Raw genomic sequence first — 56742 nt, forward strand, 5'->3', positions numbered from 1 at the left:
TCGCCCAGGCCGCGTTTGGGCGTGTTGACGATGCGCTCGAAGGCCAGATCGTCGTCGGGCTGCATCAGCACGCGGAAATAGGCGATGGCATCGCGGATTTCGCGGCGCTCATAGAACCGCAGGCCGCCGACCACGCGGTATTTCACGCCGATGGTGAGGAAGCGTTCTTCGAAGGCGCGGGTCTGGTGGCCGGCGCGCACCAGAATGGCCATCTGGTTCAGCGACACCTTCTCGCGTTCCAGCGCTTCGATCTCGTCGCCCACCATGCGGGCTTCTTCGTCGCCGTCCCACACGCCCTGCACGATGACCTTGTCGCCCTCGTTCAGGTCGGTCCACAGCGTCTTGCCCAGCCGGCTTTCGTTATGCGCGATCAGGCCGGACGCCGCGCCGAGGATATGCGGCGTCGAGCGATAATTGCGCTCCAGCCGCACGATCTTCGCGCCGGGGAAATCGGTTTCGAAACGCAGGATGTTGCCCACCTCGGCGCCGCGCCAGCCGTAGATCGACTGGTCGTCATCGCCGACGCAGCAGATGTTCTTGTGCTTCTGCGCCAGCAACCGCAGCCACAGATACTGCGCCACGTTGGTGTCCTGGTATTCATCCACCAGGATATAGCGGAACTGATGCTGGTATTTCTGNNGCAATACAGGCGATAGAGATGCGGACCCTTGCCCTCGGCGAAACCGGACTCGCTCTCGGGCGTCTTGCCCGGCTTCAGGCCGCGATCCTTCCAGCGGTCGAACTGACCTTTCAGCAGGCGCGGCGGCAGCTGCTTCTCGTCCAGGCCCTCGGCTTCGATCAGCTGCTTGATCAGGCGCAACTGGTCGTCGTCGTCCAGGATGGTGAAATTGGGTTTCAGACCGACCAGTTCGGCATGGCGGCGCAGGATGCGGTTGCAGATACCGTGGAAGGTGCCGAGCCACAGCCCCTCGACCGCATTGCCGACCAGCTTCTCGACGCGCTCGCGCATTTCGCGGGCCGCCTTGTTGGTGAAGGTGACGGCCAGGATCTGGCTCGGCCAGGCGAGGCGCCGGTACAGGATATGCGCCAACCGCGAGACCAGCACACGGGTCTTGCCGGTGCCGGCGCCGGCCAGCACCAGAAGCGGGCCTTCCAGATGGTTGACGGCCTCGCCCTGCGCCTCGTTCAGCCGGACAAGCCAGTCGGGCGCCGGCAGCGCGGCCGCGGCGGCAGGATCGTTCAGAGCAGGCAGGTTTTCCGGCTCGAATCCAGACAGGTCGAAGGGGTCGGCAGACATGCCCGCTACATAGCGTAAGCGGGCAGGGCAGGCCACCCCTGCGGGCCCTGCAATGCAGCATGCCGCTGCCACTATTGGGGTGTGTTTTACCAAGTTTACCTGCATTGCCTGGGCTGCGCCAAAGCGTTACCTCTAGGGGTATCTTCAGGAGAGAAACGCCATGGCCCCCGTCGCTGCCGCCCAGCCCCGCTTGACCCCCGCCGCCACCCAGGCTGCGCTCGATGCCCTCAAGCAGCTGCTGGGCGACCGGTTCAGCGCCGCCCAGGCGGTGCGCGACCAACATGGCCGCGATGAAAGCTGGGCCATGCCGTCGCCGCCCGATGCGGTGGTCTTCCCGCACAGCACCGAGGAAGTGGCCGAGGTCGTGAAGATCTGCGCCGCCCACGGCCTGCCGATCATCCCTTATGGTGCCGGCACCTCGCTGGAAGGGCATGTCACCGCCGTGCAGGGCGGCGTCAGCATCGACCTGATGCAGATGAACCGCGTCCTGCAGGTGAATGCCGAAGACCTTGATGTCGTCGTGCAGCCGGGCGTGCGCCGCAAGCAGCTGAACGAATACCTGCGCGACACCGGGCTGTTCTTCCCGATCGACCCGGGCGCCGATGCCTCGATTGGCGGCATGGTCTCGACCCGCGCCAGCGGCACCAACGCCGTGCGCTACGGCACCATGCGCGAAAACGTGCTGGCGCTGACGGTGGTGACAGCCGATGGCCGCGTGATCCGCACCTCCAAGCGCGCCAAGAAGTCGGCGGCAGGCTACGACCTGACGCGGCTTTACATCGGCTCCGAAGGCACGCTCGGCATCATCACCGAGATCACCGTGAAGCTCTACGGCATTCCCGAAGCCATGGCGGCGGCCACCTGTTCCTTCGCCACGCTGGAAGGCGCGGTGAATTGCGTGATCCAGACGATCCAGGCCGGCATCCCGGTGGCACGTATCGAACTGCTCGATGAAGTGCAGGCCGATGCGATCAACAAATATTCCAAGCTGGATCTGCCGGTGCAGAATATGCTGATGCTGGAATTCCACGGCTCGGAAGCCGGCGTCGCCGAACAGGCCGAGATGGTGCAGACCATTGCCAGCGAGCATGGCGGCAATGGCTTCAAATGGGCGACCAAGGCGGAAGACCGCGCCAAGATGTGGGAAGCGCGCCACGCCGCCGCCTATGCCTGCAAGGCTTTGCGCAAGGGCTGCGAAATCATGGCCACCGACGTCTGCGTGCCGATCTCGCGTCTGACCGAATGCATCCTGGAGACCAAGGATGACGTGGTGAAGACCGGGCTGACCGCGCCGCTCGTGGGCCATGTCGGCGATGGCAACTTCCATCTGTCGGTGGTGGTCGACCGCAGCAACCCGCAGGAAGTCGAGATCGTGGAAGCTTTCAGCGAACGCCTGGTGCATCGGGCGCTGCGCATGGAGGGCACCTGCACCGGCGAGCACGGCATCGGCCGCGGCAAGATGAAATACCTGACCGCCGAGCATGGCGAGGCGGTCGCGGTGATGCGGGCTATCAAGAAGGCGCTCGATCCGGACAACCTGATGAATCCGGGCAAGATCTTTAGTATCTGAAGAAAATCTGGCCAAAATACGGGCCGGATTGGGCTTTTCGGGATGGCCGGCGGGCAATCCGGCCTCTCCTGGAGTCGCGGCTGGAAATGCTGCGGCGCACGACCTATTATCTGGAAATCCTTAAAACCTGTAAGTCTACAAGCAGTTAGGACAAGACGATGAGTGCGCGCAAATGGTCGCCCGATAGCTGGCGCAGCAAGCCGGTCAAGCAGGTTCCGGAATATCCGGACGCTGCCGTGCTGGCTGCCACCGAAGAGAAGCTGTCGAACTACCCGCCGCTGGTCTTCGCCGGCGAGGCGCGCAACCTCACTGCGTCGCTGGCCAAGGTGGCCGAGGGCCGCGCCTTCCTGCTGCAGGGCGGCGACTGCGCCGAGAGCTTTGCCGAATTCAGCGCCAACAATATCCGCGACACTTTCCGCGTGCTGCTGCAGATGGCCGTCGTGCTTACCTTCGGTGCCTCGCTGCCGGTGGTGAAAGTCGGGCGCCTCGCAGGCCAGTTCGCCAAGCCGCGCTCGTCGGATATCGAGAAGCGCGGCGACATCGAGCTGCCGAGCTATCGCGGCGACATCATCAACGGCATGGATTTCGATGCGGCCAACCGTATCCCCGATCCGGCGCGCCAGTTGCAGGCCTACAGCCAGGCCGCCGCGACGCTGAACCTGCTGCGCGCCTTCGCAAGCGGCGGTTATGCCGATCTGCATCGCGTGCACGGCTGGAATCTCGGCTTCGTCGCCAAGAGCCCGGAAGCCGAACGCTGGCAGGATGTGGCGGCGCGCATCACCGAAACGCTCGATTTCATGGAAGCCTGCGGCATCACGCCGGAGCGCACGCCGGAAATGCGCACCGTTGATTTCTACACCAGCCACGAGGCTTTGCTGCTCGGTTACGAGCAGGCGATGACCCGCGTGGATTCCACCTCGGGCGAGTGGGTCGATACCTCGGCGCATATGCTGTGGATCGGCGACCGCACCCGCCAGCTCGATGGCGCGCATGTCGAATTCCTGCGCGGCGTGCTGAATCCCATCGGCCTGAAATGCGGCCCGACTTCGGATCCGGATGAGCTGATCAAGCTGATCGACATCCTCAATCCGCAGAACAGGCCCGGCCGTCTCACCCTGATTGCCCGCATGGGGCATGAGAAGGTGCAGAAGCATCTGCCGGCGCTGGTGCGTAAAGTCGCGCAGGAAGGCCGCAGCGTGATCTGGTCCTGCGACCCGATGCATGGCAACACGCTGACCTCGACCTCCGGCTTCAAGACCCGTCCGTTCGACCGGATTCTTTCGGAAGTGCGGCAGTTCTTTGAAGTGCATCTGGCGGAAGGCACACATGCCGGCGGCATCCACCTGGAACTGACCGGCCAGGATGTCACCGAATGCATGGGCGGCGCGCAGGCCATCGGCGACGACGACCTGTCCAGCCGCTACCACACCCATTGCGATCCGCGTCTCAATGCCTCGCAGGCGCTGGAGCTGTCGTTCCTGATTGCCGAGATGCTCAAGCTCGAACGCATGAACCGCGGAACGCAGCGCCATGCAGCGCAAGCCTGACAGCAAGCCGGCCGGACCGGCTGTGACCAAGCTCGTGCCGCCTGCCCAGGCGGCCGAGCTGGAACGCCAGATCGCGGCGCATACCGACGCCTATTTCAAGAAGACCAAGGAAATCGTTGCCCGCACCGGCGACAAGACGGTGACTTATGCCGTCTTCATGCGCCGCCCGGTGATCTTCTGCCCGCAGCTGATGGTCGAGTGGCTTGAGAAAGTCGGTGCCGTGCGCGGCGTGAAGTTCAGTATCGAACTCCTGCATGAAGAGGGTACCTGGGTCGGCGCCGGCGAGCCGCTGCTGTATCTGACCGGCCCGATGTCGCAGATCGTCGATCTCGAAACCCTGTATCTGCAGAAGCTGGGCGCGGCCTGCGTCGCCGCCTACAACGCCTATTCGATGTGCTGCGATCTGCCCAATGTGCGCTTCCTTGCCATGGATGCGCGCCATTGCGCCGGCGCCGAGATGGCCGAGCTGATGGCCTACGCGGCCTCGGTCGGCGGCAAGGCGGCGCGACGCGATGTCGGCGCCGCCGGCTTCATCGGCAATGCCACGGATGCCACCGCGCATTACTTCGGCAATGAGAAGGGCTTCGGTACCATGCCGCATGCCCTGATCGGCTACGCCGGGTCGACCTTGCGTGCCGCTGAACTCTATGACGAGACCTTCCCCGGCGAGCAGATGACCGTGCTGGTCGACTATTACGGCCAGGAAGTCACTGATGCGCTGGCGGTCTGCAACCGCTTCCCCGAGGCTGCCAATGAAGGCCGTCTCGCGGTACGGCTGGATACGCATGGCGGTCGCTATATCGAGGGCCTCGATCCGCAGGCGTCGTATGCCGTGCTGGAACGCCATGTGCCGAATGCGATCCGTCAGTATCGGACCGAGCATGAGCTGCGCTGGCTGGTCGGCACCGGCGTGTCTGCCGCCGCCATCTACCACATGCGGTCGACGCTGGACCGCGCCGGCTTCTTCAACGTGAAAATCGTCGCCTCCTCGGGCTTCAATGCCGCCAAGTGCAAGGTGATGGCCAGCGTCTCGGCACCGATCGATATTGTCGGCACCGGTTCGTATCTGCCCGATAGCTGGGTGGAAACCTATGCCACCGCCGATATCGTCGCCTATGACGGTACGCCGAGCGTGAAGGTCGGCCGCGAATTCCTGCTGCGCAGGTAAGTTCTACACTTCGTCATCCCCGCGAAGGCGGGGATCCATTGGAAAGACTGGGTTCCCGCCTTCGCGGGAACGACGAGTAAGGGGTTTACAGCACCCATCACCCACGCTTCAGTTTCGCCAGCGCCTCATCGGCCAGCTTCCGCGTCAGTTCGCCGGCCGGCATTTCCTGCGCCAGCCGCACCGCCTGGCCTGACCACATATTGCTGAAATCGCTGTTGCCCGTACCTTCCGTCTTGGCTCTGAGCGGCGCGAGAGTCGCGCCGGCGGTGGGGAAGGGCGGCGCGTCGGGTGAGAGCGGACCCTGTTCGCGCATCAGGCGGTTCATGATACCGCGCGCCGGCCGACCCGTGAAAAGGTTGGTCAGGGCGGTGGCATCGCTCGGTGAATTCTTCAGCGCCGCGCGATGCCAGGGCGTGATGGTGGCTTCCGGGCTGAGCAGATAGGCCGTGCCGATCTGTACCGCCGAAGCACCCAGCGCCATGGCGGCGACAATGCCGCGCGCATCGCTGATGCCGCCGGCCGCGATCACCGGCACTTTCACGGCATCCACCACCTGCGGCAGCAGCGCAAACAGTCCGACCTGCTGCGACATGTCCATCGACAGGAAATTGCCGCGATGGCCACCGGCCTCCAGCCCCATGGCGATGATGGCGTCGCAACCGCGCTGTTCGAGCCAGACGGCTTCCTCCACCGTGGTGGCGGAGGCGATCACCTTGGCGCCGAAGGCTTTCACCCGGTCCAGCAGCGTCTGCTCGGGCATTCCGAAATGGAAGCTGACCACTTCCGGCCGGTATTCTTCCATCAGCTGGCAGAAAGTCTCGTCGAACGGTGCACGGCCGGCGACCGGCGGCGGCACCTCGGTCGTCAGGCCCCATTCGGCGTAATAGGGCGCCAGCCGGTCGCGCCAGACTCGTCCTTCGGTGGCATCGGCCGGGGGGGTCTGATGCACAAAGAAATTGACGTTGAGCGGTTTCGACGTGGCCTGCCGGATCAGATCGAGCGCCGCACGTGTCTGCTCGAGGTTCAGCATCGCGCAGGGCTGCGATCCGAGGCCGCCGGCCTCGCTGACGGCAATCGCCATCTGTGGCGTGCTGGCGCCGGCCATCGGCGCCTGCAGGATGGGCAGTTCGATATTGAAGAGATCGAGGATGCGACGGTCTGGCCAGGCGGTCATGCGATTCTCCAGGACGTTTTCTTCATCCTAGGCGCGGCCCGGCTGACGCGCAGCCCCTGGCCGCATGAAAAACGCCGCCGAATTTCTCCCGGCGGCGTTTATTACTTGTTCTATTCGTCGTTCCCGCGAAAGCGGGAACCCAGTCTTTCCACTGGATCCCCGCTTTCGCGGGGATGACGAGAACTGGTCTTACTCTGCCTTCACGTTGGCGGTCTTGATCACCTCGGCCCAGCGCTTGATGTCCTGCGCCAGGAAGGCGGCGAATTCCTTGTCGTTCTTCACATTCGGCACCATGCCCTGCTTGAAGAAGGTTTCGCGCACGCTCTCTTTCTTCATCACGTCGAGCACAAGTGCGCGATAGCGCGCCAGCGCCGCCGCCGGCACGGCGGCGGGTGCGAACATGCCGAGCCAGGCATCGGCTTCCACGCCCTTCACGCCTGCTTCTGCAATCGTGGGCAATTCAGGGAGATGCGGCGAACGCTTGGGCGAGGCAACCGCAATCGCACGCAGCTTGCCGGCCTGGACCTGGCCCAGCACCGTCGGCGTGGTCGCGAAGCTGCAATCGACATGGCCGCCGAGCAGATCCTGCAGCAGCGGTGCCGAGCCCTTGTAGGCGACATGCGTCATGTTCACGCCGGCCTTCGACTTGAACAGTTCCAGCGTCAGATGCGAGGCCGAGCCCTGGCCGGTCGAACCGCAGTTGATCTTGCCGGGATCTTTCTTGGCCAGCGCGATCAGTTCGGCGAGGTTTTTCACCGGCAGATCGTTCTTCACCACCAGGACATGCTGCAGGTCGGCCAGCAGTGCGATCGGGGCGAAATCCTTCACCGGGTGATAGCCGCCGCCATCGGGCAGCAGCGAGATATTGGTGGCGTGGGTCTGGTTGGTGGTGGCGATCAGCACCGTGCCATCCGCCGGGCCCTGCGCCACGCGGCGCGAACCGATGGCGCCGGCACCGCCCGGCACATTCTCGACGATCACGGTGTGGCCGAGCGGGCCGGCGATTTCCTGGCTGACCAGACGGGCCAGGCTGTCGGTCGGGCCACCGGCCGGATAGGGCACCACGACGGTGACGCCCTTTGGCGGCGTCCAGGTTTGCGCGAAGGCAAACTCCGGCAGCAACGCAGCAGCGGCGGTGCCGCCCGTGAGGGCGGCAAACTGGCGACGATTCAACATACTGATCCCCTCCCAAGGGCTTTTTGGAAACTCTTGGGACGGAGGTTACAGCGTTTCCGGGCTCACGCGCACCAGTTGCTTGCCGAAATTTTTGCCGGTCAGCAGGCCAAGGAAGGCCTTGGGCGCGTTGGTCAGGCCCTCGGCGATATCTTCCTTGTATTTCAGCTTACCGGCCTTGATCCAGCCGGCCATCTCGCCGATGGCGCCGGGCCAGTAGCCCATATGCTCGGAGATGATGAAACCCTGCACCTTTGCACGGTTGACGAGAATATGGCGCATGCCGGTGAAGGCATGCGGCTTGCCGTCATAGCCCGAGATCAGCCCGCAGACGGCCACGCGCGAGAAGGCGTTCAGCCGGCCGAACACCATTTCCATGATGTCGCCACCGACATTCTCGAAATAGACATCCACGCGATCCGGCGTCGCAGCCTTGAAGGCAGCGTGCATGTCGCCACCCTTGTAATCGATGCAGGCATCGAAGCCGAGTTCGTTGACCACGTAGTCGCACTTGTCCTTGCCGCCGGCGATGCCGACCACGCGGCAGCCCTTGATCTTGGCGATCTGGCCGACCACGGCACCGACAGCGCCCGAGGCCGCCGAGACGACGACGGTTTCGCCGGCTTTCGGCTCGCCGATGCTCATCAGGCCGTAGTGCGCGGTGCAGCCCGGCATGCCCAGCACGCCCAGCGCGGTCGAGATCGGCGCCACTTTCGGATCGAGCACGCGCAGTTCGTTGGCCTTGGCGACGGCATATTCCTGCCAGCCCAGCATGCCGTTCACGTAAGTGCCGACCGGCAGCTTCTCGACATTGCTTTCGATCACCTGGCCGACCGTGCCGCCGCCCATCATGTCGCCGGGATTGAGATGCGCGGCGTAAGAGCGCACGGCGTCCATACGGCCGCGCATATAGGGGTCGAGCGACAGGTAGACATTGCGCACCAGCACCTGGTCGGGGCCGGGCTTCGGCATGTCGCGCTGGACGATCTCGAAATCCTGCTCGGTCACCGCCCCCTTAGGGTGCTGTTTCATCAGAACTTGAGTATTTTTCCCGGCCATCTGAGCCTCCCTATGTCCCGTCTGGACTATCTAAATCCTTGGTGGTCACTGTAGACTGGCGGCTCGCTTGAGATAAGCCTGCCGTAAGGGTAAGTATCGAACCCTAAAGCAACTTACCGGCCAATAACCTGTTCTAACTCCGATGTCAGCCGCCCCTCCCGCAGATCGCCTCCGCATCGCCATGGCCCAGGTCAATCCGGCCGTGGGCGACATTGCCGGCAATCGCCGGCTGGTCGAGGAGTCTCGCGCCAAAGCCGTGGCCGAGGGCGCCGACCTGGTGGTCTATCCCGAACTGATGATGATCGGCTATCCGCCGGAAGACCTGGTGCTGCGCCCTTCGGTGCAGGAGGCCTGCGAGGCCGCCGTGCGGGACCTGGCGGCGCAGACGGCCGATGGCGGTCCTGCCCTGCTGGTCACCTCGCCCTGGCGCGAGAAGGGGCTGCTTTATAATTCCGTGCTGCTGCTGGATGGCGGCGAGGTCGTCGCCGTGCGCCACAAGCACGAACTGCCGAACTACGGCGTGTTCGACGAGAAGCGGCATTTCGCCGTGGGCCCGCTGCCCGGCCCGATGGTGTTTCGCGGCGTGCGCCTTGGCGTGATGATCTGCGAAGACATGTGGCAGGCCGATGTGGCCGAATGCCTGGCCGAGACCGGCGCCGAAATCCTGATCGTGCCGAATGGCTCGCCGTATGAGGCGAACAAGTGGGACCAGCGCCTGCCGCTCGGCATCACCCGCGTGGTCGAAACCGGCCTGCCGTTGCTCTATGTCAACCGCACCGGCGGTCAGGACGAACTGGTCTTCGATGGCGGCGGCTTCGTGCTGAACGCCGATCACAGCCTGCCGGTGCGCCAGCCCGATTTCCTCGACGACCTCACCATCACCGAATGGCAGCGCGAGGGCGACGGCTGGGTCTGCGCCAAGGGCAAGATCGAACAGCCGCTCGATAATCTGTCCAGTATTTACCAGGCCATGGTGGTCGGCCTGCGCGACTATGTGAACCGCAACAAATTCCCCGGCGTGGTGCTCGGCCTGTCGGGCGGTATCGACTCTGCGCTCTCGGCCGCTGTCGCCGTCGATGCGCTGGGGCCGAATCGCGTGCGCTGCGTGATGCTGCCGTCGAAATACACCTCGCAGCGCAGCCTGGACGACGCCGCCGACTGCGCCAGAGCGCTGGGCGTGCCCTACGAGACCATTCCGATCGAGCCGGCTTACGAGGCGTTTGAAGCTATGCTCGCGCCGGCGTTCAAGGACAAGAAGCCCGATATCACCGAAGAGAACCTGCAGTCGCGTATCCGTGGCGTCACGCTGATGGCGCTCAGCAACAAGTTCGGCCATATGGTGTTGACCACCGGCAACAAGTCGGAAATGTCGGTCGGTTATGCCACGCTCTATGGCGATATGTGCGGCGGCTACAGTGTGCTGAAAGACGTCTACAAGATGACGGTCTATGCGCTGTCGCACTGGCGCAACGAGAATCGCCCGCTGGAAAGTCTCGGCCCCGAAGGCGTGGTGATTCCGCCTGCGATCATCGAACGTGCGCCGACCGCCGAGCTGCGCGACAACCAAACCGACCAGGACAGCCTGCCGCCCTACGAGCAGCTCGACGCCATCCTGGAAATGCTGGTGGAAAAGGAAATGCCGGTGCGCGAGATCGTGGCGGCCGGCCAGCCCGAGGATGTCGTGCGCCGCATCCAGCATCTGCTCTACATCGCCGAATACAAGCGCCGCCAGGCGCCGCCGGGCGTGAAGCTGACGCCGCGCAATTTCGGCCGCGACCGTCGCTATCCCATTACCAACGCCTTTCGGGATCAGTCGAAATGACTGACATCTCGGTAAGGTTCGCGCCGAGCCCGACGGGCCGGCTGCATGTCGGCAATGCGCGCGGCGCGCTGCTGAACTGGCTGTTCGCGCGCAAGAATGGCGGCAGCTTCCTGCTGCGGCTGGATGACACCGACACTGCGCGTTCCAACGAGGAATTCGCCAGGGGCATCGAGGCCGATCTGCGCTGGCTCGGGCTCGACTGGGACCGGTTTGCCAGACAGTCGGATCGCTTTCCGCTCTACGCCGAGGCGACGGAGAAGCTGAAAGCATCCGGCCGCCTCTATCCCTGCTACGAAACCTCGGAAGAACTGCAGCTGCGCCGCAAGATCCAGCTCAGCCAGAAAAAGCCGCCGGTCTATGACCGCGCCGCGCTGAAGCTGACAGCGGAAGACCGTGTGAAGCTGGAAGGTGAGGGCCGCCAGCCGCACTGGCGTTTCCGGCTCAATCACGGCACCACCGCCTGGGACGATATCATCCATGGCCACGTCGAGATCGACATGGCCTCGCTCAGCGATCCGGTGCTGGTGCGGTCGGACGGTTATCCGCTCTATACGCTGTCCTCCGTGGTCGATGATGGCGACCTCAAGATCAGCCATGTGATCCGCGGCGAGGATCACCTCACCAACACGGCGGCACAAATCCAGCTCTTCGAGGCGCTCGGCTACGCTGTTCCGACCTTCGGACATTTCTCGCTGCTGCTGGATGCCGACGGCGGCGGGCTGTCGAAGCGGCTGGGTTCGCTATCGTTGTCTGACCTGCGCGAGCAGGGCGTCGAGCCGATGGCGCTGAACTCGCTGCTGGCGCGTCTGGGCTCGGCCGATCCGGTCGAGGCGCTGACAGAGTTGCAGACATTGATCGCCGGCTTCGATCTCGCGCGCTTCAGTCGCGCCGCCGCCCGGCTCGATCCGCATGATCTCGATCTGCTGAATGCCAAACTGCTGCATGCCACCGATTTCGCCGCCGTGCGCGAGCGCCTGCCGCATGGTGCCACCGAAGCTTTCTGGCTCGCCATCCGTGGCAATATCGGGCGCCTGTCCGAAGCGGCCGACTGGTGGGCTGTCGTGTCCACCGATCTCGCCCCGGTGATCGAAGACCCCGCCGTGCTGGCTGCCGCCGTCGAGGCTTTGCCGCCCGAGCCCTGGGATGCCACGACCTGGAAGGCTGTCACCCAGGCGGTGACCGCGAAAACCGGCGCAAAAGGCAAGGCGCTGTTCCATCCGCTGCGGCTGGCCTTGACCGGGCGCGACAAGGGGCCTGAAATGGCGGCGCTGCTGCCGCTGATCGGCCGCGACCGTGCCGTGAAGCGTTTGACTGGAAAATAGGACGATGGCCAAGGATCGCGTTTATCTCTTCGACACGACACTGCGGGACGGCGCCCAGACCCAGGGTGTCGATTTCTCGGTCGAGGACAAGCGCGTCATTGCCAGGGCGCTGGATAAACTTGGCGTCGCCTATATCGAGGGCGGCTGGCCCGGCGCCAATCCGACTGACTCTGAATTCTTCTCGACCAAGCCGGCGCTGAAGCGCGCCAAATTCGTCGCCTTCGGCATGACCAAACGGCCGGGCCGCTCGGCGGAAAACGATCCGGGCCTCGCCCAGATTCTGAATGCCAGCGCCGACGCCGCCTGCCTGGTCGGCAAAAGTTCGGCCTATCAGGTCGATGTCGCGCTCGGCATTTCGCTCAACGAGAATATCGAACTGATCGCCGACAGCATCGCCGCCGCGCACAAGAAATTCGGCGAGGCGATGTATGACGCCGAGCATTTCTTCGACGGCTACAAGGAAAATCCCCAGTTTGCCTTCGACTGCCTGAAGGCCGCGCTGGATGCCGGCGCGCGCTGGGCCGTGCTCTGCGACACCAACGGCGGCACCATGCCCTGGGAAGTCGAGCGCATCGTCGGCGAAGTGGTGCAGAAACTCGGCGACGGCGCGCGGCTCGGCGTGCATACCCATAACGACACGGAAAATGCCGTGGCCAATACGCTGGCCGCCGTGAAGGCCGGCGTGCGCCAGGTACAGGGCACGCTGAACGGGTTGGGCGAGCGCTGCGGCAATGCCAATCTCATCGCGCTGATCCCCTCGCTGATGCTCAAGCCCTGGTTCGCCGAGAATGTCGACGTGGGCCTGAGCGAACAGGATCTGACGCATCTCACTGCGGCCTCGCGCACGCTGGACGAACTGCTCAACCGGGCGCCGAACCGGCATGCCGCTTATGTTGGCGCGGCAGCCTTTGCGCATAAGGGCGGGCTGCATGTCTCTGCGGTGATGAAAGACCCGCGCACCTACGAGCATGTGCCGCCGGAAAGCGTCGGCAACAAGCGCCATATCCTGATGTCGGACCAGGCCGGGCGCTCGAATCTTCTCGTGCGCCTGAACGAAGCCGGCATCCAATACGATGCCAGTGACAGCCGGCTGAATGCGCTGCTCGACGACGTGAAGCAGCGCGAGGCGGAAGGCTATTCCTACGATGGCGCCGAGGCGAGTTTCGAGGTGCTGGCGCGCCGCGCACTGGGCCAGATGCCGGAGTTTTTCAGGATCCGCAGCTTCCGCGTCCAGGTCGAGCGCCGCTTCAACGCGCGCGCTGAACTGGTGACGATCTCGGAAGCCACGGTCAAACTCGATGTCGACGGCCAGACGCTATTCTCGGTCGCCGAGGGCAACGGCCCGGTCAACGCGCTGGATCACGCGATCCGCAAGGATCTCGGCCGCTACCAGAGCTATATCGACGACCTGCGCCTGGTCGACTTCAAGGTCCGTATCCTGAATGGCGGCACCGAAGCCACCACGCGCGTGATGATCGAGTCTGCCGATGGGGAGGGGAACCGCTGGTTCACCGTCGGCGTCTCGCCCAACATCATCGACGCCGCCTTCATGGCACTGATGGATTCGATCCAGTGGAAGCTGCTGCGCGACGGGGCGCAGCCCTCGAAATAACAGCATGACCGGAACCAACCGTCCGAAGCTGGGCAAATACGCGCCGCCGGGCCCGCTGCGGCGCGGGCCGGTGATCGTGCTGGTGCAGCCGCAGCTCGGCGAGAATATCGGCGCCGCGGCGCGCGCCATGCTGAATTGCGGCATCACCGAGCTGCGCCTGGTCAATCCGCGCGACGGCTGGCCCAATCCGGCCGCCTATGTGCTGGCGAGCAAGGCCGATCCGGTGCTGGATGCGGTCAGCGTGTTCAGTTCCACGGCCGAGGCCGTCGCCGATCTGCATCGCGTCTATGCCACCACGGCGCGGCTGCGCGATATGATGAAGGAAGTCGTCACGCCGCGCGAAGCCGCCGCCCGCATGCGCGCCGAAGCTGCCGATGGTCATCGCGTCGGGATTCTGTTTGGGCCGGAACGTACCGGGCTCGACAACGAGGATGTCGCGCTGGCGCATGTGGGCATCACTGTGCCGCTCAATCCGGGCTTCTCCTCGCTCAATCTGGCGCAGGCCGTGCTGCTGCTCGGCTATGAATGGTTCACGGCGACGGACGACACTGCGCCGAGCCGGCTCGACACGGTGCGCGGTGGTTTCGCCAGCCAGGAGGAACTGCAGGGGCTGTTTGAGCATCTGGTGGAGGAACTCAACCAGTCGGCCTTCTTCCACAATGTCGAACCCAAGCGCGGCGCGATTTTGCGCAACCTGCGCTCGGCCCTGCAGCGTGTGCCGCTGGCGAGCCAGGAAGTGCACACCTTCCGCGGCATGCTCAAGGCGATCGCGCAGGGCCGGCCGCTGCGAGCCAGTCTGCGCAAGAAGAAGCAGGACTGACTCTCACTTGTCATGCCCGGACTTGATCCGGGCATCCCATTAAATGGGACCCGCGGGTCAAGCCCGCGGGTGACAAAGGGGTCAGAGATTGCGCCCCGACAATTCAGCGCTTGTCCGTCGCCGCTGCGCCGCTAGGATCGCGGGAGCAGGGAGAGACATCATGTGCCAGGCCACGGACTCCGCCGTTCCCACCACCCAGGTTGATGACGAGCGCGTGCGCGTCACGCGCTGGGATTTTTCACCGGGCGCCGCCACCGGCTTCCACGTGCATGAATATCCGTATGTGGTGACCTATCTCACCGATGCCAAGCTGAAGATCGTCGATCCGCAGGGCGCGGAGAGCTTCGTCGAGATGCCGGCCGGCGGCAGCTATTCGCGGCCCAAGGGCGTGGCGCATGACGTGATCAACGCCGGCAAAGCGCCGATGGCGTTTGTCGAGGTCGAGATCAAGATCGGGACGTAGCAGAAAATTCGTCGTTCCCGCGAAAGCGGGAACCCAGTCGTTCCGCTGCCTGGATCCCCGCCTTCGCGGGGATGACGATTTTTTTGTTTCTACTTACCCCCGCTTCGCCATCCCGATGCTCTTCCCGGCCTGCGGCGGTCTCGGCAGCTTGCCATGCCCCGCCAGCATATTCTCGAACAGCCTGCGCTGCGGCTCCGGGAAGGGGCAGGAGCGGCGCGTCGCCAGATCGACATGCACCAGGATCTGTTCGCTGGTGGCGGCGAGATAGCCCTTTTCGGCGTGATACATATTCATGAAATAATGGATGCGCTTGGCATCCGCGCCGAGCAGCTGGAAGGTGAAGCGCAAGGCATCGCCTTCCAGCACCTCCTGCAGATAGCAGACATGCGTCTCCAGCACGAAGGTGCTCAGGTTGGTGCGCTGCACATAATTCCAGTCGAGATCGAAGGGCGTGAAGAATTTGTCGAGCGCCTGGTCGAAGATCACATTGTAGAAGCCGACATTCATATGGCCGTTGGCATCGATATGTTCCGGCTTCACCACCATGCCGGCCAGTTCCAGCGGCGCGGCGAAATCCTGTTGAGCGTAATCGAGCAGAACTTGAGAAGAATTCATAACTTCAGCCTTGCGAGGTGCGTTTCTCCGGATAGGCTAGTGTCCATGTCCTGGGATCCGACGCAATACCTGAAATTCGCCGGCGAGCGGCTCCGCCCCGCCATCGACCTGCTGGCGCGCGTGCCGCTGGTTGCACCGACAGCCGTGGTCGATCTTGGCTGCGGCGCCGGCAATCTCACGCCGCTGATGCAGCAGCGCTGGCCGCAGGCGAAACATATCGGCGTCGACTCCTCGGCCACCATGCTGGCGAAAGCGCGGCAGGATTATCCCACGGCGGAATTTGTCGAGGGCGATATCGCCACCTGGCTGCCGGCTGAACCCGTCGACCTGATCTACTCCAACGCGGCAATCCAGTGGCTCGATGGCCATGACACGCTGATCCCCGGCCTGCTGCAGGGGCTGAAGCCCGGCGGCTGGCTGGCGATCCAGATGCCGCGCAATTACGGCGCGCCCTCGCATACGTCCATCGTCGACACGATTGAGCTTGGCCCGTGGCGTGCGCGGCTGGAGCCGCATCTGCGGCGGCGTCCGGTGGCGGAGCCGCAGGCCTACTGGCGCATGCTGCATGAGCGCTGTGCCGTGCTGGACATCTGGGAGAGCGAGTATCTGCAGGTGCTGTCGGGCGCCAATCCGGTGGCGGAGTTCACCAAGGGCACCGCGCTGAAGCCGTTTCTCGACATGCTGGACGAGCCCGAGCGCAGTGCGTTTGAGGCCGACTACCGCAACCGCATCGCCAATGCCTATCAGCGCGAAGCCGACGGCCGCACGCTGTTTCCCTTCCGCCGCCTGTTCATCCTGGCGCAGAAGCCGCTGTAGAAGCCGCCGTAGGGCGCGCGGGCGTCACAATCTCCATTGTCATGGCCGGACTTGTTCCGGCCATCCACGTCTAAAAAAAGGCGTGGATCCCCGGGACAAGCCCGGGGATGACGGTCTTTGTTTAGGGCCACTATTTATCGTCGTTCCCGCGAAGGCGGGAACCCAGAACAACGGGACGACTGGGTCCCCGCTTTCGCGGGGACGACGAGTGAGGGGGAGTGCTGGCAGCGCGGGCGTTGACACGCTAAAACAGACGCCTGTTCCGGAGTGAAGCCATGACCAGCAAGTCCCCCAAAGTCTCAGGCGACAAGCCCGCAGCAACCGGCATGAAGCGCAACCTCGCCAATTACGGCGATGCGGGTTTCTCCGTCTTCCTGCGCAAGGCCTTCATCAAGGCGCTGGGCTATACCGACGAGGCACTGGAACGCCCGATCATCGGCATCGTCGATACTGACTCTGGCTACAATGCCTGCCACCGCAATGTGCCCGACCTGATCGAGGCCGCGTCGCGCGGCGTGATGCTGGCCGGCGGCATTCCGGTGCCCTTCCCGGTGATCTCGATCCAGGAAAGCTTCGCCAACCCCACCAGCATGTATCTGCGCAACCTGATGGCGATGGATGCGGAAGAGATGATCCGCGCCCAGCCGATGGATGCGGTGATCCTGCTCGGTGGCTGCGACAAGACCGTGCCGGCGCTGCTGATGGGCGCGGCCAGCGCCAATGTGCCGGCCATCATGCTGGTCACCGGCCCGATGCTGGCCGGTTCCTGGCGCGGCGAAAAGCTCGGCGCCTGCACGGATTGTCGCCGCTTCTGGGCGCGCTATCGCGCCGGCGAAGTGAGCGATGCCGAAATCAACGAGGTCAATTCCGAACTCGCGCCCACCATCGGCACCTGCGGCGTGATGGGCACGGCCAGCACGATGGCGCTGGCCGTGGAAGCGCTCGGCATGATGCTGCCGGGCGGCGCGGCCGTGCCGGCCGTCCACGCCGAACGCCGGCGGCTGGCCGAACAGACCGGCACGCGCGCGGTGCAGATGGCGGCCGAAGGCCTGACGCCGGATAAAATTCTCTCGCCCGCCGCTTATCGCAACGCCCTGCGCGTGCTGCTCGCGGTCGGCGGCAGCACCAATGCGCTGATCCACCTGACCGCGATGGCGGGCCGCAGCGGCATTCAGGTCGATCTCGAAGGCTACGACAGGATGGGCCGCGAGACGCCGGTGCTGGTCGACCTCAAGCCGACCGGCCAGCATTACATGGAAGACCTCTATAAGGCCGGCGGGCTGACGCCGATCCTGCGCGAACTCGGCCCCCTGATCGAGCGCGACTGCTTCACCGTCACCGGCAGGACGCTGGGCGAGAATATCGACGCCATGCCGGCCAGCTGGAAGCAGGACGTGATCAAAACCATGGCCGCGCCGGTGTATAAAAACGGCGCGATGGCGGTGCTGCGCGGCAACCTCGCGCCCGATGGCGCCATCATCAAGCAGGCGGCGGCGACTCAGGAATTACTGCAGCATGAAGCCCGCGCCGTGGTGTTCGACAGTCTGCCGGATATGGCGGCGCGGCTGGACTTGCCCGATCTCGATGTGACGGCCGACGATATTCTGGTGCTGCGCAATGCTGGCCCGAAGGGCGCGCCGGGCATGCCGGAGGCCGGCTATATCCCGATCCCGAAAAAGCTGGCGCAGCAGGGCGTGAAAGACATGGTGCGCATTTCCGATGCGCGCATGAGCGGTACGGCCTATGGCACCATCGTGTTGCATATCGCGCCGGAGTCAGCCGCCGGTGGCCCGCTCGGTCTGGTGAAAACGGGCGACCGCATCAGACTGGATACCGCAGGTCGCCGCATCGACCTGCTGGTCGATGAAGCTGAACTGGCGAAGCGCCGTGCCGCATTGCCGCCGCTGCCGAGCGGCGAGGGCCGGCGCGGCTACGACAAGCTCTATTTCGACACGGTGACGCAGGCCGAACGCGGCTGCGATTTCGATTTCGCGATCCCGGAGATCACAAAGAAGGTGCCGTGATTCCGCAAGTATGGTGAAGCGCGATTAACCATGCACCGGGTCATTCCTGCCGCGCGGCAGGAAGCGCCATGCGAATGACGTGAGTATTCACGTATGAAATCGCGGAACCCCGGCATCTTATAACGGCGGCTGCAACTGGCCCGCTGTTTGCTTCCATGGGTGGTGATCCATGGAGGCGGCAATGTCCATCACGTCAGTTTCACCTGCGGTTTACCAAGTTCCCGCGCAGCGGACGATCCCGCGGGTTGCGCCGAAGAATGTTGCCGATCTGCCGCAGGAAGAGCAGGACGCCATAAGGGCGCGCCACGCGGAAATGTATGCGCGCATTGCCGAGCATGACCGGAAGATGGCCAACATGAAGAAGCTGATCCAGAATATGCGGACAGGTGGAGAGGTCCAGAGTCGCCATGCCCCGAATGTGGCAGGCCTTTCACGCGAACAGTCGCTCCGGCAGATCGAATCGATGTCTGAACTGATCCGGAGCGGCGACGCTGAGAGAGTCCCGTTTTTCAGCGGCAACGGAACGCAGACCACGACGAATGCGCGGCAGTATGTCTCCTGGCTGCAGCAGCATGTGAAGGGACTGGATAGCGCGGGTGAGGTCACGCCAGAGCCGGTTAGTACGGGCACCGCCGGCGGTCCGTTTCCTGCCGATTACGTCAGCGAGATAAAGAGGCTTCGTACTGATGTACCAGGGGTGAAATACGAAGACTGGTCCCCTGAATTCAAACAGCGGGTTGCTGAGGGGCGGGAACGTTCCCAAGCGCTGAGCGCATTGGGCAGAGAGCTGGAGGAGCGCTCCAAGCTTGAGGCGGTGGAGAGCAACAGTTACTGCGCACCGTATGTTAAAGGATTGTCGCGCGAACAGGCGTTGACGCAAATTTATTTTTCCAGCGAAGTGATCCGGAACGGACAGGAAGAGAAGTACACTCTCTCCACCAGCCTAGACGGCAAACAGACGACCTCGAATTTCCGCCAGTACGTCTACTGGTTGCAGCAGCATGTGAAAGCGCTGGACGGCGGCGGAACGTCATCCACGCTGGCGCAGGCGTAGTCATGTCCGATATCTCGCTTTCGGCATACCGGAACTGGATTCCGCCTTCCGACCCGAAACAGTCGAAGCCGTTCTCCTATACCAAATGGGAAGACCGTTCGCCCGAGGACCGGGCCGCGTCGATAAAGGCGAGGGCAGATCTGGCTGCGACCGACAGGCGTTGGGCTGAAGAGGACCGGAAGATTGCTGCTGATTTCAAAGGCCGCGAAGCCCACTCCCGCAGCGTCCCGAATGTGCAGTCGCTGACGCGTGAACAGGCGCTGTACCAGATCGAATATATGAGTGAGCTGATCCAGAGCGGCGAGGCTGAGAAAACCACGCTGTACGCCGCGAAGGGCACGCAGACCACCTCGAACTATCGCCAGTATGTTTACTGGCTGCAGCAGCATGTGAAGGAGCTGGAAGGTGCCGGCCAGTCCACGCTGGCGCAGGTGTGATGCGATCGAAATTTTTCGCTTGCGCTCTTTAAAACGGTCGCGCGTACCCCAGATTATCCTGTGCCGCTCTTGCCCATCGTGAATCCCTCTGTCCACTGCCAGTCTCTGGCAGTTTTCTTATGTATGCAGCTTTCCGAATTTTGAACGGCCCTGTTCGGCCGGCAGTGTCCGACGGAAGACCCTCACCCTCCCGCTTCGCGGGCCCCTCCCTCTCCCACAAGTGGGAGAGGGACGTTCGGCCTTACTCCCTCTCCCGCTTGCGGGAGAGGGTTGGGGTGAGGGTGCTAGACGCTGGAATAAGACTCAGCTAAGCCAAAATAAGAAAATATAAGCACGGAATAAGACTCAAATAAGCACGCTATAAGACGGACTAAACCTGCCCCAAGCGCCGGCTAAACCTTTGATAAACTGGCTTAAGCGCCTGGTTTCCTGAGGCCCAGCAGCCGGAACACCGGCGGCACGGCGATCACCACCACCGCGATGCGGAAAATATGCATGCTGGCGACGATGGCGACCTCGACGCCCAGCCCGAGCGCCACCAGGCTCATCTCCGCCATGCCGCCGGGCGACAGCACCAGCATCAGCGCCTCGGTCGGGATGCCGGCCCAGGCCGCGAAACTCAAGGTCATGCCGAGCGCCACCGCCAGCATGATCAGGGTGCCGATCACGGCGTAAGTGGCGATGCGGCCGACTTCCTTCAGGGGCGTGCCGACGAAGCGGCAGCCCAGCGCCGCACCCATCACCACCTGCGCGGTGGCGACCAGCTCCGGCGGCGGCGCGGCATGCGACCAGCCGGCCAGATGCACCAGCGCCGAGACGACCATCGGGCCGACGAGCTGCGCCGCCGGGATGCGCAGGAAGCGCGCGGCATACCAGCCGGCCGCGCCGCAGGTGACCAGCAGCGCGCCCTCATGCCATGGCAGTTGCCACATATGCGGCCCCTGCGCCATCGGCGGCACGTTGAGTTTTTCCACGAAGCGGAAATAGACCGGCACCGTCATCACGGTGATGAAGATGCGCAAGGCATGCGTCAGGATGATGCTGCGGCCGTCGCCGCCGAAAGCCTCGCCCACCAGGGTCATTTCCTGCAACCCGCCGGGCGCGGCCGAGAAATAGGCGGTCACCGGATCGAGCCGGGCCAGATGGCGGAACATGAGATAGCAGATCGTGGTCACGATCGGGATATAGGCCATCATCAGGACGATCAGGTTCACCCATTCGCGGGCGCGCTCGATCATCTCGGGCCGGAAGGCGCTGCCCAGCATCACGCCGATGATCACGATCATCACGGTGCGCAGACGGGGCTCGACGCGCATGGTGAGTTTGCGGTCGATGCCGGCCAGCACGCCGACGCCGGTGAAGAACATCGCCCCCAGCATCCAGGCCAGCGGCATATGCAGCATGAGAAAGACCGCACCGCCCGCCGCGCCGATCAGCAGGGCTGGCAGGCTGGAGGCGAGGTTGCGCAGCATGCGTCGCCGGTCTCGCGCGTCAGGCCGCGATATAGCGGCCCAGCCGCACGGCGGTCTGGCCGGGCTTCAGCCGCTTGGTCGGCATGATCAGCACGCAGTTGTCATAGGGCGTGGTGATCGGCGTCGGGCCGTCATGCGCGATCACGGTGCCGGCCTGCGGAATCGATTCCAGCCCCATGAAGCTCTGCGCGAAGCTGAAGGTCTCGGTGGCGATGGTGACGGCATCGGTCACCTCGACGAATTTCTGCTGCGCCGTCGGGCGCGGCGCCAGGCCGTGGCGCGCCAGGTCGGACTCCGTTGCCTGGCCGGCGGCATGCAGGAAGCGGAACATCGTCTCGATGGCGACATCGCGGCTCGCCTGCTCCCAGTGCTGGCCGCATTCCACCAGCAGCGCGTTCCTGGCGCTGGCCGGATCGCCGAAGCCGCCGTAGTCGCGCATGCGTAAGCCCGCCTTGTGGCCCTGGTCGGCCACGACCGTGGCCGGCACGCCGACCTTGGCGGCCAGTTCACGGCCCTTCGACAGCGGTCCGGCCAGCATCAGCGCCGGCGAGGGCTGCTGCATCGAATGCAGGTCGAGCAGCAGGTCGATCTCGGCCAGCAGCGGTTCGATCTCGCGGGCGCGGTCCAGTTCGATCGAGCGGCGCTCGCTGCCCAGCGCAGTGTCGCCCCAGACGCGGTTCATATCCTCGTCGACAAAGCGCGAGGCGGTCGGCTCATTGGGGTCGAAGCGGGTATAGGCCGCGACGTTGCAGAAGATCAGCGTCAGCCGGCCGATGGCGGGTTTGAACGTCTCGCGCAGCAGCAGGTCGAGCGCATGGGCGCCGCAGACCTCGTTGCCATGGATCAGCGCGGTGATCGCCACATGCGGACCGGGCTTGCCGGAGTCGAGGCTATGGGCATAGGGGATGCCGGTATTGCCTTCGCGGTACTGGGTGATCGGGATGGGCAGCAGCGGATTGGCGGGCAGCGCGGACATTACGGCTTTCTGGCTGATTCTGGTTGAGGCACCGCAGTTATAGCGCCTGAACCATGTTCCGGCCCAGCGACAGCGGCATGACTTTGAAAGGGTTGAGGAAAATTCCACCCACGGCTAAGCTGCCGGCATGACCTCGATCTCCGCGATCTCGTCCTCGCTCAGCGGCCTGCAGAAGGCCGACCAGATGCTGATGGGCGCCGTGCAGGCGGTGAATGGCGGCGGCCTCGACAGCATGGCCGAGGCAGCCGTGGCGCTGCAGACTGCGAAAGTGCAGGCCAGCGCCAGCGCCGAGATCCTGCGCACCAGCCTGGAGCTGGAAGGCCAGTTCATCGACCTGTTGGCCTAAGCCGGCAAGTATCTCCGCATCGCCACACGATTGGCTACGTCGAGTCCGGCGGCCTTTTGCCGCGCGATCACCAGCCGCAGGCTCGGCCCGATCTGGTTGTCTGACAACACATGGAAACCGAGCCGCTCATAATAAGGTGCATTCCACGGCACGGTGCGGAAGGTGGTGAGGCACAGCGCCGGCAATCCAAGACTGCGCGCGAAGTCTTCGGCGGCTTTGAGAAGCGGTACGGCGAGGCGATGGCCGGCATGATCGGGATGCACGGCCAGTTCCTGCACATACAGGTCGCCGTCGATCTCGGTGCAGAGCAGGAAGCCGACGGGGGTGTCGTCTGAGCCGACCGCGACGAACAGCGCGCCGTCGGTGGCGGCATCGCGCAGGTCTGCCGCCGGCGTGGGATCGTGCTGGGCAACGTCGGGATAACCAACAGTGGCAAAGCTTTGCCCGGCCGCGCGTTCGATCGCGCGGATCGCGTCGGCTTCGGAAGGACGGGCAGGGCGGATGCGGTAGGTCATCGACATGCAATATGTCATGCCCGGGCTTGACCCGGGCATCCCATTTCAGGTGTCGATGAAAAATGGGATCCTCGGGTCAAGCCCGAGGATGACGATTTTGGTTATTACGCGAAAGCGTCTTCCCAGTTGCCCTGGGTCGAGGCCTTGGAATATTCGGTGGCGCGGTTTTCGAAGAAGTTGGTGTGTTCCACGCCGTTCAGGATCGCATCCAGCCAGGGCAGCGGGTTCTTCTCGATCCGGTACATCGGCTGCAGCTTGAGCTGCAGCAGGCGGCGGTCGGCGGTCCAGCGGATGTAGTCCTTCACTTCCTGCGCGGTCAGGCCCTGCACGCCCTCGATCTCGAAGGCGAGGTCGATGAAGGCGTCTTCATGCTCCACGATGGTGGAGCAGGCGACGTACAGGTCGCGCTGGAACTGCTCGGTCCAGACTTCCGGATTCTCTTCCAGGAATGTGTGGAACAGCTTGATGATTGAATTGGTGTGCAGGCTTTCGTCGCGCACCGACCAGCTGACGATCTGGCCCATGCCCTTCATCTTGTTCCAGCGCGGGAAGTTCATCAGGATCGCGAAGCTGGCGAACAGCTGCAGGCCTTCGGTGAAGGCGCCGAACACCGCCAGCGTCTTGGCGATGTCGGTCTTGGTGCTCACGCCGAACTGCTGCATGTAGTCGTACTTGTCCTTCATCTCCTTGTAGCGGAGGAAGGCCGAGTATTCTTCTTCGGGCATGCCGATGGTGTCGAGCAGGTGGCTGTAGGCGGCGATGTGCACGGTCTCGATATTCGAGAAGGCCGACAGCATCATCTGCACTTCGGTAGGCTTGAACACCTGCGCGTAGTGCTTCATGTAGCAGTTGTTCACTTCCACGTCGGCCTGGGTGAAGAAGCGGAAAATCTGCGTCAGCAGGTTCTTCTCGCCCGGCGTCAGCTTCTTCTGCCAGTCCTTCACGTCATCGGCGAGCGGCACTTCTTCCGGCAGCCAGTGCAGGCGTTGCTGGGTCATCCAGGCTTCGTAAGCCCACGGGTACTTGAAGGGCTTGTAGACCGGCTTGGAGTCGAGCAGCGACATGGGATCCTCACTCTGATTCTGAGGGTCGGACTATCGCAATATCTGGTGGGGCTCGGCAAGTCCAAACCCCTACATCTGGGGCTCAGGCTGTGGATATTTCGGTCGCTCAGCCGGCCTTGGCTGTGGATGACTCGTCTTTCGCCGCGATCAGCCCGTCGGCCAGGCTGCGGATCTCGACCTGCAGCCGGGCGATGTCGGCGGCCGGCATCGGCAGCAGGCAGCCCAGTTCGGCGCGCACGCCGCGAACTTCGGCCTTCAGGGCCTGTCCTGCCGGGGTAAGGAAGATGTCGACCTGGCGTTCGTCGGCGCTGCTGCGGCGGCGCTGGATCAGGCCGGACTGTTCCATACGCTTGAGCATGGGGGTGAGGGTGCCGGAATCGAGATGCAGGCGCTGGCCGATCTCCTTCACGGCAACGCCATCCTGATCCCACAGCACCAGCAGGACCAGATACTGCGGATAGGTGAGGCCGAGCGGCTCCAGCTTGTCGCGATACAGCCGTGTCATTGCATTCGACGCGGCATAGAGCGCGAAGCAGAGCTGATTATCGAGCTTGAGGGTCGGATCGGCGGTCATGGTTTCAACGAGCGTTTTGGCGCCGCCGGAGCCAGTGCCCCGGCGGCGCGAGTCGCAGTTTAGACGGTCGTTTCGAGCGTGGCTTCGATATTGCCACGGGTCGCCTTGGAATACGGGCAGACCTGATGTGCGGCGGCGGTGAGCGCCTCGGCCTGGGCCTTGTCCATGCCCGGCAGGTTGACGGCGATCTTCGCGTTCAGGCCGAAGCTGGTCTCGTCCTTGCCGATACCGATGGTCACCGTGACGGTGTTGCCGGCTGGCAGCGCGACCTTCTGGTTGCGGGCGACCAGGCCGAGCGCGCCCTGGAAGCAGGCGGCGTACCCCGACGCGAAAAAGGTTTCCGGGTTGGCGGCATTGCCGGGGCCACCGAGTTCCGTCGGCATCGCCAGCGTCATGTCGATGATGCCGTCGGCGGACTTGACCTGGCCGGAGCGACCGCCGGTGGCGGTGGCGGAGGTGGTATAGAGTGGGGTGATGGACATGGTTTCTCTCCTTGTGGGGCAGTGTCAGCGGCGGGGATGCGCGTTTGCCGTGAGGAGGAAGGTAGCGGGCAATTAAATTGTGCACAAGCTAAATTAATGTGACGAAGGTCACCGGTGAGCTGCCGGGGCGGACCGAACTTAGCCTGCGACGGAACGGAACCCGGCTGAGGCCACCCCTGTTTCACCTGAGCGATACGGAGAGAGCGCATCATGGCAAAATTCACCGTCGGTTACGTGATCGGCAGCCTGGCCCGGGAATCGATCAACCGCAAACTGGCGAAAGCCCTCGTCAAGCTTGCACCGGCGGACTTCGCCATGGTCGAAATCACATGGAAAGACCTGCCGTTCTACAGCTACGACTTTGACAAGAATTATCCGAAGGTCGCCGTCGACTTCAAAGACGCGATCCATGGCGCCGATGGCATCCTGTTCATCACGCCCGAATACAATCGCTCCATACCCGGCGCCCTGAAGAACGCTATCGACTGGGCGAGCCGCCCCTATGGCAAGAATGCCTTCGATAAAAAGCCCGCCGCCGTCATCGGTGCATCGATCGGCGCCATCGGCACCGCGGTAGCCCAGCAGCATCTCAAAGGCGTTCTGGGATATTGCAACATGCGCCTGATGAACTCGCCCGAAGGCTACATCACGTTCAAGCCCGACCTGATCGCCGATGACGGCACGGTCAATGTGGAGTCGACCAGGGAATTCCTGCGGACATACATGCAGGCCTTTGCTGCACATATTCAGCGCTGCGCAGCTGCAGGCTAGCGGGTCGCCCGACTGTATTGGGCGACGGCGGCGAGCAGGCGCGCAGGATCGACTGGCTTGGCGATATATCCGTCCATGCCCGAACTGGTATAGCGGTCGACTTCCTCCGGCAGCGCGCTGGCAGTGAGCGCCAGAACCGGAATTCCGGATTTGCCATCGGGCAGGGCCCGGATGCGTGCCGTGGCCTGAAGGCCATCGACCTGGGGCATATTCACATCCATCAACACGAGATCGTAACTGTTGTCAGTGACGAGATCGATGGCCTCCTGGCCACCTGCGGCGAGGGAGACCTGGTGCCCTGCCGCTTCCAGAATGGTCTGGACCAGCAGGCGGTTCACCGGATTGTCGTCGACGACAAGGGCATGTGCCGGGCGATGGCTGACCGGTTCGGCGGTCGTCAATTCGGCGGGCTGCGCAGGCGGGGCCGCTACCGGCACTTCGATCTCGAACCAGAAACAGCTGCCGGTGCCGAGTTCCGACGTCACGCCGATGCGCCCTCCCATCAGTTCGATCAGCTTTCTCGATATGGCCAGGCCGAGGCCGGTTCCGCCGAAGCGGCGGCCAATTGTGCTGTCGGCCTGCTTGAACTGCTCGAACAGTCCGCCGATTGCGTCCGGCGCGATGCCGATGCCGGTATCACGGACTTCGATCTTCACGCTGACCCAGCCGGCCTTGGTCGGTCTGGACTGGCACGCGACCGTCACGCCGCCCTTCTGCGTGAACTTGACGGCATTGCCTGCCAGATTGGTGATGACCTGATGCAGCCGGTCCGGATCGGCCAGAACGAGGACCGGCAGATCGGGCGAAAATTCCGTCCGGATCTTAATGCCTTTCTCGCTGGCGGTCGCCTTGAGCACGGCGACTGCATCGTCGATGACGCCGTCGATTTCAACCGGCTCCGGTGAGATCGTCACACGGCCGGCTTCCATCTTGGAGAAATCAAGGATGTCGTTGATGATGACCAGAAGCGAGCCTGCGGCATCCCGCACTGTCTGAGCGTAATCGCGCTGGCGCTCGGTCAGTTCGGTCCGGAGCAGCAGTTCGGTAAATCCGATGACGCCGTTCATCGGCGTGCGGATTTCATGGCTCATCATGGCCAGGAATTCAGACTTTGCCTGATTGGCCCGGTCTGCCTCTTCACGGGCTGCCTCGGCGGCGCGGTTCGCCTCGAACAATCCCTGTTCCAGCCGGTCACGGTTGCGGAAGCGGTTCGCAACGACAAGACCGGCGAAGGCAAGCATGCCGAGCAGGAGAACGAAGAGACCGGTTTCCAGATATAACGTCCGGTAGAAGTCGGCAAACAGTGTCGCCTTGGTACCGGAGACAATGACAGCGAGGCTGTTGCCAAAAACCAGGCCGGCCGCGGCCAAACGCGGTTTCCCGTCGCTGGCGCCGGGCGCATCCACAACGGCACTGGGATTGGCGATGAAGGACCGGAAGACCTCAGTGCCAGCCAGAGATTGGCCGAGGATGCGTTCGTTCAGGGGCGAAATGGACATGATGACGCCGTCGCGCCGCGCCAGCCCGATGATGGAGTCTTCGCCCAGTACGAATGTGCTGAAGAAAGACGAGAAATACTGCGGGTTGGCGACCAGGATTGCGATACCCCTGAATTCGCCGCTCGCCCCCTCGATGCGTTTCGCGAACGGGAAGTACCAGAGGCCGCTATTGAGGTCTTTGAATGTCTTCCCGATATAGGGAAGGTCGGTGTCGTGCGTTTTCAGATACTGGAAGTGTTCGCGTTCGCTGATGTTGATCGGGCGGGCGCCCGCATCGCGGCCATAGACCACGACATTCCCGTCGGCGTCGGCAATGACAATATTCCGGAAGATCGGCGAGTTGTGCTGAATGCGAATCAGAACGTCCTGCAGGTTCTTCGGGGTGGTGATAGCGGTGGAAAGATACTCCCGGTAAGCCTCGACCGAGGCATCGAGCGCCAGCACCATCAGTTCAAAGGCGCGGGTACTGTGTTCGGTGGCGACCTTCGACGTGCTGGTGAGGGTGCTTTTGGCGCGTGCGATCTCCTGGTGATATCGATCGTACTGATAGAAGACAAAGACCAGGCAGAGGCCGCATGCCACCGCGAGGGCAATGGCGGCGGTGCGTCGGTAGGATCGGGCTTTCCGCTGCTGTATTTCGCGAAACGGCATGCCTGAATCCTGCAATACTGCTTCGGGGACGGCAACCAAAACCAGCAGTCACCGGTCCTGCCGCTTAAAATAGCAGGCTGGGTCGGCCTGCAGGAGTGCAGCCGGTCCGAGTCTGGCATCGGATAGCGTGACCCGCACGTGAAGGTGGTATTCACGCCGGGAATGCGGAGGTTATCAAGTCGTAACTCTTCTTGTCAGCCACGATCCGCTAGACCGGCGGCATGAATGCCGTTTTCAAGCCCCCGACGCTGCAGCAGCGGAATATCGCGGCACTGCGCAGTCATCTTGCGCAGGTGCAGTCGGCGCGTCTGGCTGAATTCATCCACTACATGCTGTCGATTCATCCGGCAGACCGGCTGCCGTCACGAGGTGACTTCGATCCACTGAATATTCCCGGTCTGCTGTCCAGCGTGGTGCTGGTCACGGTGCATCGCGAGGACGCGCGTACGCGATTCAAGATGAAGGTGGTGGGACAGGATGTGATCGATGCCTCTCCCGTGAAGATCGGCCAGCGCTATCTCGACGAGATCATCGCCGAACTGCCGGGTGCCTCCGTCATTGTAGACACGCGACAGAAAGTTCTCGACACCGGCGTTGCCTATCTGCGCCAGGGCCCACCCACCATGCCCTTCACCTTCAAAATGACGGTGCTGGAATACGTGCATTGCCCGCTGGCCGAGGACGGCGAGACCATCGACCAGATTGTGTCGTTCTTCAGCTATCGCGGCCATCGCGGCGCGCCGACCTCGCCTTCGCTCTAAGGGAGGTCAGCGGCGTGCACGAAGCAGAGCTTGTTGCCTTCGGGATCGCGGCAATAGGCTCCGTAATAGTCAGTATTGTAATGCGGCCGCAGGCCCGGTTTGCCTTCGTCGCTGCCGCCTTGTGCCATCGCTGTCTGCCAGGCCAGTTGCACCGCTTCCTGTGATGGCGCGGCGAAAGAAACCTGCCAGCCGTTGCCCCAGGTGGCCGGCAGGCCGTTGAATGGCAGTTGAACGACGAATTGTGGCCAACGCTGGCCCGGCCGTTGCCAGATAGCTCCGTCTGGTCCGCCGTCAGGCTCGAAGGGTTGGCGCTCCAGCCCGAAATGAAGCAGCACCTTGTCATAGAATTCGATCATGCGATTCAGATTCCGCGCGCCGACCTGGATATGGCTGAACATGAATGCCTCCGTATTCGCTGCCTGTCCGCAGGTTATGCATTCTGCATCTATCTTGGCGTGACCTTATCAAGTCGTAACTCTCCCTCAGCGGGAAGATCGGCTATAAGCCTAGCCATGAAAGCCGCTCCCAAATCCCTCGTCCTGTCGCAGCGAAACATCGCGACGCTGCGGAATTTCTTGCCGAAGGTGCAGCAGCCGGGCGTGGCGCGGTTCATTCACTACATGCTGTCGATCCATCCTGCCGAACGGCTGCCGTCGCGCCGGCTGTTCGACCCGTTGGCCATCCCTGGGCTGCTGTCCGGCGTGGCGCTGGCGGCGGTGGAGCGCGATGGCCAGCAGGTGCGATTACGCATGAAGGTGGTGGGGCAGGATTTGGTCGATGCGTCGCCGGTGCGACTGGCGCAACGGTATGTCGATGAGGTGCTGCTTGATCTGCCCGGCGCCGAGGTGATTCTGAAAAGCCGCTTGCAGGTTGTCGAAACCGGTTGCGCCTATCTCCGGCGCGGTGCGCCTTCCATGCCCTTCACCTATCGGATGACAGCGCTGGAATATGTGCATTGCCCGCTATCGGAAGACGGTGAAACCGTCGATCAGATCGTCTCCTATTTCAGTTACAGGAAGACCTGATCTTCTGCTGCATTGCGGCAAAATCTGTAACCTCCGTTTTAAAAAATAATCACGGAACGGGCGGACGTCATCTTCCGTTAGAGGCCCCGATCAAAGCGGTGTCAGAACGGGGAGGCCGGACCATGGCGACCTATTACTTTGTCGTAGCAGAAGACGATATGTGGTGGGTCCGTGTGCGTGGCAGGACCTATGGTGGTTTCCTGATGCGCAGTCATGCCGTGAAGCAGGCCGTTCATTCCGCCCGCAAATGCCGTGGCGAGGCGCATGTGGTGGTGCAGGAGCCGCAGTTCCGCTGGCGCATCGAATGGTCGAGCCTGGGTGAGGCCAGTGAGAGTCAGGCGCTGGATCAGGCGATGCCGCCGATCATGGTGGAGCCTGCACCGCAGGACGGTCTGGCCGCAGGCTGACCGCGAAGCTGCGCTGCCGGTAGGCAGGCCTCCGCTTCCTCGCTAGGCTGTTGCCGTCTTTCAGATGGCAGACGCGGACCATGACCGATCATCGACTTGAACCGACTCCCGAAAATGTTCACTGGGGCTTTTTCGACGCGACATTGAAGCCGGCGCTGAGCGTGGCGTCCGGCGCCAGTGTCACCATCCGCACCGTTTCCGGCGGCCCCGATATCCTGCCACCGCAGGGCAGCGGCCTGGCCGTGCTGCCCGAACACCGCCGCATCGTCGAGACGTTGAAGCCGGTACTGCCCGGCCATATCCTGACCGGCCCGGTGGCGATCGAAGGCGCTGAGCCCGGCGACGTGCTGGAAGTGCGCATCGACGATGTGCGGCTGATCCAGGATTGGGGCTGGAATGCCAACCGCCCGCTGCGCGGGTCGCTGCCGCATCGCTTTCCCGAACAGCGTATTCTGCAGATTCCGATCAATCGCAATGCCATGACGGCAGCCTGCCCCTGGGGCTCCACGGTGCCGCTGCGGCCGTTCTTCGGCGTGATGGGCGTGGCACCGCCGCCGAATTACGGCCGCGTCTCGACCATCGAGCCACGCGAATACGGCGGCAACATCGACAATCGCGAACTGATTCCCGGCACAGTGTTGTATCTGCCAGTCTTCGTCCCTGGCGCGCTGTTCTCCACCGGCGATGGCCATGCCTGTCAGGGCGACGGCGAGGTGAATCTGACGGCACTGGAAACCGCGCTGGAAGGCGACTTCACCTTCGTGCTGCACAAGGAGCGCAGGCTGCCGCGTCCGCGCGCCGTGACACCAACCCATCTGATCACCATGGCCTTCGATCCCGATCTGGACGATGCCGCCACGCGGGCACTGGAAGACATGATCGATGCTTTGGTCAGTATCGCTGGTCTGGCCGCCAACGATGCTTATGCGCTCTGCAGCCTCGGCTGCGACCTACGCATCACCCAGCTGGTCGATGGCAACAAGGGGGTGCATGCGATGCTGCCCTTTGAGCTGCTGCCGCGGGTGAAGGCCGAGGCGATTCCCGGATTCTGACCGGGTTTCCGCGCCTTTCACGGGCGTCGGCACGACCCAAAATTGACACAGTTCCGCGCGACCCTGTCTTCAAAGCTGAGCCGTGCCATGTCGCACATGGAGAGCGCCATCGCATGTCCTTTCAGCGCGCCGCATCGAAGCGTCGATGCCGCCCGAAGGAGGATCGTTATGGCCCATGTCACGCATCACCATCCGCAGGAAGATCGCCATCTCGGGCTGGTTGCAGGCCATTGGAAAGGCAGGCGCTGGGAGGACTGGGCCAATATGGCTTTCGGCCTGCTTCTGGCATTGTCGCCCTGGCTGTTGCGATTCACCGGCCTTGAAGGGGCCACGCTGAATGCCGTGATCATCGGCGGCCTGATCTGCGCGCTCTCGGCGCTTGCGCTCACTTTGCTGGATCGCTGGGAAGCCTATATCAGCGGCCTGCTTGGCATCTGGGCGATGTTGTCGCCCTGGCTGATCGGTTTCACCGCCTATGACATGGCAATGCTGGCCCATATCGGGCTCGGCGCATTGGTGGTCGCAGTGGCGGCCATCGAAATCTGGCAGAGCGGCGCGCCCGACGCCGCGTAAGATTTTCGGGCCTCGAACCGCCGGCACAGGTCGGTATGGCAAGTCGCTCCTGCTGCCGGCAGGAGGTGTCGCATGCTGAAACCTTATCTGTCCCGCCACTGGCAGGCCAGGAAACACTGGCAGGACTGGGCCGATCTCCTGCTCGGCCTTGCCGTGCTGGCGTCACCCTGGTTGCTGGATTTCAGCACCAGTGCCGCGCCGACCTGGAATGCGGTGATCGTCGGCAGTGCCGTGATCGTCCTCTCGGCGGTCGCGATCGCGCATCTGGAGCCGTGGGAAGAGTGGTTGCAGATCGGGCTTGGTCTGTGGCTGATCGTGTCGAGCTGGATGCTGGATTATGGTGAGGCGCATAAAGCGCTAGCCTGCCATGTCGGCCTCGGCCTGATAATCACCCTGCTGGCCGCCTCCGAACTCTGGGAAGAGAGCCAGGGCGGGGAAGCAGGGCAGGGTGATAGTCAGCAGGAGCTGAAGCTGCACTAGTCCGCAAAGGAAGAACGGCCCGGGATTTCTCCCGGGCCGCTGATCTTCTCCCCAACTCGCTGTCAGCTTACTGGCAGGAGAGGCATTCGTCGTAATCGACCGCTTCGCGCGGACCACCCGAAGCAGTGGCAGCCGCCATGGCGGCGAGCGGCAGTTCCACCTGCGGCGGGACACCCATCGGGCGCTCGCCTTCGTTGACCTTGCCGTTCAGCGGGATCGAAACCACATTCGTCGTGGTCTTTTCCGCCACGCCCTTGCCGGACACCGTCTCCGCGCGCTGGATCGACAGCGAGCGGCAGTAGTAGAGGCTCTTGACGCCCTTCTTCCAGGCCTGGAAGTGGATCTGGTGCAGGTCGCGCTTATGCACGTTGGCCGGCAGGAAGATGTTCAGGCTCTGTGCCTGGCAGATATAGGGCGTGCGGTCGGCCGCGAGGTCGATCAGCCAGCGCTGGTCGATCTCGAAGGCGGTCTTGAACACGGCCTTCTCGTCATCCGACAGGAATTCGAGATGCTGCACCGAGCCACCGTTGGTGGTGATCGACGACCAGGTTTCGTCATCGTTCTTCTCGTATTGCGCCAGCGTCTTTTCCAGATAGCTGTTGCGCACCGAGAAGGAGCCCGACAGCGTCTTGTGCGTGAAGGCATTGGCGACGTTCGGCTCGATGCCGGGCGAAGCGCCGCCGGCGATGATCGAGATCGACGCGGTCGGCGCGATCGCGATCTTGTGCGAGAAGCGCTCCATGATGCCGTATTCGGCGGCATCCAGGCAGGCGCCGCGCTCTTCGGCAAGCTTGCGCGAAGCTGCGTCGGAATGTTCCTTCACATGCTTGAAGATGGTGCGGTTCCACACCTTGGCCATCACGCTTTCCCACGGCACGCCATTGGCCTGCAGGAAGGAGTGGAAGCCCATCACACCGAGACCGACCGAACGCTCGCGTTCGGCGGCGTAGCGCGCCTTGCTCATGCTGTCCGGCGCATTGGCGATGAAGTCGCTCAGCACGTTGTCGAGGAAACGCAGGCAGTCCTCGATGAACAGCGGATGTTCTTTCCACTCATGGAAGTATTCCAGGTTCAGCGACGACAGGCAGCACACAGCCGTGCGCTGCACGCCATGGTGGTCGATACCGGTGGGCAGCGTGATCTCGCTGCACAGGTTCGAGGTCTTGACCCGCAGGCCTGCCAGCTTGTGATGTTCCGGCAGGGCGCGGTTCACATGGTCGATGTTGACGATGTAGGGCTCGCCGGTCTCGATGCGGGCGGTGAGGATGCGGATCCACAATGCGCGGGCCGAGACGCTGCGCTGCACGGTCTGGTCATGCGGGCTCAGCAGGGCCCACTGCTCGTCGGCCTCCACGGCGCGCATGAAGGCGTCCGAGATCAGGATGCCGTTATGCAGGTTCAGCGCCTTGCGGTTCGGATCACCGCCAGTGGGGCGGCGGATTTCGATGAATTCCTCGATTTCCGGATGGTCGATCGGCAGGTAGCAGGCGGCTGATCCACGGCGCAGCGAGCCCTGGCTGATCGCCAGCGTCAGGCTGTCCATCACGCGGATGAAGGGGATGATGCCCGAGGTCTTGCCGTTCTGACCGACCTTTTCGCCGATCGAACGCAGGTTGCCCCAGTAGCTGCCGATGCCACCGCCGCGCGCCGCGAGCCAGACATTCTCGTTCCACAGACCCAGAATACCATCCAAGCTGTCATTGGCTTCGTTCAGGAAGCAGCTGATCGGCAGGCCGCGATTGGTGCCGCCATTCGACAGTACCGGCGTCGAAGGCATGAACCAGAGCTTGCTGATATAGCCATACATGCGCTGGGCATGGGCGGTGTCGTCGGCATAGTGACCGGCCACGCGGGCGAACAGATCCTGGTAGGACTCGCCGGGCAGCAGGTAACGGTCATCCAGGGTGGCCTTGCCGAAATCGGTGAGGAGGCGGTCGCGGCTGCGGTCGACGTCGATACGGATGCCGCGTTCGGTCTGCAGAGTGTTGAGCACGGATTGTGTCCCCTCATTTATCGCGGTCGGGGTTTCGCCATTGCGGGGCCCGACCGGCCGTAAATCATGAAATCTCAAGGTTCCGTCCGTTGCTCTGTCCCGGCGGCCGCGCACCCCGCCCTTTCACCTCCGGAATCCCACAAAAAGGCCCCAAATCGGGCTTCCGGAAGCGGCGCAGCGTCGTTACGAAACAGGTCCAACGAACACTAGATATGGTACTCATCGTTAAAAGAGGGTCAATACAGTGTATGTGACGGCGCTGTAAAAAAACCTGTTGACGGACTCCCAGTAGCGTGAACCCCCTGATTTTATGCCGCGTCGCGCACGGTGGGTGTTTTTGGGCCGCCGTGAAAATCTTATCCCCGCTATCCACAGGGCCCGATTCATGGCCCGATATGCTGTGGATATCCGGGCCGCGGGCAAGGCTGCGTTAACCATTGGGCCCCTAAATATTGTGTGCTACTGGCGCGCGTTTTCCGCCGCGCACCGGTCGTTGTGTGTTTCAATGCGGAAATGACGCGATCCGACCGGGCCTGGATACCGATTCCTGCGCCCCGACGGGGGAGGTTGCGATGCTGATCAAACATCCGCGTGCCGATATGGCCGCCAATGCCGCGAAGTCGGCGAGCGAACAGGCGATTGGCGAGGCCGATACCCGCGCCGCTGCCCTGGTCGGCACGCCCATGCTGGAGCGCCGCCGCCTGATGATGGTGGGCATCGGCGCTGGCATCAGCCTGTTGTGGGTGCTGTTCTGCGCCACCTACATCAACAATTCGATCGGCTGGACCAATCTGTGGCACGCGCTGCCGCATGAGATCGGTGCCTTCATCGCCGGCGTCGCTGCGCCGCTCGCCTTCCTCTGGCTGATGCTGCTCAACATGTGGCGCGGCATGGCGATCAAGCGCCAGTCCGCCGCCCTGCACGAACTGCTGCTTGATCTCAGCTACCCCACCCCGGAAGCCGAGCGCCGGGTTTCGGCCTTGGCAGGTGCGCTGCGCCGTCAGGCGCGTGAAATGGAAGAGGCTGCGCAGTCCGCCACCGCGCAGATCGCCACGCTCGGGGAGACCATGGCCGGCCAGCAGCAGGAACTGCTGGCTGCCGCCACCGGCGCCCGTGAACAGGTCGCCCAGCAGGCGCGCCAGATCACCGGCACGTTGCACCAGTCGTCGCAGTCGCTGCTGTCGGCCGCCGAACAGGTCAACCGCGACCTCGATAATACCGTGAAGGGCCTCGCCGGCCGTTTCGAGGAGCAGAGCCGCGCGCTGGTCGATGCCGCCGACAAGGTTGGCAGTGAGATGAATTCCAAGGTCACCGGTCTGGGGCAGACTGTTTCGACCCAGGCGCAGGTGTTGCTGCAGGCTGCCGATGTGATCGTGCGTGAGGTGGAAACCGCCCGCGGCATCTTCCAGGGCAAGGCCACCGAGATCGCCCGCATCACCTCGGCGATCCAGTTCCAGAATGAGCGCGTGGATGAGTTGTCGCGCCGCCATGGCGAGTTGATGGATCAGGCGGTCACCCGCGCGGCCGAAGTGGCGCAGCAGATTGCCGAGCAGCTCGAACACAAGATCGTCGCACTGGAGCAGGCGGTTACCCGCGCCGGCGGCGAAGCCGGCCGTATCGGGCTCGGTTTTGCCGAAAGCGCACAGATCATCACCACTGCTGCCGAAGTCACGGTGGCGCGCGCCACCGCCGCCAGCGAGAGCTTCGGCCGCGAGAGCCTGACCTTCAGCAACGCCAGCCAGAAGGTGATCGACAACGCTGAAGCCGCTGGCACCGTGCTGCGCGAACGCGTGCGCGAGATCGAACATGCCACCGGCACTACGATCAGCCGCATCCGCGACATCGGTGAAACCATTCGCTCTGAGGTCGGCGCACTCGATGATCAGGGCGCCCGTGTGGCCGAACGCCTGCGTGTCTCCAGCGATGAGATGCGCACCCGCACCAATGCACTGGAACAGGCTGGCGCCGGCGCGACGCGCCAGGCCGATGCCTTTGCCGAGGCCGCGACACAGGCCGAACAGCGCCTCAAGCTCACCGGCGACCTTGTCCGCCATCAGGCGGATCAGCTCGGCTCGGCAGCCGAACTGGCCGACCAGCGCCTGGCCCAGGCTGGCGACGCGCTGCGTCGTGAAGGCGCCAGCATGACGCAGACCCTGCAGCAGATCGCCGACCGCGCCATGCGCGCCGGCGACGAACTGAAGCAGCGCGCCGATGTGCTGGATGAAACCGCCGGCCGTGCGCTCTCCAAGATAGGTGAGGCGGACGACAGCATTCGTACCCGCATCGAGACGTTGGCCCAGTCGGGCCGCGACGCCACCGCGATGGCGGCGCAGGTGCAGGACACCATGCAGCAGGCCAATGCGCTGCTGGCCCAGGCGGCCCAACGCACCGACGACCAGATCGGTGCTGCCGGTGCGTTGCTACGCGGCCATGCCGAGCAGTTCGGCCTCACCATCGACGGCGTTGCCAAGCGCATCAACGAGACTGGTACGGCCGTACGCGACCAGGTGGATGGCCTGGACCAGGCTGCCGCCCGCACGGCGCAACGCCTGCGTTCGGCCGGCGAAAGTGCTGGTCAGGATGCCGTACAGTTGCAGGCCGCCGCCGAGCGCGCTTCGCAGCGCCTGCATCAGGTCAGCGAAACCGCGCAGGTTCAGTCTCATGCACTCAGCGCCGCCGCCGAACGCGCGGCGATGGAGTCGCAGCTGGCCGGAAGCGCCGCGCAGGCGCGTGCCAAGGATCTGCAGGATCTGGCTGTCAATGTTGCCGAGGCGATGGCGACCCTGGCCGAACGCGCCACGGCGCAGACTTCGGCACTGCTGACCATGAGCGACAAGGCGCAGATCGAGGCGCAGGCGCTGAATGCCGCCGCCGAGAAGGCGACTGGCAGCATCAACACCGCAGGCGACACTGCACGCATCCGTTCGATCGAACTGGGCGATGCGGCCCAGAGCGTGGTCGATCGCACACTGGAACTGCGCAGCACCATCCACGAGCAGGCCGGCGCACTTACGTCGCTGTCGTCGGAGCTTACGCGTCAGGCCGAGAGCATCCGCGAGAATTTCCGCGGTCGCGTGCAGGAACTGGCCGAAGCCTCGGATGCGGCGATCCTCAAGACCGCCAATATCGGCGACAGCTTCCGCCGTCAGGCGACGGAAGTCGCCCGTGTGTCGGACGAAGCCGTCACCCGCGTCGAGCAGGTCGGCGCAACCTTCGATGCCCGTGCCCGCGAGATCAACCTCGCCGTGGGCAACGCTTCGGGCCGCATCGACGATGCCAGCGAAGTGCTGCGTAACCGCACGCGCGAACTGGCGAATATCGTCGAAGACGCGATGAAGCAGACCGATCGGATGAGCGACGGTTTCCGTCGCCAGGCCGACGAGGTCGATACCCGCGCTGCCCGTCTGTCGGAAAAAGTCACCGAGATCGGCGAACGCATGGCTCGCACCGGCACGGAATTCGGCGCTGTCACCGATCGCGCCACCGCGCGTGCCGCCGAGACCGCCGAGACGCTCGGCCAGCGCGCGCAGGAACTGGCCTCTGCTGCCGCCCGTGCCGCCAGCGAAGCGGCCTCTGCCGAAGCCAGCCTCAAGGCCGATGCCAAGGCACTGGCCGAAGCGGCGCGTACGGCGAGCGTGGAAGCAGAATCGTTGCGCAAGGCCACACAGGCGCTACGCGGCGAGCAGTTCCTCAAGACCGCCGCCTTCATCACCGGCCACCTCAATTCGATGGCCATCGACATTTCGCGCTTGCTGAACCGCGACCTGTCGGAAGAACTGTGGCGCCGCTACTACAAGGGCGAGCGCGGCCTGTTCACCCGCAAGCTGATCGACCAGCGCGATCTCGACAAGATCCGCGGTAAGTATCAGGAGAATGGCGAGTTCCGCGACTTCACCGACCGCTACGTGGCCGAATTCGAGCGCGTGCTGGCCGGTGCCAAGGGTGTGGAGCACGAGGAACTTCTGACCTCGGCCTTCGTCACCGCCGATATCGGCAAGGTCTATCTGCTACTGCGCGAGGCGGTGGGCAAGTCGCGGCAGTAACGCTATGCTGTCGGTATGGCCGACAAGACATCGCTGAAAGATTGGATCGGCGGCCAGGAAGAGGTCGCCGATCTTTTTTTACCCGAACGCAGCCAGGCTCTGGCCCGCGCGCTCGATCAACCCGACGAGAGCCTAACCGAAGGCGCGCCGTTGCCGCCGTTGCGCCACTGGCTGCATTTTTGGCAGCTGGCACCGCGCGCAAAACTCGGCCGCGACGGCCATCCGGCGCTGGGCAGTTTCCTGCCCGATGTGAGCAAATTCTGGGGCGGCAGCCAGACGCGGCGCATGTGGGCCGGCAGTCGCATCGAATTCCATCGTCCGCTGCTGCTCGGTATGCCAACGCGCCGACTTTCGACGATTGAGTCGGTGGAAGAGAAAAGTGGTCGCAGTGGTCGGCTGGTGTTTGTTACCGTACGGCACGACATCTTCGATGCCGATACCGTCGCAGTGACGGACCGGCATGACATCGTCTATCGCGAAGAAGTTTCCGGCACGGCTATGCCGGAGCCGGATACCGCCTCTGGCGACTATCAGTGGGTGTCGCGCTTCACGGCCGATCCGGTGTTGCTGTTCCGCTATTCGGCGCTGACCTACAACGGTCACCGCATCCATTACGACCGCGACTATGCGCGCGATGTCGAAGGCTATCGCGGCCTGATCGTGCATGGTCCGCTGCTGGCGACTTTACTGGTCGATTTCGCTCTCAGCCTGCGGCCAGGCCAGGTGCTGCAGAAATTCAAGTTCCGGGGCCGTCGCCCGGTGATCGACGGCCAGCCGTTTCAATTGCGTGCGAGAACTGCTCATGACGGTTCGCTCGCGCTGTGGATCGCCGATGCTGACGATGCTCTGGCGATGACAGCGGAAGCGGAGTTCGCCTAGGTTTGAACACTAACCCTTCCGTCATGGTCGAGGGTGTCCCGGCCATGGCGCATTTTTTTACTCATCACCTTAAGACATCGAACACTCGCAGTTCGCGGCGCTATTCGCATCACCGCCGCCCGCCACCTTCTTAAGTGCTACTGAGACGGCGCGACAATCTTGCGGCCGCGCCGGCGCGGCGCGGTCAGCTTGGCGACGTCGAGGATGTCGTCGAGCTGGGTTTCGGTGAGCCATTCCTTCTCGATGCAGAGTTCGCGTACGGTACGGCCGGTCTTGAGTGCCTCCTTGGCAAGCCATGCGGATTTCTCGTAACCGATATAGGGATTGAGCGCAGTGACGATGCCAACACTGGCTTCGACATGGCGCTTTGCCTGATCGACGTTGGCCTGGATTCCTGAGACGCATTTCTCAGCCAGTGTGCGTGCGGCCCGCGACAGTAGCTGCATCGACGACAGCGTGTTGTAGACGATCAGCGGTTCCATCACATTCAGCTGCAATTGCCCTGCCTCGGCAGCCATGGTGATGGCCATATCCTTGCCGATCACCTGGAAGCAGACCTGGTTGACCACTTCGGGGATCACCGGGTTGACCTTGCCCGGCATGATCGACGAGCCCGGCTGCATGGGCGGCAGCGAGATTTCGCCGAAGCCGCCGCGTGGGCCCGACGACAGCAGGCGCAGATCATTGGCGATCTTCGACAGTTTCACGGCGATGCGCTTCAGCATGCCCGAATACAGGACGAAGGCGCCCATATCCCAGCTTGCCTCAATCAGGTTGGCGGCACGTACCATCTCGATACCGCTGATTCGCCCGAGTTCTTCGATGGCCAGGTTGGAATATTCCGGTTCCGTGTTGATGCCGGTGCCCACCGCCGTGCCGCCCAGGTTGATCTCGCGGAACAGCTTGACGATCTCGTCGCCGCGAGCGACATCTTCCTTGATATTGATGGCAAAGGCCTCGAATTCCTGGCCCAGCGTCATCGGCACCGCATCCTGCAGCTGGGTGCGGCCCAGTTTGATGATGTCGGCGAATTCGACGCCGCGCTGGCGGAATTCGTAGGCGAGACCGTCCAGTGCCTTCATCAGTTCGGCATGACTGAGGATCACGCCTAGACGCACGGCCGTCGGGTAGACGTCGTTGGTCGATTGCGACAGGTTGACATCGTCGTTGGGGTGCAGGTGCTGGTATTCGCCTTTATGGAAACCCAGCAGTTCCAGGCCGCGATTGGCCACCACCTCGTTGACATTCATGTTGGTCGAGGTTCCCGCGCCACCCTGAAACACGTCGATGGTGAACCATTCGTGCAGCTTCCCCTCGATCAGCTCGTCGCAGGCTTTCGAGATGCCCTTGTATTTCTCGGGCTCCAGATAGCCGAGCTTCTTGTTGGCGGCGGCGCAGGCCTTTTTCACCATGCCAAAGGCGCGGATCAGGTTCGGGTAATGATTGATGCTGATGCCCGAGATGTGGAAGTTGTCGATCGCGCGCTGCGTCTGGATGCCGAAATAGGCGCCGGCCGGAATAGCCATCTCGCCGAGCGAGTCATGCTCGGTGCGGGTTGCCGGTTCGCTGCTCATCTTTTGCCTCTGCATTGCGTGAATGGGCGATTATCGAACGCCGCCATTCTGCCCTGCCGCTACGTCAATGCGAAGTCTTCGGCAAAGTATATTTCATTGAAATACTTACAGTTTCCCATGCAACTATTGCATGGGATCATATCATTTCGGCTTATCGTACACGTTGGTTCGGATGCAACGGCCTACACTGTGCGCTGGGCTTTATCTTTCGCATTGGTCGCTGCGATGTTGGCACGGATTTCCTGCCATTCGGCATCGGACAGGTCGGTCAAAGCACCAAAGCCACCTGCAGTATTGAGCCACTGCCCGCCGTCGATGGCGATCACTTCACCAGTGACGTAGCCGGCTTCATCAGCCAGCAGGAAAGCGGCGAGATTGGCCAGTTCCGGCAGATCGCCGACGCGGCGCATCGGGATAGCGCTGATCATACGCTTCTCCAGCGCCTCGGTCGGCGCCAGCCGTTTGGTCATGCCTTCGGTCGGGAAGGGGCCGGGGGCGATTGCGTTGAGGCGGATGCCCTTCGGCCCCCATTCCACCGCCAGCGATTGCGTCATCGCCGCAATGCCGGCTTTCGACATAGCCGACGGCACCACGAAAGCCGAGCCGGTCCAGACCCAGGTGGTGACGATTGACACCACGCTGCCGCCGCGTTTTGCCGCGATCCAGCGTTTGCCGACCGCCTGCGTCACATAAAAGCTGCCATGCAGCACGATATTGGCGATGGCATCGAAGCCGCGCGGGCTCAAATCCTCGCTACGAGAGATGAAGTTGCCGGCGGCGTTATTCACCAGGCCATCAAGGGGGCCGTGTGTCCGCCAGATGGTCTCGACCATCTCATCCACCGCCTGCGCCACGCGGATATCGCAGGCATGCGCGTGGATCGCACCGCCAGTCCCGGCGGCCAGTTCCCGTGCAGTCTCCTGCAGCACACCTTCGCGCCGGCCGCAGATATGCAGTTCGGCACCCAGTTCCATCAGGCGGCGGGCCATTGCCTTGCCAAGGCCGGTGCCCCCACCGGTGATCAGGATGCGCTTGTCCTTGAACAGATCATTGCGAAACATGCTGCCTCCCTTATCCTGTTGCGGGCAAGTTTAGCAGGCGTCAGGCAGGGCGCCATCTGGAGGACACATGGATTTGCAGCTCAAAGGCAAGGTGGCCGTTGTTACCGGCGCGAGCAAAGGCATCGGCCGCGCGATTGCCGAGGGACTTGCGGCAGAAGGTATGAAGCTGGTGCTGGTCGCCCGCTCGGCCGATCTGCTGCAGGAACTTGCCAAATCCCTGCCGACCGAGAGCCTGGCTCAGGCGGTCGATCTGCGCGATGCGGCGGTGCCGGCGCAGGTGGTGGCCGCGGCAGTAAAGACATTCGGTGGAATCGACCTCGTGGTGAACAATGCCGGCGCCACCAAGCGCGGGGATTTCCTTCAACTCACCGACGACGACTGGGCAGATGGTTATGCGCTGAAGTTCTTTGGCGCCATGCGGCTGAGCCGCGCGGCCTGGCCGCATCTGATGACGAGGCAGGGCAGCATTATCAGCATCATCGGCATCGGCGGCCGGACCGGCCAGGCGGAATTCGCCATTGGCGGTTCGGTCAATGCCGCGTCGATGAACCTCACAAAGGTACTGGCTGATCGTGGTGTCACCGACGGCGTACGCGTCAATGCCATCAATCCCGGCGCCATCGCCACCGAGCGCCTGCAGGTTCGGATTCGAAACTTTGCCAAGGAGCAGGGGATTTCCGAGGCGGAAGCTGCGGTGAAGCTGCCACGCAGCATGGGTATCGCCCGATTCGGCGAACCCGCAGAGATTGCCCAGACAGTGGCTTTCCTCGCCTCATCCCAGGCTGCCTATTTGCAGGGTGCTGTGATCGACGTCGATGGCGGGCAGACCCGCACATTGTAGCGGCAACAGCCCGTCGGCTGCTGTCGGGGCGACAGAATGCCCATTGATTTTTGCCAGCGGGAATGCCACTCCGGAACGGCGTGATACATGTGTAACCATCGCGCTGTATCGGACGGGGGTGAGTGTTGCAGGGTTGGATACAGGCTGAGCGCGCGCAGCTGTGGTTGGCGCTGCTGGTGGCCGGAATTCTGGCTGTTTCGGCGACGGCTGGCCATGCGGCTGAGCCACTTCCGGTTCCGCGTGGCGAAGTCCTGCTCACCGTGGGTGGCGCCATCGGTCGTGGCAATGCGCAGGACGCCGCAGGCCGATCGGAAGCACGGTTCGATCGCGCCATGCTGGAACAGATCGGCCTTATCGAAGTGAACACCGCGACGCCGTGGCATAGTGGCGTCATGCATTTCGAGGGCGTTCCGCTGCGAGCGGTGCTCGCCACGGTAGAGGCGCGTGGCAGCAACCTGCTTGCTACGGCGCATAACGAGTATTCCGCCACGCTGCCGGTTTCTGATACAGCCCGCCATGACGTGATCCTCGCCATGAAGCTGAATGGCGAAGCAATGACACTGCGCGATAAGGGACCGCTATTCATCGTCTATCCGTTCGACAGTGACAAGGCGCTGCAAACGGACATGACCTATATCCGCTCAGTCTGGCAACTCCGCCGCATAGACGTCCACTGATGCCGCGCCGCTTCAAATCAAGTGAGTTGTCGACGCGGCCGGATGCGCTGGCCGGCGCGGCCCGGCGTTTTGTGCTGGTCCTGGTCGGCACGGTGGTGGCGCTGTCCGTGGTGCTGACCAGCTATTTCTATATCCAGCAGCGTGAAAACAGCGGCTTCTCCTTCCAGAATGTAGTCTGGGATGGTGTGCAGTTCCGCAACGAGCACCAGGTCTTCCGCGTGACCCTGCTCGAGCGGCTGGCCGAAGCACCTGGCATCAGCAGCCATGACGTGCAGCGGCGCTACGACATCCTGTTCAGCCGCCTCCACCTGATGCGCGATGGCCATACCGCCAGCATCTATCGCAGCGATCCGGGCCTGCAGGAATTGCTGCAGCGCATTGAACCGGTGATCCGCGGCTGGGACAAGCTGCTGGCAGCGTTCTTGTCCGGGGATCGCTCTGCCGGTTTCACTATCGTCGAACAGTCGCGTAATCTGGATGCCGATTTCAGTGCTTTTACTTCCGGTGTCAATGTGGTCGGCATCAAGCGACTGGAACAGTCGCGGGAACGGCTAAGCGGCCTCAATTCCGTGCTGATTGCTGCCGCAATCGTCACCTGGCTGTTGGTGATCGGCTTCGCTCTGGCGCTGATGCGGCAATTGCGTGCCACTGAACGTGCGCATGCGGAGATGCAGGCCATGACGGCCGACCTCGAACAGGCGCGGCAGGAAGCAGAAGAGGCCAGCCGGGCAAAGTCCAACTTCCTCGCCTCCATGAGTCATGAGCTGCGCACGCCGCTGAATGCCGTTCTCGGCTTTGCCGATATCATGCGGCAAGGCTTGTTCGGACCGGTCGGGCATCCACGCTACGCCGACTATGTCGACGGCATCGTCAAGAGCGGCCAGCATCTGCTGTCGCTGATTAACGACGTGCTGGATATGTCGCGCGTCGAAGCCGGCAAGCTGGAACTGAGCGAAGAAGACCTCGACCTGCGCAAGTCGATCGAGGAAGCATTCGACCTCGTCACCGTGACCGCCGAAGGGAAAGGCGTCAGCCTGACGCGTGCCCTCCCGGCGATTCTGCCGCGGCTGCAGGCCGATCCGAGGCTGCTGCGGCAGATGATGCTCAATCTCCTGAGCAACGCCATAAAATTCACCCCCGAAGGCGGTGGCGTCGAGGTAGCGGCGGCGGTGCTGACCGATGGCGGCCTGGCGATCCGCGTCCGCGATACCGGCGTCGGCATGACCGATCACCAGCTCAAACGCGTTTTTGAACCATTTTCGCAGGGCGATTCTCAGCGTGCCCGTGAGGCCGGAGGCAGTGGCCTTGGCTTGCCGATCACGCGCCGCCTGATCGAACTGCATGACGGCCAGATACATCTGTCCAGCCGCAAGAGTGCCGGCACAACAGCAACCCTGATTTTTCCGGCCAGCCGGGTGCAGGTTCCGGCCGGGGTCGTTTAACCAAATGCGTGTCCCGCGGATACTTGTCGTGCTGGCACTGGTTGGTCTTGCCGCCTGTGCACCGCGCATACAGCCGCAGGGCGAGCAGGCCGTGGCACCAGCCATTGCATCGAACGAAAGCACCTGGCAGGCCGGAGACGGACGCGTCCTGCCGCTGCGCCGTTGGCTACCGCCGGATCAGACTGGCCGGCCGAAGGCAGTGATCCTGGCGCTGCATGGCTTCAACGACTACAGCAATGCCTTTACCGAAGCGGCAGAATGGTGGGCGCGACAGGGCATCGCGACCTACGCGCCGGACCAGCGCGGTTTCGGTCGAGCGCCTTTCACCGGCTACTGGCCCGGAGAGGATCGCTTGGCCGATGACCTTGCCGAACTGCACAACCTGGTGCAGCGGTATCATCCGAATGTACCGGTATATTGGCTGGGTGAAAGCATGGGTGGTGCCGTGGTGTTGCACGGCCTGACGCAGCATCCGACCGTACGACCGGCCGGTGCGGTGCTGGTAGCGCCGGCAGTCTGGGGCCGCGCCAGTATGCCGCTGCTCTATCGAGTGACCTTGTTCGCAGCCAGCTATACCATTCCGTGGAAAACCTTTACCGGCAGCGGGCTGAAGATCCAGGCATCGGACAATATCGAGATGCTGCGCCGGCTGTCGCGTGATCCGTTGTTCATCAAGGCCACGCGTGTCGACGCCGTCCACGGGCTGGTCAACCTGATGGATGAAGCGGCGCTGGCACGTCCTGTGCGTATCCCAATGCTGCTGTTGTATGGCGTAAAAGACGAAGTGATACCCAAAAAGCCAGTCGAGAAGTTCGTCGAAATCCTGAAAGCGACGCCGGGTGTAAATATGCGCGTAGCGGTTTATCCGCAGGGATGGCACATGCTGCTGCGCGATCTGCAGGCCGAAGTGGTCTGGCGGGATATCGCTGCATGGATTGCAAACCGTCAGGCGGCGCTGCCATCCGGCGCAGAACGCGACAGTTTGCTGCTGTTCAGCGAATCCGAGAAGCAGGAAGGCAGATGAAGAGTTTGACTCGGGCCGCATTGCTTGAACTGGTTTGGGTCTTCGCCGGAATCGCACCATGCCTTGCGCTGGTGCTGTGGCTGATCGATGCCGAACACGGATTGGCACTGACCTCGCTGGGCAGCACGGCGATCCTGCTGTTCTGCTTTCCGGCACATGAGGGCTCGCGGCCGGTAGCCGTTCTCGCCTCCCATCTACTTGGCGCCGTGATTGGCATCGTGCTGCTTAAGCTCCTGGGCAGCAACATGTGGACGATGGGTGCTGGCGTTGCGCTGATTGCCATTGCAATGAAGCTGCTCGGCATCATGCATCCGCCGGCAGGGGCAAATCCACTGATTGTGCTGAACCTGAAAAGCAGTTGGCTGTTTGTCGCCTATCCACTGCTGCCAGCGCTTTTGATCATGCTGGTAGCTGTATTGATCTGGAGTAGGCTGCGGCCTGGCCCGCATTGGCCACTCAGGTGGGTATGATCAGGTCATTTTGATCGCGGGCAGGGCGGCGACTACATCCTCGATGCCGAGATCCTGCAAGCTCGGTCGCTGCAGCAATCGCACCCAATCGCCGCACGGCGATACTTTGCGCGGATCCGATTCAGCGGAGTAGAGCACCAGCGACGGGCAGCGCGCTGCGGCGATGACATGCATTGGCCCTGTGTCGTTGCCGACGCATAGCGCGGCAGCACGGCCGAGCGCGGCCAGATCGGCAATGGAGGTTTTGTCGCACAGGCTGATCGCCTCCGGGCAGACCGCCTGGATTTCGGCGATCTCGGCCTGTTCGGCGGCACGACCGATCAGAACCGGCACAATCCCCTGCTGCAGCAGGTGGTGCCCCAAAGCAGCAAAGCGGTGGGCCGGCCAGCGTTTCGCCGGCCGGTGCGGGGCGCCGCCCGGCACCAGCAGCGCGAACCGCTCAGGCAGTCCGAAACGGGCAATGTCGCTTTGCAGGAAATCGAGATCGGGCAGGCCAGGATCGGGGATACCGACCAGCGCCAGCTGGCGCCGGCGTAATTCCGAGATATGCATTGGCCCGGTGGGATCTGGAATGTGGTATCGGCAGCCCGATGCATTGCCGACCCAGCTTTCGGCAGGCGCACCGAGCAGCCGATAATAGCCTTTCGTGCGCTGGCTGCCCTGCAGGTCGTAGATCCGGCTGAAGCTGCCGCCGCGCATGCGGCGCAGCAGGGCAAGCAGCCTGAGCGGTTGCCAGAATTTCGGGCGTGGATCGGTCCAGATTTCATCAGCAAGGCCGGATCGCTGCAGCAGATCGACGTAAGGCGCGGTGGTCAGCAGCACGATCCGCTCGCCGGCATGATATTGCCGGATGGCGCGCAGCAGAGGCAGGGCGAGGATCATGTCGCCCAGCGCGGAATGCTTGATGACGAGGATCGCCATGGCAGCTCAGACGCGTTCCTGTTCCTTGAGTGTCAGCCGCACGATTGCCATGGTCAGGGAGAGGCTGGCCCAGAAAACCAGCGCCGGCCAGTTGCTGAATACGCTCTGGGTGGCGATCAGCGGAAACAACAGCACGATGAAGCAGCCGGCGACCAGCAGGCCAGTCAGCCGCGCGACGGCGTCGCCGCGCAACAATGGCCAAGTGGCGAGCAACAGAAGAAGCAGAAATACGACATAACCAAGCAATCCGGTAACTCCGGTTTCAGCCAGCCATTCGATATAGGCATTATGCGGATGCGAGGGGCAGCCGTCGGAGACCTTGGGAGCGGCGATAGCCCAGCAACTGGCTTCGAAGTTTTTCATACCGGCGCCGAAGATCGGATAGTTGTGCCAGATATCGATGCCAATCCCAAAAAGTTCGGCATAGTGCGACTCCGAGAAGTGCTTCAATACGCTGCCCAACTCTCTCATACGCTCCCAAATGCGTTCGCTCGTGGCGGCAACAGTAGCGCCAACACCGCCTGCGAGCAGCAAGGCAAGCAGACCATGTAGCCGATAGCGAGGAAAAACAAAAATACTGCCAAAGGCTGCAGTGATCAAACCAGCTACAGTCAGCAATGCCGCCGAACGCTCGCCGGTCAGGAGAATAAAGGTGAGGCCAACAGCCGTCATCGCCGCCGCGACATAAGTACTGCGGGCGCGAACACCTATCAGCAGTGGCATGGCGGCTAGCAGCGGGAAGCTCAAACGGGCGACGAACATCCCGATATTTGGACGGTCCAGCGGCCCGGTAATGCGCGTCAGGCCGTACATCGGATTGCCGGTCAGGGACGTGCCACGCAGCAATTGTATCAATCCATCGACGATCGAAAAAGCGACGGTAACGCCCCAGAGGCCGGCAATCAGCTTTAGGTCATTGCGTGACCGGATCAACCATGTGACGACAGCCGCAAACAACAGGGCGAAACGCAACCATGCGATACTACGGGAGAACGAAGCAACGGGATCTACTGCCAGCGGCGAAACCAGCAGATTGAGCAGTAGCCAAATCCCCAGGAGCACGGCCAGCATGGGATGAGTTGCCAATCCCCAGTGGCGGCGCGCAATCACGATGGCCAGAAAACTGATACCAATGATGCTAGCTGCCGCATCCGCACCGCCACGCCAGAACAGCAGCAGCAGCGGCAGAAAGCTGAGCAGCATGAGATTGACCTGTCGCAGTGCCTGGGTCCAGTCGGAGGCAGCAGGCAGTTCAAGCGATGTAATATCAGTTCGGATCATGATGCAGCGAAACCAGACGGGGAAACAGGTGCATGGCGTATGCCCGGCAGGCTGCGAAATGCAGCCGCAGCGCGGTCCAGAAAGTCTGCCGGCACGATAAAACCGGCTTTGCCGCGCAGGTATGCGCCAAGTGCGGCGAGTTGCGCAAGGGGCAGGCCGCTACGCTGGGCAGCTCTCCAGGTAATCGAAGCGCAGGTGGTTGCAATCCTGCGGCGATCTTCCGGCGGCAGCGTCGGCATGTCGCACAGCAGGTTGTAATAAGCGAAGAAACGGTCGTGATGCTGCTGGCGCTTGTCGGCGGAGAGATGCGATTCTGTCCGCGGCGCATATGTCACTCCGCCATGGAAATCGACCATGCGACGCGCGTTTGCCGCTAGGCGCAGCGGCAGCGACTCATCCTGGATGAACAGCCGCTCATCGCAGCCACCGGCGGTGTGGAACAGCGCGGCGTCAACCAGCCATGCCATACGGACGAAGCCCCGGCCACGCAAAATCATCTGCAGCGGCCGGTCACTGACGACGCATTCCGGCATCTGATCGAGCGGTGGACACGCTAGCTCAGCCGCCGCCAACGGGCTGCGGATCACTTTGCCATGTACCATATCAGCGTCGTGCTGTTGCATTGCATGACGCATCAGAGCGACGGCATCTGGGACGATCAACTCGTCGGCATCGATCAGGCAGAGCAACTGCCCGCGCGCCAGGGCAGCGCCCTGATTCAGCCGGATGCTCGGTCCGGCATTGGCCGGATTACGCAGAATGGTAACGGCAGGCAGGACAGTGGAAGCCAATTCCAGAGCGGCCAAAGACATATCGGAAGAGGCATCGTCCACGAAGATGTATTCGGCATCCAGGCTCGGAACCTGATCTGCCAGGGCGCGGATCACATGCGGCAGGATGTCGGCCTTGTTGTAGACCGGGATGACGAAGCTGATTTCAGGCAATGCAGGCACCGGTTATGCAGCAGGTTGAGCGGAAGGCAACAAGAAAACCGTCCGCCGAATACCGGCTTTCGTGCAGGGGTACAAGCGTGACCTGCAGCCGAGGTTCAGGCGATGATGTAGACCGACATCGCTGGCGGCGTACGCGCGACGCCGTAGCCGTTGTAGGTCACCGGTGCCCCATGGAATTCACGCACCACTGCTTCCCGCTCAGCCTTGGCCTTGTCGGGGCCACCGATCTCGGCGCGGATGCGCAATAGCTGCTGCAGCATGACCTCGACTCCGGCCACGCCATTGATCTGGCCGACCAGCTCAGAGCGCGATTGCGCGCTGAGCGGTTTCAGCTTGATCGCGGCGGCCTGGGCCGACAGCTGGGGAGCAAGACTTTGCATGCCAATAAGGTTACCAAATGGTTTATCCACATGAAAGTGGCCGATTTCACCATATGTATCAGTGGGTTATGGGGTGTACTGGAGGCAACCCGGTTCTCCTGCCACCGGGCGAGGAGAATCTTTGTTATCGTGGCAGCATGCCGTGGGGCGAAATCACGAGCGCTGCCAACTGCAGACGGAACCGCCGATCCCTGCTGATTGGCGGCGCCTCTCTTATTGCCTTGCCGTTCCTGTCGCCTGCCTGGGCGCAACGTCGCCCGGTCGATCTGGCGCTGGCACTCGCGGCCGATTGTTCAGGCAGCGTACATGTGCAGCATTATATTTTGCAGCAACGCGGTTACGCCGAGGCCTTCCGCAGCAAAGAAGTGAGGCAGGCGATCCGCGCCGGCATTCACGGCGCTATTGCCGTGGCCTATTACCAATGGTCCGGCTACAGACTGCAAAACCTGATCCTGCCCTGGACGGTACTGGCCAACGACGACGATATCATGCGTTTCGCCACGCAGATGGAGAATGCCGAGCGCACGATCTTCGGCGGCGGCACCTCGCCCAGCGGCGCCATCGAATTCGGCCACAAGCTGTTGTCTGATTTGCCGGTGCAGGCATCGCGACGTGTGATCGATATCTCAGGCGACGGCCGCAACAATACCGGGCCGCCGCCGGCGGAAGCGCGCAAGGCCGCCCTCGACGCCGGCATCGTGATCAACGGCTTGCCGATCCTGCATATGGAACAGGATATCGACGGTTACTACGAAAAGTTCATCATCGGCGGGCCGGGTGCCTTCATGGTACCTGCCCGCGATTATGAAAGCTTCGCTGCCGCCGTGCGGCGCAAGCTGGTACTGGAAATCGCCGACCACAAGGACCCGGCGATCTTCGAGGGCTGATCAAACAACTCGGAAATTCTTGAACTGCCACGGATCGGCGCGGTCGATATCTTCCGGGAACAGATTTTCGCGATCCTGCAGCGGCGTCCAATCACTGTACTCACCGGCCATCTCGCCCAGATAGGGCAGGCTGACCTCCATGATACGGGCGTGATCCAGTTCATCGGCCTCGACCAGGCCGCGATTCGGATTCTCCATCGCCCAGACCAGGCCGGCGAGCACGGCGACGGTCACCTGCAGCGAGGTGGCGTTGTTATGCGGGCAGAGCTTGCGTGCTTCTTCGATAGTCAGGCGCGAGCCGTACCAAAAGGCGCCTTTCTTGTGGCCCATCAGCAGCACGCCCAATTCGTCCATGCCGCTCGTGATCTCGTCCATCATCAGGCGCTTGCGCGACTGCATATCCCAGTTCTTACCGGCCACTTCATGCACCGACAGCACGGCATCGTCGCTCGGGTGATAGGCGTAATGCACGGTCGGACGGTACACCACTTTGTAGCCCTGCTTGACGCTGTAATAGTCGGCGATCGAGATGGCTTCGTTATGCGTGATCAGGAAACCGTGGAACGGGCCTTCCAGCGGGGTCCAGGTGCGCACCTTAGTGCTGGCGCCGGGACGCAGCAGGTAGATGGCGGCGTCGCAGCCGAAATCGTGGCGTCGGCCATCGGCCGGCAGTTGTTTCTCATGGCTGCCCCAGCCCAGTTCAGCGGGCTGGCAGCCTTCGCCGACGAAGCCATCGATCGACCAGGTGTTAACGAATTCGTCGCGTGCCTTGGGCGTGTTGGACACCTGGGTGTCGCGCTCGGCGATATGGATCACCTTGACGCCCAGCTGCTGCGCCAGCGCGCTCCAGCCGGCGCGATCCTTCGGCACGGCGGTGCTGATGCCGGTATCCTTGGCAATCTGCAACATAGCTTCCTTGACGAAATGCGACACTAGGCCCGGATTGGCGCCATGGGTCAGCACGGCGGTCGGGCCGCCTTTGTACTTTTCGATCAGCACGCGAGCAGAATCGCGCAATGCATAATTCGAACGCTGTGACGGCGTCTTGCTCGGATCGGTATAGCCGCCGGCCCAGGGCTCGATGCAGGTGTCGAGATACATGGCGCCCAGCTCCTGCGCCAGTTCGATCAGGGCGACGGAGGAGACGTCGACCGACAGGTTCAGCAGATAATCGCCCTTCGACAGCATCGGCTGCAGCACTTGGCGATAGTTATCGCGGGTCAGCGCAATCTTCTCGAACTTGATCTTGTATTCGTCGGCCACGTCATGGCCGCGCTCTTCCGCCGTCACGATGGTGATCTTGTCCGACGGCATGTCGATATGGCGCAGGATCAGCGGCAGGACGCCCTGGCCGATGCTGCCGAAACCAACGATCACCAGGCGGCCGGCGAACGAGACATGCTTCATGATTGGACTTCTCCTCAAATCTGGAAATCGCCTTCTAATGCAGGTTGCCCGGGCTTACCAGACCGGGACGATGGATTCGCGATGGTGGCCCTGTGGAAAAGGCGGGAAAAAGCGGCCTGGCGCCGTCGCCGCCCAAACGTTAACCCTCCGGCCGATCCGCCATTCCCCGGCCGGCTGAAGGCAGGTAGCCTTGGCGCAGTGGCTGACTCAATTGCCGCACGAGACTCAGCAATACGGAGTATCAGCATGGACAAGGCAAAGCTGGACGCGTTGCGGCAGAAATATACGACTGCCAGGGGTGGCGACATTTTCGATCCGCATTTCGCCAGAGTGGCGGCGCAGGTTCTCGTCGATCCCGAACAGCGCAAATGGCCATTCGCCGATGTGGCTACCTTTGTCGGCGCGCCGTATCGGCAGGTAAAGGACGATGCCGATTTCGTCGGGTTGGACTGTGCGCTGGTCGGTGTGCCGATGGATCTCGGTGTCACCAATCGCACCGGTGCACGGCTCGGGCCCCGTGCCGTGCGCGCTGTCGAACGCATCGGACCATATGAACATGTTCTGAAACGCGCGCCACTGGGCGAGATCAGTGTGGCCGATATCGGCGATGTGCCGATGCGCAGCCGTTTCGATCTGGCATCCTGCCACGCCGATATCGAGGCTTTCTATAAACGCATCCGAACTGCGGGCGTAATCCCGCTGTCGGTTGGCGGCGACCATTCGATCACGCTGCCGATCATGCGTGCACTTGGCGCAGGTCGTCCTCTCGGCATGGTGCATATCGATGCCCATTGCGACACCAGCGGCGAATACGAGGGCACCAAATTCCATCATGGCGGTCCGTTCCGCCAGGCGGTGCTGGATGGCGTGCTGGACCCGGAGCGCTGTATCCAGATCGGCATTCGCGGCGCGGCGGAATATCTGTGGGAATTCTCGGTCGACAGTGGCATGACCGTGATCCATGCCGAGGAAATCGATGGGATGGGCATTCCGGCGGTGATCGAGAAAGCGCAGCAGGTGGTGGGTGACGGCCCGGTCTATATCACCTTCGATGTCGATGGCCTCGACCCGGCCTTTGCGCCGGGCACCGGCACGCCGGAAGTGGGCGGGCTGACGCCGCGCGAGGCGCAGGCGATCCTGCGCGGTCTGGTCGGGTTGGATATCGTCGGCGGCGATGTAGTCGAAGTGGCGCCGCAATATGACGCCAGTACGGTGACAGCGCAGGCGGCGGCGCAGATGCTGTTCACGCTGCTTTGTCTGGTTTCAATCCGTAAGGCTGGTTAGACCTTCACGCCCAGCCGGGCCAGCCGGTTTGCCGCCGCGGCATTGACGGCACCTTCGGGGACGCGGCCCGCCCTAAGCGCCTCGACCTGCTTGACCGTATCGAAAGCCTGGTGTGATACGGCCTCCGGGGTCAAACCGCCGATATGCGGCGTGGCAATTACATCCTTACGCTTCGCCAGAATGGGTGAGGGCATCTGGTCGGGCGCGCGGCCGACATCCATTGCGGCACCGGCCAGATGACCGCTGTCCAACGCTTCAGCGAGGGCGGCTTCGTCGACCAGTTCGCCGCGCGCCAGATTGATGAAATAGCTGCCGGGCTGCATAGCGGCGAAGATGCGCGCATCCATCAGCTTTTCGGTCTGCGCATTGGCCGGCGCCAGGCAGACTACAAATTTCGCGTCATGTAGCAAATGGTTCAGTGTCACCTGCTTCACATGCGGATCGGTGATCTGCACCAGTGGATCGCTGGCCAACACGCTCATGCCCATTGCATGCGCCAGTTTGGCAACGCGGCGGCCGATGGCGCCGTAGCCAATGATGCCGATGCTGGACCGAGAAAGCTGGATGCCCATATGGATCGGCGGCGTCTCGCCATTGCGATAGGCGGTAACCGCGGCGCTGACTCCGCGCGCCAGATCGACCAGCATGCCGACGGCAAGTTCGGCGACTGAGTCCATGAAGCCGGCAGTGGCGCGGGTGACCAGCACGCCAGCCTGATCGGCGGCCGCGCGGTCGATGTTGCGGATATCCATGGCGCAGCGCAGGAAGGCAACGAGGTTGGGCAGTTGCTCGAACACTGCGGCATCGCCGGGCGTCTGTCGGTCTGACACGATCATATCACAACCACGCGCCTGCGCGATCAGTTCTTCGGTGGTTAATGGCGTGTCGCCCTTATGCAACTTGACATCACCCAACCCACGCAAAGCGGCGAGCGCTTCGTCGCCGTAATAGTTGCGCAAGGCCTCGGGAGTGTGGGTCAGCAGGATACGCATGTAAACTCGATCAACGTGACTGCGGCGCTGTAACAGACTGTCGCTGTAGCAGCGTGGATGAAAAGCGGAATTCGTCTGGCTTGGTATTCGGCTGCTTCAGACGCAGCATGATGCGGTCGACCATGGTACGCGCCAGATCGGGCAGCGGCAGCCGGATGGTGGTGAGCGGTGGCGCCGTGTAAGCCCCGAGCGGAATGCCATCCATGCCGACCACGGACATGTCGTGCGGCAATTCCAGGCCCTGTTCGCGCAGGCCGGCCATCAGACCGATGGCCATCATGTCGTTGATTGCCACGGCAGCCGTCGGCCGGTCGGCATGCTGCACCAGCGGCGCGGCCAGGCTCTGGCCCAGTTCGGCCATTTCCTCGTCGGCATAATGCGAGGCCGTGCTGCCGGCGATCACCACACCTCGAATCCCGGCGCGTTCGACGGCATGTATGAAGCCTTCGCGTTTTTCGGCACGGCTGAAAGTCCAGCCCGAAGGGGTTAGGAAGGCGATGGTGCGGTGGCCCTGCTCGGCCAGATGCTGCACCGCGAGGCTGGCGCCGGCGACGTTGTCGGCCGAGACGTAATCCAGGATCGGCTGGCGATCACGGCGCGCATGGCTGTCGTAGCTCACCGCCACCAGGCCGCGCGATACCGGATCTTCGAAATGAGCTTCATCGGCCAGTGAGGAAATCACGATTACGCCGCGCACGCCCTGCGACCACATATCCTCAAGGAAGGCGCGTTCCTGCTGCGGATCGCGGTAGGTGTTGGCGACGATGACGCGATAGCCATGGCGGGCGCGGGCAACAATCTCGATCTCGCGCGCCAGCAGGCCATAAGACGGGTTGCCCATCGACGGCACCAGCAGGCCCAGCATCTCGATCTGGCCGGTCTTGAGCTGGCGCGCCGTGCGATTGGGCTGGAAGCCGAGTTCGGCCACCGCCTGCTGTACGCGGCCAAGCGTTTCCTTGCTCATCTTGTCGACGCGGCCGTTCAGGACGTTCGACACTGTCGAAGTCGAGACCCTGGCCAGTTTTGCGACGTCGGTGATGGTAGACATGCTCAGTTCATGCCGAATCGGGAAGGCAGCCACAGCGAGAAGCTGGGGAACAGCACGAGTATAACGAGGCCGATTGCCAGAATGGCAAGGTATTTCATCATCGGCCGTGCCACATCCTGCACACGGGTGCCCGTCATGGTGCAGGTGGCAAAAAGCCCGAGGCCCACCGGAGGTGCAAAGAGCCCGAAGCCCATCGCGATCACCATCACGGTGCCGAAATGCAGTGGATTGACACCGAGCTGCGCGGCGATCGGCGTCAGCAGCGGACCGAAGATGATCAGCGCCGGTGCGCCTTCCAGCACGGCACCGAAGAAGATCATCACCACCGTGGCCAACAGCAGGAACATGATGCTGCCGTAGGTATGGCCGAACTCGATCATGGTGCCCGAGATCAGGGCGGGAATTTGCTCGATGGTCAGCGCATAGGCAAAGCCCGAGGCTGCCGCCACGATGAACAGGATGCTGCCGGCCATGGCGGCCGACTGCACGAACAGCTTCACGGTCAACCGTACAGTCAGTTCGCGGAAGGCGAGACCGCCGACCACCAGCGCGTAGACAACGGCGAAAGCTGAAATCTCGGTGGAGGTGGCGAGACCGGTCATCACGCCGCGGCCGATCATCAGGATCATCAGTAATGCCACCAGCGAACCGACGATCAGTTGGGTCAGCGAGCGGTCGCTGGCCTTGAGATGTTCGGGCGCAACCTTACCGCCTTTCCAGACCGCGACGACGGCCAGCAGCAGCGCCAGGAAGGCGGCCGGCATCAGCCCGGCGACGAACAGCCCGCCGACCGAGACATTGGCGACGAAGGCGAAGATGATCATGTTGACGCAGGGTGGGATGGTTTCCGCCATCACGGCCGTACAGGCAAGCAGACCGGCCGTTTCATTGGGATCCTGCCGGCTGCGGCGTACGGCCGGCATGATGATGCCGCCGACAGCTGCGATATCTGCCAGCTTGGAACCGGAAATGCCGGAGAAGACCGCAGTGGCGACGATGGTGA

52 protein-coding genes and 1 pseudogene (1 of these 53 cut by a window edge) are annotated in these 56742 nt (G+C 62.9%); 29 read left to right on the top strand and 24 right to left on the bottom strand.

The genetic code is table 11. From position 1 onward, the window contains the following. Nucleotides 1-1258: pseudogene (locus tag CTR53_RS10990) on the bottom strand (ATP-dependent helicase); the annotation flags it as partial. A 160-nt stretch (nt 1259-1418) separates the two neighbouring features. On the opposite strand from CTR53_RS10990, the gene CTR53_RS10995 reads away from it, so the two are divergent. The 3 genes from CTR53_RS10995 to CTR53_RS11005 all read left to right on the top strand — a co-directional run bounded on the left by CTR53_RS10995 (nt 1419) and on the right by CTR53_RS11005 (nt 5543). Then, nucleotides 1419-2828 carry an FAD-linked oxidase C-terminal domain-containing protein gene (locus CTR53_RS10995; RefSeq protein ID WP_290812854.1) on the top strand — a complete coding sequence of 470 codons (1410 nt, stop codon included), beginning with the start codon at nt 1419-1421 and terminating at the stop codon, nt 2826-2828. Between the two features lie 158 nt (nt 2829-2986). Next, a complete protein-coding gene (locus CTR53_RS11000; protein WP_290812857.1) occupies nt 2987-4375 on the top strand; it encodes a class II 3-deoxy-7-phosphoheptulonate synthase in 1389 nt (462 codons plus the stop codon). Further along, entirely contained in the window at nt 4359-5543 is a 1185-nt protein-coding gene (locus tag CTR53_RS11005; RefSeq protein WP_290812860.1) for a nicotinate phosphoribosyltransferase, read from the top strand. Before CTR53_RS11000 ends, CTR53_RS11005 begins: the two co-directional genes overlap by 17 nt. A 97-nt stretch (nt 5544-5640) precedes the next feature. Here CTR53_RS11005 and CTR53_RS11010 read toward each other — a convergent pair whose 3' ends face one another. The 3 genes from CTR53_RS11010 to CTR53_RS11020 form a co-directional block, all read right to left on the bottom strand. Then, nucleotides 5641-6717 carry a nitronate monooxygenase gene (locus tag CTR53_RS11010; RefSeq protein WP_290812863.1) on the bottom strand — a complete coding sequence of 359 codons (1077 nt, stop codon included), beginning with the start codon at nt 6715-6717 and terminating at the stop codon, nt 5641-5643. Between the two features lie 189 nt (nt 6718-6906). Next, nucleotides 6907-7893: a tripartite tricarboxylate transporter substrate binding protein gene (locus tag CTR53_RS11015; RefSeq protein ID WP_290812865.1), complete on the bottom strand. Its 987-nt coding sequence runs from the start codon at nt 7891-7893 to the stop codon at nt 6907-6909. Between the two features lie 45 nt (nt 7894-7938). Then, nucleotides 7939-8922 carry an NADP-dependent oxidoreductase gene (locus tag CTR53_RS11020; RefSeq protein WP_290812868.1) on the bottom strand — a complete coding sequence of 328 codons (984 nt, stop codon included), beginning with the start codon at nt 8920-8922 and terminating at the stop codon, nt 7939-7941. Between the two features lie 169 nt (nt 8923-9091). Here CTR53_RS11020 and CTR53_RS11025 point away from each other — a divergent pair, with 169 nt between their 5' ends. From CTR53_RS11025 to CTR53_RS11045, 5 genes are all read left to right on the top strand, one after another. Further along, complete coding sequence (locus tag CTR53_RS11025; RefSeq protein ID WP_290812871.1) at nt 9092-10771, top strand: NAD+ synthase; 1680 nt, start codon at nt 9092-9094, stop codon at nt 10769-10771. Then, the gene (gene gltX, locus CTR53_RS11030; protein WP_290812874.1) at nt 10768-12093 is read left to right on the top strand and encodes a glutamate--tRNA ligase; all 1326 of its coding nucleotides are present in this window, start codon (nt 10768-10770) and stop codon (nt 12091-12093) included. The genes CTR53_RS11025 and gltX overlap by 4 nt, the downstream gene beginning before the upstream one ends. A 4-nt stretch (nt 12094-12097) precedes the next feature. After that, on the top strand, nt 12098-13705 hold the full coding sequence (gene cimA, locus CTR53_RS11035) for a citramalate synthase (RefSeq protein ID WP_290812877.1): 1608 nt from the start codon (nt 12098-12100) through the stop codon (nt 13703-13705). Between the two features lie 4 nt (nt 13706-13709). Beyond that, a complete protein-coding gene (locus CTR53_RS11040; protein WP_290812880.1) occupies nt 13710-14525 on the top strand; it encodes an RNA methyltransferase in 816 nt (271 codons plus the stop codon). A gap of 160 nt (nt 14526-14685) precedes the next feature. Continuing rightward, nucleotides 14686-14988: a cupin domain-containing protein gene (locus CTR53_RS11045; RefSeq protein WP_290812883.1), complete on the top strand. Its 303-nt coding sequence runs from the start codon at nt 14686-14688 to the stop codon at nt 14986-14988. A 93-nt stretch (nt 14989-15081) separates the two neighbouring features. Here the strand turns inward: CTR53_RS11045 and CTR53_RS11050 are convergent, their stop codons facing one another. Beyond that, nucleotides 15082-15603 carry a thioesterase family protein gene (locus CTR53_RS11050; RefSeq protein WP_290812886.1) on the bottom strand — a complete coding sequence of 174 codons (522 nt, stop codon included), beginning with the start codon at nt 15601-15603 and terminating at the stop codon, nt 15082-15084. Nucleotides 15604-15648: 45 nt separating this feature from the next. Here CTR53_RS11050 and CTR53_RS11055 point away from each other — a divergent pair, with 45 nt between their 5' ends. From CTR53_RS11055 to CTR53_RS11070, 4 genes are all read left to right on the top strand, one after another. Continuing rightward, nucleotides 15649-16419 carry a methyltransferase domain-containing protein gene (locus CTR53_RS11055; RefSeq protein WP_290812890.1) on the top strand — a complete coding sequence of 257 codons (771 nt, stop codon included), beginning with the start codon at nt 15649-15651 and terminating at the stop codon, nt 16417-16419. Nucleotides 16420-16694: 275 nt separating this feature from the next. Then, complete coding sequence (locus tag CTR53_RS11060) at nt 16695-18443, top strand: IlvD/Edd family dehydratase (RefSeq protein WP_290812893.1); 1749 nt, start codon at nt 16695-16697, stop codon at nt 18441-18443. Between the two features lie 181 nt (nt 18444-18624). Next, complete coding sequence (locus CTR53_RS11065; RefSeq protein ID WP_290812896.1) at nt 18625-19497, top strand: hypothetical protein; 873 nt, start codon at nt 18625-18627, stop codon at nt 19495-19497. Between the two features lie 2 nt (nt 19498-19499). After that, complete coding sequence (locus CTR53_RS11070; protein WP_290812898.1) at nt 19500-19934, top strand: hypothetical protein; 435 nt, start codon at nt 19500-19502, stop codon at nt 19932-19934. 413 nt (nt 19935-20347) lie between these two features. Here the strand turns inward: CTR53_RS11070 and CTR53_RS11075 are convergent, their stop codons facing one another. Then, nucleotides 20348-21406 carry an AbrB family transcriptional regulator gene (locus tag CTR53_RS11075; RefSeq protein WP_290812901.1) on the bottom strand — a complete coding sequence of 353 codons (1059 nt, stop codon included), beginning with the start codon at nt 21404-21406 and terminating at the stop codon, nt 20348-20350. 19 nt (nt 21407-21425) lie between these two features. Continuing rightward, the gene (locus CTR53_RS11080; RefSeq protein WP_290812904.1) at nt 21426-22382 is read right to left on the bottom strand and encodes a succinylglutamate desuccinylase/aspartoacylase family protein; all 957 of its coding nucleotides are present in this window, start codon (nt 22380-22382) and stop codon (nt 21426-21428) included. Nucleotides 22383-22509: 127 nt separating this feature from the next. Between CTR53_RS11080 and CTR53_RS11085 the strand changes: the two genes are divergently transcribed. Then, nucleotides 22510-22728, top strand: a complete 219-nt coding sequence (locus CTR53_RS11085) for a hypothetical protein (RefSeq protein WP_290812906.1) — start codon at nt 22510-22512, stop codon at nt 22726-22728. Here CTR53_RS11085 and CTR53_RS11090 read toward each other — a convergent pair. The 4 genes from CTR53_RS11090 to CTR53_RS11105 all read right to left on the bottom strand — a co-directional run bounded on the left by CTR53_RS11090 (nt 22725) and on the right by CTR53_RS11105 (nt 25363). Then, on the bottom strand, nt 22725-23249 hold the full coding sequence (locus CTR53_RS11090) for a GNAT family N-acetyltransferase (RefSeq protein ID WP_290812909.1): 525 nt from the start codon (nt 23247-23249) through the stop codon (nt 22725-22727). The genes CTR53_RS11085 and CTR53_RS11090 overlap by 4 nt on opposite strands. A gap of 98 nt (nt 23250-23347) precedes the next feature. Then, nucleotides 23348-24307, bottom strand: a complete 960-nt coding sequence (locus CTR53_RS11095) for a ribonucleotide-diphosphate reductase subunit beta (protein WP_290812912.1) — start codon at nt 24305-24307, stop codon at nt 23348-23350. 106 nt (nt 24308-24413) lie between these two features. Continuing rightward, nucleotides 24414-24881, bottom strand: a complete 468-nt coding sequence (locus tag CTR53_RS11100; protein ID WP_290812915.1) for a MarR family winged helix-turn-helix transcriptional regulator — start codon at nt 24879-24881, stop codon at nt 24414-24416. A gap of 59 nt (nt 24882-24940) precedes the next feature. Then, complete coding sequence (locus tag CTR53_RS11105; protein WP_290812918.1) at nt 24941-25363, bottom strand: organic hydroperoxide resistance protein; 423 nt, start codon at nt 25361-25363, stop codon at nt 24941-24943. A 210-nt stretch (nt 25364-25573) separates the two neighbouring features. Between CTR53_RS11105 and CTR53_RS11110 the strand changes: the two genes are divergently transcribed. Next, nucleotides 25574-26134, top strand: a complete 561-nt coding sequence (locus CTR53_RS11110) for an NADPH-dependent FMN reductase (RefSeq protein WP_290812921.1) — start codon at nt 25574-25576, stop codon at nt 26132-26134. On the opposite strand, the gene CTR53_RS11115 is transcribed toward CTR53_RS11110, so the two are convergent. Then, nucleotides 26131-28284: a hybrid sensor histidine kinase/response regulator gene (locus tag CTR53_RS11115; protein ID WP_290812924.1), complete on the bottom strand. Its 2154-nt coding sequence runs from the start codon at nt 28282-28284 to the stop codon at nt 26131-26133. The two genes, CTR53_RS11110 and CTR53_RS11115, sit on opposite strands and share 4 nt — an antisense overlap. 221 nt (nt 28285-28505) lie before the next feature. Between CTR53_RS11115 and CTR53_RS11120 the strand changes: the two genes are divergently transcribed. Then, nucleotides 28506-29045, top strand: coding sequence for a hypothetical protein (locus CTR53_RS11120; RefSeq protein ID WP_290812927.1), 540 nt, complete (start codon nt 28506-28508; stop codon nt 29043-29045). Here the strand turns inward: CTR53_RS11120 and CTR53_RS11125 are convergent. Beyond that, nucleotides 29042-29443 (bottom strand): VOC family protein, encoded by a 402-nt coding sequence (locus tag CTR53_RS11125; RefSeq protein ID WP_290812929.1) that lies wholly within the window; start codon nt 29441-29443, stop codon nt 29042-29044. The two genes, CTR53_RS11120 and CTR53_RS11125, sit on opposite strands and share 4 nt — an antisense overlap. A 114-nt stretch (nt 29444-29557) precedes the next feature. Between CTR53_RS11125 and CTR53_RS11130 the strand changes: the two genes are divergently transcribed. The 5 genes from CTR53_RS11130 (at nt 29558) to CTR53_RS11150 (ending at nt 32582) form a co-directional block, all read left to right on the top strand. Beyond that, nucleotides 29558-30070: a hypothetical protein gene (locus tag CTR53_RS11130; RefSeq protein ID WP_290812932.1), complete on the top strand. Its 513-nt coding sequence runs from the start codon at nt 29558-29560 to the stop codon at nt 30068-30070. Between the two features lie 122 nt (nt 30071-30192). Then, a complete protein-coding gene (locus CTR53_RS11135) occupies nt 30193-30477 on the top strand; it encodes a hypothetical protein (RefSeq protein ID WP_290812934.1) in 285 nt (94 codons plus the stop codon). An 80-nt stretch (nt 30478-30557) separates the two neighbouring features. Then, complete coding sequence (locus CTR53_RS11140) at nt 30558-31529, top strand: acetamidase/formamidase family protein (RefSeq protein WP_290812937.1); 972 nt, start codon at nt 30558-30560, stop codon at nt 31527-31529. 168 nt (nt 31530-31697) lie between these two features. Next, the gene (locus tag CTR53_RS11145; protein ID WP_290812940.1) at nt 31698-32102 is read left to right on the top strand and encodes an SPW repeat protein; all 405 of its coding nucleotides are present in this window, start codon (nt 31698-31700) and stop codon (nt 32100-32102) included. Nucleotides 32103-32174: 72 nt separating this feature from the next. Continuing rightward, on the top strand, nt 32175-32582 hold the full coding sequence (locus tag CTR53_RS11150) for an SPW repeat protein (protein WP_290812943.1): 408 nt from the start codon (nt 32175-32177) through the stop codon (nt 32580-32582). 67 nt (nt 32583-32649) lie between these two features. Here the strand turns inward: CTR53_RS11150 and CTR53_RS11155 are convergent, their stop codons facing one another. Then, nucleotides 32650-34575 carry a ribonucleoside-diphosphate reductase subunit alpha gene (locus tag CTR53_RS11155; RefSeq protein ID WP_290812946.1) on the bottom strand — a complete coding sequence of 642 codons (1926 nt, stop codon included), beginning with the start codon at nt 34573-34575 and terminating at the stop codon, nt 32650-32652. A gap of 572 nt (nt 34576-35147) precedes the next feature. Between CTR53_RS11155 and CTR53_RS11160 the strand changes: the two genes are divergently transcribed. After that, nucleotides 35148-38618 carry a hypothetical protein gene (locus CTR53_RS11160; RefSeq protein WP_290812949.1) on the top strand — a complete coding sequence of 1157 codons (3471 nt, stop codon included), beginning with the start codon at nt 35148-35150 and terminating at the stop codon, nt 38616-38618. Between the two features lie 15 nt (nt 38619-38633). Next, a complete protein-coding gene (locus tag CTR53_RS11165; RefSeq protein WP_290812953.1) occupies nt 38634-39497 on the top strand; it encodes an acyl-CoA dehydrogenase in 864 nt (287 codons plus the stop codon). A 137-nt stretch (nt 39498-39634) separates the two neighbouring features. Here CTR53_RS11165 and CTR53_RS11170 read toward each other — a convergent pair whose 3' ends face one another. Continuing rightward, nucleotides 39635-41071 (bottom strand): aspartate ammonia-lyase, encoded by a 1437-nt coding sequence (locus CTR53_RS11170; RefSeq protein ID WP_290812956.1) that lies wholly within the window; start codon nt 41069-41071, stop codon nt 39635-39637. A 182-nt stretch (nt 41072-41253) separates the two neighbouring features. Further along, entirely contained in the window at nt 41254-42132 is an 879-nt protein-coding gene (locus CTR53_RS11175) for an SDR family oxidoreductase (RefSeq protein WP_290812959.1), read from the bottom strand. Between the two features lie 67 nt (nt 42133-42199). Between CTR53_RS11175 and CTR53_RS11180 the strand changes: the two genes are divergently transcribed. The 5 genes from CTR53_RS11180 to CTR53_RS11200 all read left to right on the top strand — a co-directional run bounded on the left by CTR53_RS11180 (nt 42200) and on the right by CTR53_RS11200 (nt 46586). Next, nucleotides 42200-42973 carry an SDR family oxidoreductase gene (locus CTR53_RS11180; RefSeq protein ID WP_290812962.1) on the top strand — a complete coding sequence of 258 codons (774 nt, stop codon included), beginning with the start codon at nt 42200-42202 and terminating at the stop codon, nt 42971-42973. A 164-nt stretch (nt 42974-43137) separates the two neighbouring features. Then, a complete protein-coding gene (locus CTR53_RS11185; protein ID WP_290812965.1) occupies nt 43138-43650 on the top strand; it encodes a molybdopterin-dependent oxidoreductase in 513 nt (170 codons plus the stop codon). Next, nucleotides 43650-45092, top strand: coding sequence for an ATP-binding protein (locus tag CTR53_RS11190; RefSeq protein ID WP_290812968.1), 1443 nt, complete (start codon nt 43650-43652; stop codon nt 45090-45092). The genes CTR53_RS11185 and CTR53_RS11190 overlap by 1 nt, the downstream gene beginning before the upstream one ends. 28 nt (nt 45093-45120) lie before the next feature. Further along, nucleotides 45121-46116 (top strand): alpha/beta hydrolase, encoded by a 996-nt coding sequence (locus CTR53_RS11195; protein WP_290812971.1) that lies wholly within the window; start codon nt 45121-45123, stop codon nt 46114-46116. Then, complete coding sequence (locus CTR53_RS11200; RefSeq protein WP_290812974.1) at nt 46113-46586, top strand: HPP family protein; 474 nt, start codon at nt 46113-46115, stop codon at nt 46584-46586. The genes CTR53_RS11195 and CTR53_RS11200 overlap by 4 nt, the downstream gene beginning before the upstream one ends. Here CTR53_RS11200 and CTR53_RS11205 read toward each other — a convergent pair whose 3' ends face one another. From CTR53_RS11205 to CTR53_RS11220, 4 genes are all read right to left on the bottom strand, one after another. Further along, nucleotides 46587-47507, bottom strand: coding sequence for a glycosyltransferase family 9 protein (locus tag CTR53_RS11205; RefSeq protein ID WP_290812977.1), 921 nt, complete (start codon nt 47505-47507; stop codon nt 46587-46589). Between the two features lie 6 nt (nt 47508-47513). Next, nucleotides 47514-48788 carry an O-antigen ligase gene (locus tag CTR53_RS11210; protein ID WP_290812980.1) on the bottom strand — a complete coding sequence of 425 codons (1275 nt, stop codon included), beginning with the start codon at nt 48786-48788 and terminating at the stop codon, nt 47514-47516. After that, on the bottom strand, nt 48785-49741 hold the full coding sequence (locus CTR53_RS11215; protein ID WP_290812983.1) for a glycosyltransferase: 957 nt from the start codon (nt 49739-49741) through the stop codon (nt 48785-48787). Before CTR53_RS11215 ends, CTR53_RS11210 begins: the two co-directional genes overlap by 4 nt. Before the next feature lie 95 nt (nt 49742-49836). Further along, a complete protein-coding gene (locus CTR53_RS11220) occupies nt 49837-50121 on the bottom strand; it encodes a hypothetical protein (protein WP_290812986.1) in 285 nt (94 codons plus the stop codon). A gap of 137 nt (nt 50122-50258) precedes the next feature. On the opposite strand from CTR53_RS11220, the gene CTR53_RS11225 reads away from it, so the two are divergent. Continuing rightward, nucleotides 50259-51008 (top strand): DUF1194 domain-containing protein, encoded by a 750-nt coding sequence (locus CTR53_RS11225; RefSeq protein ID WP_290812989.1) that lies wholly within the window; start codon nt 50259-50261, stop codon nt 51006-51008. Here CTR53_RS11225 and CTR53_RS11230 read toward each other — a convergent pair whose 3' ends face one another. Continuing rightward, complete coding sequence (locus CTR53_RS11230; protein WP_290812992.1) at nt 51009-52415, bottom strand: saccharopine dehydrogenase C-terminal domain-containing protein; 1407 nt, start codon at nt 52413-52415, stop codon at nt 51009-51011. Nucleotides 52416-52661: 246 nt separating this feature from the next. Here CTR53_RS11230 and speB point away from each other — a divergent pair, with 246 nt between their 5' ends. After that, the gene (gene speB, locus CTR53_RS11235; protein WP_290812995.1) at nt 52662-53699 is read left to right on the top strand and encodes an agmatinase; all 1038 of its coding nucleotides are present in this window, start codon (nt 52662-52664) and stop codon (nt 53697-53699) included. Here the strand turns inward: speB and CTR53_RS11240 are convergent. The 3 genes in view from CTR53_RS11240 to CTR53_RS11250 are tightly spaced (at most 10 nt apart) and all read right to left on the bottom strand, a layout consistent with a single transcriptional unit that may run on beyond the window. Then, nucleotides 53696-54691, bottom strand: a complete 996-nt coding sequence (locus tag CTR53_RS11240; RefSeq protein WP_290812998.1) for an NAD(P)-dependent oxidoreductase — start codon at nt 54689-54691, stop codon at nt 53696-53698. The genes speB and CTR53_RS11240 overlap by 4 nt on opposite strands. A 10-nt stretch (nt 54692-54701) precedes the next feature. Continuing rightward, complete coding sequence (locus CTR53_RS11245; RefSeq protein ID WP_290813001.1) at nt 54702-55739, bottom strand: LacI family DNA-binding transcriptional regulator; 1038 nt, start codon at nt 55737-55739, stop codon at nt 54702-54704. A 2-nt stretch (nt 55740-55741) separates the two neighbouring features. Beyond that, a protein-coding gene (locus CTR53_RS11250; RefSeq protein ID WP_290813004.1) for a TRAP transporter large permease subunit crosses the window boundary here: on the bottom strand, nt 55742-56742 show its 3' portion. 883 nt of this gene lie beyond the right edge of the window; 1001 of the gene's 1884 nt are visible here — the last part of the coding sequence; the start codon falls outside the window, past its right edge — the gene reads right to left on this strand; it ends in the stop codon at nt 55742-55744.

The organism is Ferrovibrio sp., from assembly GCF_002796975.1.
Lineage (GTDB): Bacteria > Pseudomonadota > Alphaproteobacteria > Ferrovibrionales > Ferrovibrionaceae > Ferrovibrio.

Bases quoted from the DNA above. Each gene is read 5' to 3' on its own strand.
- CTR53_RS11150 (WP_290812943.1), top strand. From the start codon at position 32,175: ATGCTGAAACCTTATCTGTCCCGCCACTGGCAGGCCAGGAAACACTGG.
- CTR53_RS11130 (WP_290812932.1), top strand. From the start codon at position 29,558: ATGAAAGCCGCTCCCAAATCCCTCGTCCTGTCGCAGCGAAACATCGCG.
- CTR53_RS11045 (WP_290812883.1), top strand. From the start codon at position 14,686: ATGTGCCAGGCCACGGACTCCGCCGTTCCCACCACCCAGGTTGATGAC.
- CTR53_RS11245 (WP_290813001.1), bottom strand. From the start codon at position 55,739: ATGTCTACCATCACCGACGTCGCAAAACTGGCCAGGGTCTCGACTTCG.
- CTR53_RS11020 (WP_290812868.1), bottom strand. From the start codon at position 8,922: ATGAAACAGCACCCTAAGGGGGCGGTGACCGAGCAGGATTTCGAGATC.
- CTR53_RS11135 (WP_290812934.1), top strand. From the start codon at position 30,193: ATGGCGACCTATTACTTTGTCGTAGCAGAAGACGATATGTGGTGGGTC.
- CTR53_RS11165 (WP_290812953.1), top strand. From the start codon at position 38,634: ATGGCCGACAAGACATCGCTGAAAGATTGGATCGGCGGCCAGGAAGAG.
- CTR53_RS10995 (WP_290812854.1), top strand. From the start codon at position 1,419: ATGGCCCCCGTCGCTGCCGCCCAGCCCCGCTTGACCCCCGCCGCCACC.
- CTR53_RS11080 (WP_290812904.1), bottom strand. From the start codon at position 22,382: ATGTCCGCGCTGCCCGCCAATCCGCTGCTGCCCATCCCGATCACCCAG.
- gltX (WP_290812874.1), top strand. From the start codon at position 10,768: ATGACTGACATCTCGGTAAGGTTCGCGCCGAGCCCGACGGGCCGGCTG.
- CTR53_RS11190 (WP_290812968.1), top strand. From the start codon at position 43,650: ATGCCGCGCCGCTTCAAATCAAGTGAGTTGTCGACGCGGCCGGATGCG.
- CTR53_RS11120 (WP_290812927.1), top strand. From the start codon at position 28,506: ATGAATGCCGTTTTCAAGCCCCCGACGCTGCAGCAGCGGAATATCGCG.
- CTR53_RS11085 (WP_290812906.1), top strand. From the start codon at position 22,510: ATGACCTCGATCTCCGCGATCTCGTCCTCGCTCAGCGGCCTGCAGAAG.
- CTR53_RS11025 (WP_290812871.1), top strand. From the start codon at position 9,092: ATGTCAGCCGCCCCTCCCGCAGATCGCCTCCGCATCGCCATGGCCCAG.
- CTR53_RS11065 (WP_290812896.1), top strand. From the start codon at position 18,625: ATGTCCATCACGTCAGTTTCACCTGCGGTTTACCAAGTTCCCGCGCAG.
- CTR53_RS11110 (WP_290812921.1), top strand. From the start codon at position 25,574: ATGGCAAAATTCACCGTCGGTTACGTGATCGGCAGCCTGGCCCGGGAA.
- CTR53_RS11170 (WP_290812956.1), bottom strand. From the start codon at position 41,071: ATGAGCAGCGAACCGGCAACCCGCACCGAGCATGACTCGCTCGGCGAG.
- CTR53_RS11140 (WP_290812937.1), top strand. From the start codon at position 30,558: ATGACCGATCATCGACTTGAACCGACTCCCGAAAATGTTCACTGGGGC.
- CTR53_RS11090 (WP_290812909.1), bottom strand. From the start codon at position 23,249: ATGTCGATGACCTACCGCATCCGCCCTGCCCGTCCTTCCGAAGCCGAC.
- CTR53_RS11175 (WP_290812959.1), bottom strand. From the start codon at position 42,132: ATGTTTCGCAATGATCTGTTCAAGGACAAGCGCATCCTGATCACCGGT.
- CTR53_RS11115 (WP_290812924.1), bottom strand. From the start codon at position 28,284: ATGCCGTTTCGCGAAATACAGCAGCGGAAAGCCCGATCCTACCGACGC.
- CTR53_RS11200 (WP_290812974.1), top strand. From the start codon at position 46,113: ATGAAGAGTTTGACTCGGGCCGCATTGCTTGAACTGGTTTGGGTCTTC.
- CTR53_RS11230 (WP_290812992.1), bottom strand. From the start codon at position 52,415: ATGAAGCATGTCTCGTTCGCCGGCCGCCTGGTGATCGTTGGTTTCGGC.
- CTR53_RS11075 (WP_290812901.1), bottom strand. From the start codon at position 21,406: ATGCTGCGCAACCTCGCCTCCAGCCTGCCAGCCCTGCTGATCGGCGCG.
- CTR53_RS11000 (WP_290812857.1), top strand. From the start codon at position 2,987: ATGAGTGCGCGCAAATGGTCGCCCGATAGCTGGCGCAGCAAGCCGGTC.
- CTR53_RS11205 (WP_290812977.1), bottom strand. From the start codon at position 47,507: ATGGCGATCCTCGTCATCAAGCATTCCGCGCTGGGCGACATGATCCTC.
- CTR53_RS11225 (WP_290812989.1), top strand. From the start codon at position 50,259: ATGCCGTGGGGCGAAATCACGAGCGCTGCCAACTGCAGACGGAACCGC.
- CTR53_RS11060 (WP_290812893.1), top strand. From the start codon at position 16,695: ATGACCAGCAAGTCCCCCAAAGTCTCAGGCGACAAGCCCGCAGCAACC.
- CTR53_RS11240 (WP_290812998.1), bottom strand. From the start codon at position 54,691: ATGCGTATCCTGCTGACCCACACTCCCGAGGCCTTGCGCAACTATTAC.
- CTR53_RS11005 (WP_290812860.1), top strand. From the start codon at position 4,359: ATGCAGCGCAAGCCTGACAGCAAGCCGGCCGGACCGGCTGTGACCAAG.
- CTR53_RS11145 (WP_290812940.1), top strand. From the start codon at position 31,698: ATGGCCCATGTCACGCATCACCATCCGCAGGAAGATCGCCATCTCGGG.
- CTR53_RS11100 (WP_290812915.1), bottom strand. From the start codon at position 24,881: ATGACCGCCGATCCGACCCTCAAGCTCGATAATCAGCTCTGCTTCGCG.
- CTR53_RS11040 (WP_290812880.1), top strand. From the start codon at position 13,710: ATGACCGGAACCAACCGTCCGAAGCTGGGCAAATACGCGCCGCCGGGC.
- CTR53_RS11220 (WP_290812986.1), bottom strand. From the start codon at position 50,121: ATGCAAAGTCTTGCTCCCCAGCTGTCGGCCCAGGCCGCCGCGATCAAG.
- CTR53_RS11070 (WP_290812898.1), top strand. From the start codon at position 19,500: ATGTCCGATATCTCGCTTTCGGCATACCGGAACTGGATTCCGCCTTCC.
- speB (WP_290812995.1), top strand. From the start codon at position 52,662: ATGGACAAGGCAAAGCTGGACGCGTTGCGGCAGAAATATACGACTGCC.
- cimA (WP_290812877.1), top strand. From the start codon at position 12,098: ATGGCCAAGGATCGCGTTTATCTCTTCGACACGACACTGCGGGACGGC.
- CTR53_RS11055 (WP_290812890.1), top strand. From the start codon at position 15,649: ATGTCCTGGGATCCGACGCAATACCTGAAATTCGCCGGCGAGCGGCTC.
- CTR53_RS11210 (WP_290812980.1), bottom strand. From the start codon at position 48,788: ATGATCCGAACTGATATTACATCGCTTGAACTGCCTGCTGCCTCCGAC.
- CTR53_RS11105 (WP_290812918.1), bottom strand. From the start codon at position 25,363: ATGTCCATCACCCCACTCTATACCACCTCCGCCACCGCCACCGGCGGT.
- CTR53_RS11180 (WP_290812962.1), top strand. From the start codon at position 42,200: ATGGATTTGCAGCTCAAAGGCAAGGTGGCCGTTGTTACCGGCGCGAGC.
- CTR53_RS11050 (WP_290812886.1), bottom strand. From the start codon at position 15,603: ATGAATTCTTCTCAAGTTCTGCTCGATTACGCTCAACAGGATTTCGCC.
- CTR53_RS11125 (WP_290812929.1), bottom strand. From the start codon at position 29,443: ATGTTCAGCCATATCCAGGTCGGCGCGCGGAATCTGAATCGCATGATC.
- CTR53_RS11010 (WP_290812863.1), bottom strand. From the start codon at position 6,717: ATGACCGCCTGGCCAGACCGTCGCATCCTCGATCTCTTCAATATCGAA.
- CTR53_RS11095 (WP_290812912.1), bottom strand. From the start codon at position 24,307: ATGTCGCTGCTCGACTCCAAGCCGGTCTACAAGCCCTTCAAGTACCCG.
- CTR53_RS11015 (WP_290812865.1), bottom strand. From the start codon at position 7,893: ATGTTGAATCGTCGCCAGTTTGCCGCCCTCACGGGCGGCACCGCCGCT.
- CTR53_RS11160 (WP_290812949.1), top strand. From the start codon at position 35,148: ATGCTGATCAAACATCCGCGTGCCGATATGGCCGCCAATGCCGCGAAG.